General features: G+C 69.5%; 54 protein-coding genes and 3 pseudogenes (1 of these 57 only partly in view). 28 read left to right on the plus strand and 29 right to left on the minus strand.

Annotated features, from left to right (window positions below; all coding sequences use genetic code 11):
- Nucleotides 1-39 precede the first annotated feature (39 nt).
- From ACFCZ1_RS14235 to ACFCZ1_RS14245, 3 genes and pseudogenes are all read right to left on the minus strand, one after another.
- Entirely contained in the window at nt 40-294 is a 255-nt protein-coding gene (locus ACFCZ1_RS14235) for a winged helix-turn-helix domain-containing protein (protein WP_376678672.1), read from the minus strand.
- 74 nt (nt 295-368) lie between these two features.
- Nucleotides 369-785 (minus strand): hypothetical protein, encoded by a 417-nt coding sequence (locus ACFCZ1_RS14240; RefSeq protein ID WP_376678673.1) that lies wholly within the window; start codon nt 783-785, stop codon nt 369-371.
- A gap of 336 nt (nt 786-1,121) precedes the next feature.
- Nucleotides 1,122-1,427: pseudogene (locus ACFCZ1_RS14245) on the minus strand (response regulator); the annotation flags it as partial.
- A 567-nt stretch (nt 1,428-1,994) separates the two neighbouring features.
- Here ACFCZ1_RS14245 and ACFCZ1_RS14250 point away from each other — a divergent pair.
- Both ACFCZ1_RS14250 and ACFCZ1_RS14255 read left to right on the plus strand, forming a co-directional pair.
- Nucleotides 1,995-2,183 carry a hypothetical protein gene (locus ACFCZ1_RS14250; RefSeq protein ID WP_376678674.1) on the plus strand — a complete coding sequence of 63 codons (189 nt, stop codon included), beginning with the start codon at nt 1,995-1,997 and terminating at the stop codon, nt 2,181-2,183.
- Nucleotides 2,184-2,275: 92 nt separating this feature from the next.
- Nucleotides 2,276-3,121 (plus strand): GNAT family N-acetyltransferase, encoded by an 846-nt coding sequence (locus tag ACFCZ1_RS14255; protein WP_376678675.1) that lies wholly within the window; start codon nt 2,276-2,278, stop codon nt 3,119-3,121.
- A gap of 27 nt (nt 3,122-3,148) precedes the next feature.
- Here the strand turns inward: ACFCZ1_RS14255 and ACFCZ1_RS14260 are convergent, their stop codons facing one another.
- From ACFCZ1_RS14260 to ACFCZ1_RS14270, 3 genes and pseudogenes are all read right to left on the minus strand, one after another.
- Nucleotides 3,149-4,141, minus strand: a complete 993-nt coding sequence (locus tag ACFCZ1_RS14260) for a DUF1648 domain-containing protein (RefSeq protein ID WP_376678676.1) — start codon at nt 4,139-4,141, stop codon at nt 3,149-3,151.
- Nucleotides 4,138-4,485, minus strand: coding sequence for a GntR family transcriptional regulator (locus ACFCZ1_RS14265; RefSeq protein WP_376678677.1), 348 nt, complete (start codon nt 4,483-4,485; stop codon nt 4,138-4,140). The genes ACFCZ1_RS14260 and ACFCZ1_RS14265 overlap by 4 nt, the downstream gene beginning before the upstream one ends.
- A 146-nt stretch (nt 4,486-4,631) precedes the next feature.
- A pseudogene (locus tag ACFCZ1_RS14270) lies at nt 4,632-4,796 on the minus strand (cation:proton antiporter); the annotation flags it as partial.
- Here ACFCZ1_RS14270 and ACFCZ1_RS14275 point away from each other — a divergent pair.
- Nucleotides 4,793-6,559, plus strand: a pseudogene (locus tag ACFCZ1_RS14275) (histidine kinase dimerization/phospho-acceptor domain-containing protein); the annotation flags it as partial. The pseudogenes ACFCZ1_RS14270 and ACFCZ1_RS14275 overlap by 4 nt on opposite strands.
- Before the next feature lie 72 nt (nt 6,560-6,631).
- Here ACFCZ1_RS14275 and ACFCZ1_RS14280 read toward each other — a convergent pair.
- Nucleotides 6,632-7,432 (minus strand): maleylpyruvate isomerase family mycothiol-dependent enzyme, encoded by an 801-nt coding sequence (locus ACFCZ1_RS14280; RefSeq protein WP_329316178.1) that lies wholly within the window; start codon nt 7,430-7,432, stop codon nt 6,632-6,634.
- Between the two features lie 475 nt (nt 7,433-7,907).
- Here ACFCZ1_RS14280 and ACFCZ1_RS14285 point away from each other — a divergent pair, with 475 nt between their 5' ends.
- Nucleotides 7,908-9,353, plus strand: coding sequence for an NF041680 family putative transposase (locus ACFCZ1_RS14285; RefSeq protein ID WP_376678678.1), 1,446 nt, complete (start codon nt 7,908-7,910; stop codon nt 9,351-9,353).
- Between the two features lie 160 nt (nt 9,354-9,513).
- On the opposite strand, the gene ACFCZ1_RS14290 is transcribed toward ACFCZ1_RS14285, so the two are convergent.
- Nucleotides 9,514-9,795, minus strand: coding sequence for a hypothetical protein (locus tag ACFCZ1_RS14290; protein ID WP_376678679.1), 282 nt, complete (start codon nt 9,793-9,795; stop codon nt 9,514-9,516).
- Nucleotides 9,796-10,063: 268 nt separating this feature from the next.
- On the opposite strand from ACFCZ1_RS14290, the gene ACFCZ1_RS14295 reads away from it, so the two are divergent.
- The 5 genes from ACFCZ1_RS14295 (at nt 10,064) to ACFCZ1_RS14315 (ending at nt 14,898) form a co-directional block, all read left to right on the plus strand.
- Nucleotides 10,064-11,017 carry a hypothetical protein gene (locus ACFCZ1_RS14295; RefSeq protein WP_376678680.1) on the plus strand — a complete coding sequence of 318 codons (954 nt, stop codon included), beginning with the start codon at nt 10,064-10,066 and terminating at the stop codon, nt 11,015-11,017.
- Between the two features lie 260 nt (nt 11,018-11,277).
- A complete protein-coding gene (locus ACFCZ1_RS14300) occupies nt 11,278-11,574 on the plus strand; it encodes a hypothetical protein (protein WP_376678681.1) in 297 nt (98 codons plus the stop codon).
- Nucleotides 11,575-12,019: 445 nt separating this feature from the next.
- Entirely contained in the window at nt 12,020-13,297 is a 1,278-nt protein-coding gene (locus ACFCZ1_RS14305) for a tyrosine-type recombinase/integrase (protein ID WP_376678682.1), read from the plus strand.
- Nucleotides 13,298-13,460: 163 nt separating this feature from the next.
- A complete protein-coding gene (locus ACFCZ1_RS14310; RefSeq protein WP_158734305.1) occupies nt 13,461-13,694 on the plus strand; it encodes a helix-turn-helix domain-containing protein in 234 nt (77 codons plus the stop codon).
- 298 nt (nt 13,695-13,992) lie between these two features.
- Nucleotides 13,993-14,898 (plus strand): tyrosine-type recombinase/integrase, encoded by a 906-nt coding sequence (locus ACFCZ1_RS14315; protein ID WP_376678683.1) that lies wholly within the window; start codon nt 13,993-13,995, stop codon nt 14,896-14,898.
- A gap of 160 nt (nt 14,899-15,058) precedes the next feature.
- Here ACFCZ1_RS14315 and ACFCZ1_RS14320 read toward each other — a convergent pair whose 3' ends face one another.
- The 3 genes from ACFCZ1_RS14320 to ACFCZ1_RS14330 form a co-directional block, all read right to left on the minus strand.
- Nucleotides 15,059-17,269 (minus strand): AAA family ATPase, encoded by a 2,211-nt coding sequence (locus tag ACFCZ1_RS14320; RefSeq protein WP_327738950.1) that lies wholly within the window; start codon nt 17,267-17,269, stop codon nt 15,059-15,061.
- A gap of 196 nt (nt 17,270-17,465) precedes the next feature.
- On the minus strand, nt 17,466-17,951 hold the full coding sequence (locus ACFCZ1_RS14325; protein WP_327738949.1) for an SAM-dependent methyltransferase: 486 nt from the start codon (nt 17,949-17,951) through the stop codon (nt 17,466-17,468).
- Nucleotides 17,952-18,022: 71 nt separating this feature from the next.
- A complete protein-coding gene (locus ACFCZ1_RS14330; protein WP_327738948.1) occupies nt 18,023-19,423 on the minus strand; it encodes a Tat pathway signal protein in 1,401 nt (466 codons plus the stop codon).
- 208 nt (nt 19,424-19,631) lie between these two features.
- On the opposite strand from ACFCZ1_RS14330, the gene ACFCZ1_RS14335 reads away from it, so the two are divergent.
- Together ACFCZ1_RS14335 and ACFCZ1_RS14340 are read left to right on the plus strand one after the other, a co-directional pair.
- On the plus strand, nt 19,632-20,159 hold the full coding sequence (locus ACFCZ1_RS14335; RefSeq protein ID WP_327738947.1) for an ATP-binding protein: 528 nt from the start codon (nt 19,632-19,634) through the stop codon (nt 20,157-20,159).
- A 386-nt stretch (nt 20,160-20,545) separates the two neighbouring features.
- Nucleotides 20,546-21,010, plus strand: coding sequence for a hypothetical protein (locus tag ACFCZ1_RS14340; RefSeq protein WP_314245766.1), 465 nt, complete (start codon nt 20,546-20,548; stop codon nt 21,008-21,010).
- Nucleotides 21,011-21,276: 266 nt separating this feature from the next.
- On the opposite strand, the gene ACFCZ1_RS14345 is transcribed toward ACFCZ1_RS14340, so the two are convergent.
- Nucleotides 21,277-21,438 (minus strand): hypothetical protein, encoded by a 162-nt coding sequence (locus ACFCZ1_RS14345; RefSeq protein ID WP_327738946.1) that lies wholly within the window; start codon nt 21,436-21,438, stop codon nt 21,277-21,279.
- A 91-nt stretch (nt 21,439-21,529) separates the two neighbouring features.
- Between ACFCZ1_RS14345 and ACFCZ1_RS14350 the strand changes: the two genes are divergently transcribed.
- The 3 genes from ACFCZ1_RS14350 to ACFCZ1_RS14360 all read left to right on the plus strand — a co-directional run bounded on the left by ACFCZ1_RS14350 (nt 21,530) and on the right by ACFCZ1_RS14360 (nt 23,436).
- Complete coding sequence (locus ACFCZ1_RS14350; protein WP_314245763.1) at nt 21,530-22,396, plus strand: SAM-dependent methyltransferase; 867 nt, start codon at nt 21,530-21,532, stop codon at nt 22,394-22,396.
- A gap of 12 nt (nt 22,397-22,408) precedes the next feature.
- Nucleotides 22,409-22,990 (plus strand): hypothetical protein, encoded by a 582-nt coding sequence (locus ACFCZ1_RS14355; RefSeq protein ID WP_314245761.1) that lies wholly within the window; start codon nt 22,409-22,411, stop codon nt 22,988-22,990.
- A 128-nt stretch (nt 22,991-23,118) separates the two neighbouring features.
- Nucleotides 23,119-23,436, plus strand: a complete 318-nt coding sequence (locus ACFCZ1_RS14360) for a nucleoside triphosphate pyrophosphohydrolase (protein WP_223836048.1) — start codon at nt 23,119-23,121, stop codon at nt 23,434-23,436.
- A gap of 28 nt (nt 23,437-23,464) precedes the next feature.
- Here ACFCZ1_RS14360 and ACFCZ1_RS14365 read toward each other — a convergent pair whose 3' ends face one another.
- Complete coding sequence (locus tag ACFCZ1_RS14365; RefSeq protein ID WP_314245758.1) at nt 23,465-24,811, minus strand: methyltransferase domain-containing protein; 1,347 nt, start codon at nt 24,809-24,811, stop codon at nt 23,465-23,467.
- A 16-nt stretch (nt 24,812-24,827) separates the two neighbouring features.
- Nucleotides 24,828-25,895, minus strand: coding sequence for a LysR family transcriptional regulator (locus ACFCZ1_RS14370; protein ID WP_314245756.1), 1,068 nt, complete (start codon nt 25,893-25,895; stop codon nt 24,828-24,830).
- Nucleotides 25,896-26,115: 220 nt separating this feature from the next.
- Here ACFCZ1_RS14370 and ACFCZ1_RS14375 point away from each other — a divergent pair, with 220 nt between their 5' ends.
- Genes ACFCZ1_RS14375 through ACFCZ1_RS14390 form a run of 4 tightly spaced genes read left to right on the plus strand, consistent with a single transcriptional unit; the run spans nt 26,116 to nt 29,434 of the window.
- Nucleotides 26,116-26,667: a hypothetical protein gene (locus tag ACFCZ1_RS14375; RefSeq protein WP_314245754.1), complete on the plus strand. Its 552-nt coding sequence runs from the start codon at nt 26,116-26,118 to the stop codon at nt 26,665-26,667.
- Between the two features lie 5 nt (nt 26,668-26,672).
- Nucleotides 26,673-27,290 carry a hypothetical protein gene (locus ACFCZ1_RS14380; protein WP_327738945.1) on the plus strand — a complete coding sequence of 206 codons (618 nt, stop codon included), beginning with the start codon at nt 26,673-26,675 and terminating at the stop codon, nt 27,288-27,290.
- A 21-nt stretch (nt 27,291-27,311) separates the two neighbouring features.
- On the plus strand, nt 27,312-28,256 hold the full coding sequence (locus ACFCZ1_RS14385; protein ID WP_327738944.1) for a hypothetical protein: 945 nt from the start codon (nt 27,312-27,314) through the stop codon (nt 28,254-28,256).
- Entirely contained in the window at nt 28,253-29,434 is a 1,182-nt protein-coding gene (locus ACFCZ1_RS14390; protein ID WP_314245748.1) for a cysteine desulfurase family protein, read from the plus strand. The genes ACFCZ1_RS14385 and ACFCZ1_RS14390 overlap by 4 nt, the downstream gene beginning before the upstream one ends.
- An 81-nt stretch (nt 29,435-29,515) precedes the next feature.
- On the opposite strand, the gene ACFCZ1_RS14395 is transcribed toward ACFCZ1_RS14390, so the two are convergent.
- The 3 genes from ACFCZ1_RS14395 to ACFCZ1_RS14405 all read right to left on the minus strand — a co-directional run bounded on the left by ACFCZ1_RS14395 (nt 29,516) and on the right by ACFCZ1_RS14405 (nt 32,073).
- Nucleotides 29,516-29,941 carry a thioesterase family protein gene (locus ACFCZ1_RS14395; protein WP_063755594.1) on the minus strand — a complete coding sequence of 142 codons (426 nt, stop codon included), beginning with the start codon at nt 29,939-29,941 and terminating at the stop codon, nt 29,516-29,518.
- A 229-nt stretch (nt 29,942-30,170) separates the two neighbouring features.
- Nucleotides 30,171-31,517, minus strand: coding sequence for a helix-turn-helix transcriptional regulator (locus ACFCZ1_RS14400; protein WP_376678684.1), 1,347 nt, complete (start codon nt 31,515-31,517; stop codon nt 30,171-30,173).
- 229 nt (nt 31,518-31,746) lie between these two features.
- On the minus strand, nt 31,747-32,073 hold the full coding sequence (locus tag ACFCZ1_RS14405) for a hypothetical protein (protein WP_327738941.1): 327 nt from the start codon (nt 32,071-32,073) through the stop codon (nt 31,747-31,749).
- Nucleotides 32,074-32,556: 483 nt separating this feature from the next.
- Here ACFCZ1_RS14405 and ACFCZ1_RS14410 point away from each other — a divergent pair, with 483 nt between their 5' ends.
- The 9 genes from ACFCZ1_RS14410 (at nt 32,557) to ACFCZ1_RS14450 (ending at nt 40,245) form a co-directional block, all read left to right on the plus strand.
- A complete protein-coding gene (locus ACFCZ1_RS14410) occupies nt 32,557-33,696 on the plus strand; it encodes a hypothetical protein (RefSeq protein ID WP_327738940.1) in 1,140 nt (379 codons plus the stop codon).
- Nucleotides 33,693-34,448: an ATP-binding protein gene (locus ACFCZ1_RS14415; RefSeq protein WP_327738939.1), complete on the plus strand. Its 756-nt coding sequence runs from the start codon at nt 33,693-33,695 to the stop codon at nt 34,446-34,448. The genes ACFCZ1_RS14410 and ACFCZ1_RS14415 overlap by 4 nt, the downstream gene beginning before the upstream one ends.
- 111 nt (nt 34,449-34,559) lie before the next feature.
- Complete coding sequence (locus ACFCZ1_RS14420; RefSeq protein ID WP_327738938.1) at nt 34,560-35,207, plus strand: WhiB family transcriptional regulator; 648 nt, start codon at nt 34,560-34,562, stop codon at nt 35,205-35,207.
- Nucleotides 35,208-35,286: 79 nt separating this feature from the next.
- The gene (locus ACFCZ1_RS14425; RefSeq protein ID WP_376678685.1) at nt 35,287-36,267 is read left to right on the plus strand and encodes a DUF2637 domain-containing protein; all 981 of its coding nucleotides are present in this window, start codon (nt 35,287-35,289) and stop codon (nt 36,265-36,267) included.
- Complete coding sequence (locus ACFCZ1_RS14430) at nt 36,264-36,455, plus strand: hypothetical protein (protein ID WP_327738937.1); 192 nt, start codon at nt 36,264-36,266, stop codon at nt 36,453-36,455. Before ACFCZ1_RS14425 ends, ACFCZ1_RS14430 begins: the two co-directional genes overlap by 4 nt.
- Nucleotides 36,456-36,546: 91 nt before the next feature.
- On the plus strand, nt 36,547-37,230 hold the full coding sequence (gene mobC / locus ACFCZ1_RS14435; protein WP_376678686.1) for a plasmid mobilization relaxosome protein MobC: 684 nt from the start codon (nt 36,547-36,549) through the stop codon (nt 37,228-37,230).
- Between the two features lie 14 nt (nt 37,231-37,244).
- The gene (locus ACFCZ1_RS14440) at nt 37,245-38,954 is read left to right on the plus strand and encodes a relaxase/mobilization nuclease domain-containing protein (RefSeq protein WP_327738935.1); all 1,710 of its coding nucleotides are present in this window, start codon (nt 37,245-37,247) and stop codon (nt 38,952-38,954) included.
- 141 nt (nt 38,955-39,095) lie between these two features.
- Nucleotides 39,096-39,479, plus strand: coding sequence for a hypothetical protein (locus ACFCZ1_RS14445; RefSeq protein WP_376678687.1), 384 nt, complete (start codon nt 39,096-39,098; stop codon nt 39,477-39,479).
- Between the two features lie 97 nt (nt 39,480-39,576).
- Nucleotides 39,577-40,245, plus strand: coding sequence for a hypothetical protein (locus ACFCZ1_RS14450; protein WP_327738933.1), 669 nt, complete (start codon nt 39,577-39,579; stop codon nt 40,243-40,245).
- On the opposite strand, the gene ACFCZ1_RS14455 is transcribed toward ACFCZ1_RS14450, so the two are convergent.
- From ACFCZ1_RS14455 to ACFCZ1_RS14475, 5 genes are all read right to left on the minus strand, one after another.
- A complete protein-coding gene (locus tag ACFCZ1_RS14455; RefSeq protein WP_376678688.1) occupies nt 40,242-41,840 on the minus strand; it encodes a hypothetical protein in 1,599 nt (532 codons plus the stop codon). The genes ACFCZ1_RS14450 and ACFCZ1_RS14455 overlap by 4 nt on opposite strands.
- A 153-nt stretch (nt 41,841-41,993) precedes the next feature.
- Nucleotides 41,994-42,773: a DUF317 domain-containing protein gene (locus tag ACFCZ1_RS14460; RefSeq protein ID WP_376678761.1), complete on the minus strand. Its 780-nt coding sequence runs from the start codon at nt 42,771-42,773 to the stop codon at nt 41,994-41,996.
- A 15-nt stretch (nt 42,774-42,788) separates the two neighbouring features.
- Nucleotides 42,789-43,085: a hypothetical protein gene (locus ACFCZ1_RS14465; RefSeq protein ID WP_376678762.1), complete on the minus strand. Its 297-nt coding sequence runs from the start codon at nt 43,083-43,085 to the stop codon at nt 42,789-42,791.
- Nucleotides 43,086-43,254: 169 nt separating this feature from the next.
- The gene (locus ACFCZ1_RS14470) at nt 43,255-43,620 is read right to left on the minus strand and encodes a DUF317 domain-containing protein (protein ID WP_327740342.1); all 366 of its coding nucleotides are present in this window, start codon (nt 43,618-43,620) and stop codon (nt 43,255-43,257) included.
- 404 nt (nt 43,621-44,024) lie between these two features.
- Complete coding sequence (locus ACFCZ1_RS14475) at nt 44,025-47,096, minus strand: Z1 domain-containing protein (RefSeq protein ID WP_376678689.1); 3,072 nt, start codon at nt 47,094-47,096, stop codon at nt 44,025-44,027.
- Between the two features lie 123 nt (nt 47,097-47,219).
- Between ACFCZ1_RS14475 and ACFCZ1_RS14480 the strand changes: the two genes are divergently transcribed.
- On the plus strand, nt 47,220-47,375 hold the full coding sequence (locus ACFCZ1_RS14480) for a hypothetical protein (RefSeq protein WP_327738928.1): 156 nt from the start codon (nt 47,220-47,222) through the stop codon (nt 47,373-47,375).
- Nucleotides 47,376-47,791: 416 nt separating this feature from the next.
- Here ACFCZ1_RS14480 and ACFCZ1_RS14485 read toward each other — a convergent pair whose 3' ends face one another.
- The 7 genes from ACFCZ1_RS14485 to ACFCZ1_RS14515 form a co-directional block, all read right to left on the minus strand.
- The gene (locus tag ACFCZ1_RS14485; RefSeq protein ID WP_376678690.1) at nt 47,792-48,760 is read right to left on the minus strand and encodes a SpaA isopeptide-forming pilin-related protein; all 969 of its coding nucleotides are present in this window, start codon (nt 48,758-48,760) and stop codon (nt 47,792-47,794) included.
- Nucleotides 48,761-48,839: 79 nt separating this feature from the next.
- On the minus strand, nt 48,840-50,498 hold the full coding sequence (locus tag ACFCZ1_RS14490; RefSeq protein ID WP_327738926.1) for a SpaA isopeptide-forming pilin-related protein: 1,659 nt from the start codon (nt 50,496-50,498) through the stop codon (nt 48,840-48,842).
- 99 nt (nt 50,499-50,597) lie between these two features.
- Nucleotides 50,598-51,074: a hypothetical protein gene (locus ACFCZ1_RS14495; protein ID WP_327738925.1), complete on the minus strand. Its 477-nt coding sequence runs from the start codon at nt 51,072-51,074 to the stop codon at nt 50,598-50,600.
- Nucleotides 51,075-51,094: 20 nt separating this feature from the next.
- Nucleotides 51,095-51,886 (minus strand): DUF317 domain-containing protein, encoded by a 792-nt coding sequence (locus ACFCZ1_RS14500; RefSeq protein ID WP_376678691.1) that lies wholly within the window; start codon nt 51,884-51,886, stop codon nt 51,095-51,097.
- Between the two features lie 64 nt (nt 51,887-51,950).
- Entirely contained in the window at nt 51,951-53,159 is a 1,209-nt protein-coding gene (locus ACFCZ1_RS14505; protein ID WP_376678692.1) for a hypothetical protein, read from the minus strand.
- Nucleotides 53,160-53,193: 34 nt separating this feature from the next.
- Entirely contained in the window at nt 53,194-54,453 is a 1,260-nt protein-coding gene (locus tag ACFCZ1_RS14510) for an MFS transporter (protein WP_376678693.1), read from the minus strand.
- A gap of 81 nt (nt 54,454-54,534) precedes the next feature.
- A protein-coding gene (locus tag ACFCZ1_RS14515; protein ID WP_327738921.1) for an MFS transporter crosses the window boundary here: on the minus strand, nt 54,535-55,638 show its 3' portion. It continues 192 nt past the right edge of the window; 1,104 of the gene's 1,296 nt are visible here — the last part of the coding sequence; its start codon lies beyond the right edge, outside the window; its stop codon occupies nt 54,535-54,537.

A 55,638-nucleotide genomic window follows, 5' to 3' on the forward strand; every position in this document is an offset into this window, starting at 1 on the left:
TCGCCGGTCGCATCCTGTGGCCGGCGATCGTCCCCCGCATCAACTCAGTGGGCCCGCGATGGCCGTGAGGGCGGCGAGGTGGCGCCGATAGGTGGTCATCCCCTCCTCGGTCAGAGACAGCCAGGTCCGGGGCCGCCGTCCGACCTGCCCCTTCTCGACCGTCACCCAGCCCGCTTCCTCCAGGCGCGAGACCTGTTTCGACAGTGCAGAGTCCGTGATCTCCACGAGGTCCCGCACATAGGCGAACTCGGCCTTCTCCACAGGAGCGAGAGCCGCGACGATCGACAGACGCACGGCCGATGCGAGAAGCGGTGCGAGTCCGTGTCGCGGATGAGGGCCCTGACCGGCACCCACCGGGACTTCCGGCGTCATACGGCGCGCGCCTCACGCCAGGCCGCCACAGCGGCCGGCAGCGCGCATACGACAGCGGCCACGGCCGCGAACGCGACACTGTCCAGGAAGACGGTGAAGCCGAGCACGAGCGTCAGGACGTAGGCAACCGCCCAGGCGCCGATCACCCTGAGATGCCTGCCGCCGTAACCGCGCGGGACCACGGGCTGCCTCGTGGCAAACACAGACAACCCCATGACCACAACGGCGTTCGCCAACGTGCTGACGAGCGTCCCCGTCCGCCCGTGCCACATCAGCACCGCCGGGACGAGAGCGAGCTGCCACACGGCGAACAGCCAGAGATAGCCGACATACCAGCCGCTTCGCCCCCGCGCGCTCGCCTCGATCCGCGCAATCCCCTTCAACGACGCGACCGCATCGGCCTGTTCAGACATGACACACCCCTCCTGTCGTCGCCGAGCAGCCCTGAACCTGCCCACTCGACATCTACTTGCCACATTAGCAAGTACTTGCCAGGAGGGATCAACTGCCGGTGTGCGCGCTGACGCCCGAAACACGCGAGCCGCCCAACTCCGGTATCCCCACACCGGAAGCTGGACGGCTCATGTGTTGTGCGACGGTTGACCAGCACGCGGTCGCATCGGCCCGTACCCCCACGGCCGGACCATGCGCACCTTCGGCGGTGTTCAGGTCACCGACCTCCAGCCGCGTGCCACCGGACCGTCACCGGCTCCGTCGCTCCGCCAGTCTGCTCCCGGCCGACGTCCGCTGAAGGGCTTGGTGACGTAGTCGTCGGCTCCCGCGTCGAGGGCCTGGATCTCCTCGGAGCCGCGGCGGGCTGAAACCCCCAGGACGGGCACCTGCGACCATCCGCGGAGGCGCTTGATCACGTCGATCCCGTCCATATCGGGTAGCCCCAGGTCGAGCAGGACCACGTCCGGGCGGCAGGCCGCCACGGCCTCCAAGGCTGTGGCCCCGTCATGCGCACAGTCCACGTTGTACTTCCGCGCCTTCAGATTGGTCACCAGCAGCCGCGCAAGCTGCGGTTCGTCATCCACCACCAGCACCCGGGGCATCGTCGTGCCGCCTTCCTGTCGTACGTCCTACGGAGATCCGGACCGGCCCGTGCCGACTCCTGATGAGCTTCGGATGAGACGGTTGACTAGAGGAAACAGCGATTTTCGGCCGACTCGGCAGGCGTTGACGACGTCCATACGGCAACGGCCGCGACCTTGACGACCCCCTTACGGCGCGGCTCGCACGACGGCGCACCGGAGGGCCCGGTCGTGCCGGTATCAGAGCTGTATCAAGGAGTGGCCGACCTCCTTGAGCCCTGTCTCACAAAGCAGTTGGATGAATGGTGTGAACAGCGGTCTGCTCCATGAGGACCGACCACCGCATACGGTGCGCCCGGCCTCGCGCGCTGCTCACCTGCCTGTGCGCTGACGCAGCGTTCTCCAGCCGCGGCCGCCCGCCCCCGCCCGCCCCCGCCCGTAAGGCGAACGGCCGCTTCCGTCCCGTGCCTGCCCCCGCCCCGGGCAGGCACGGGGCCTCACTCTTCGCCCTTCCGGTCCACCCTCCCAGCCGGTGATCGGATCGGCGTGCCCTCCCCCTGGAATGGACCATGCCACCTGCCGCCCTGTATGGCCGTACCGTCCTCGTCACACGCCCCCACAGCTGGACGTCATGTCCTCCTCGCCGCACCCGAGATGGTGAACGGCGCGTACTACGGCCGTGACGAGCACGTGGCCCCGGCCGCCTGCGCCACCGAGGAGCGCACCGTCCGGCGCCTGAACAAGCTCGCCGGCCTGCTCGTGGGCCGCGACGCCTGATGGCGATCCATGGCCCGGAGCGGGGCGGCCTCATGCCCTGGACGGCTCCGCTCCCCCTTGCCCGAGAACCCATTCACCACCTGGAGACATCCGTGATCGAGATCGCCCCGCAGCAGCTCCCCGCCCTGAGCCGCTGGTTCCCCACCAGCTCCCCGGGCCCCGGGGCTCTCGCCGAGCACGCACTCACCACGGGCTCCGGGCACTGGTGGGCCGACCGCCCCGACCGGCCTCGCGTCCTCGCCGTCAGCTGCGCGGACCACGTGCTGCTGCGCGGCGATCCGAGCGTGCTCACCCAGAGCGCCCTGGCCCGGTTCGCCGGCCGGTACGTCGAGACGCCCGCCCGGTTCTGGCCCTCGCTCGGCTCGGCATTCGAACGCGTCGTCCCCTGGGAACGGATGCTGTACGTCCACCAGCCTCAGGCATCGGTGTCCCTCCCCCGCACCCCGCGTGGCGTGACGGTGCGGCGGCTGACGTCCGAAGACGTTCCGGCGGTCGAAATGAACTCCGAGAATGCCTGGATACACGCCAGTTGGGGCGGACCCGCCGGACTCGCCGACTCCGGCCACAGTTGGTCCGCTTTCACCAAGAGGCAGATCCTATCCGTCGCCTGCACCAATTTTCTCGGCAGTGCCTACGAGGACATCGCGGTCGTCACCGTGCCCGATCGCCGCCGTGAGCTCCCCCAGCTACCGCTGGGAGGGGCCCCCACCGCACTGGCCTGCGTCGCCGGCCTGACGGCCGACACCCAGGCACGCGGACACACCGCAAGCTGGTGCTGCTCACGCGACAACCGGCCCAGCCGACTACTGGCCTGGACGGCCGGCTTCCGGCTGACCCGCGCATACGTCCACCACGTCACCGGCAGGGCCTTGGCACACGCGGTCGGGCACAGGGCAGCGGAGCCGTCCCGCCACCGCGCCCGCCCCCTCGCATCGTGATGACGGGGGTGACGCCAGCGCGCCGACTCAGTGGGTGCGCTGCCCGCCAAGGGCGTTCAGCAGGGCGGCGCCGCGTTCGGCATCGTCCACGCTCACCGCGAACTCGCTCCCCCGACGGGGGTGGATCACCAGACACTCGCCGCTGCGGAGCATCACCGTCGTGCCCATGCCGCTCAGCCGATAGCCCCATCCCCCCACCTGGGCGGGGGTTCGGTTTTCGACACGCGCCGATTCGATGTCCTCGGCCGACCAGCGCCGTACCGGCCAGCCGAGCGGGCCGAAGGCCACGTCCAAGCCCTTCTCGGTGACGCGCGCCTGTACGGAGGCACACGAGAGAGCCGCGACGGAGACCGTGGCGAACGGTGCGACGGCCGCCCACTCCGCCTCGATCAACCCGCTCACCGCGACGAGTGCTGCAGCGAGGGTGACCAGCCCGGACAGGGCACCGATCCAGCGGAGCCACGGGTTCGTCGTACGGGAAAGCCACACGAACCTCTCGCCGGCCGGAATGTCCATGCGCGGGCTGCCTGCAACCGCGTGCGGTGCCGCAGCCGGACCACGGCGGGTACCCGCCCACCCGGCCAGCCCCGCCACGGTCGCCACCCCGAACGTCACCACAGCCCACAGACTCACGGAATCGGCCTGCCGCCAGTCCGTGTGATCCAGGTTCGCCCGGACAATGGATGCCTGCGCACCGGCGAGGAGGACACCGCTGGACAGCAGGGCGGCTACGGGCCAGCCCCGCATCGCCGGTCTTGAGCTCGCCCCCTCACGCCGCCTCGCGAGCACGACGGTCAGCAGCACCAGGACCAACCAGATCAACGCCGGAAACAGCGCGGCTGCCCACAGCGGCATCGAGCCGTCCGGTCCGCCGGAAACCGCGCCCCAGTGAGTCGCCAACCGCTCCGGCAGCCGGTCACCGGCGACCCAGGGAAGTGCTACGAGCGCGGCCAAGACCGCCACGGTCCAGATCGCAACACCCCACCATCCTCCACCCCTTCGCTCCGCACTGTCTTTCATGCCAGCCCCCTGATCATTTCCATGAGATCGGCCTTGCTGTAGCCCAGATGCGCCGCGTCACCGACCAGTTCGCGCACGCGGTCGAGCAGCACCGAACGCTGGTCCGCCCCCTCGGCCACGGTCACACCGCGACCGCGCCGGAACTCCAGCAGTCCCTCGTCGCGGAGCCCGCGAAGACCGCGGAGGACCGTGTTGACGTTTACGCCCAACGCCTGGGAGAGATCGCGCGCCGATGGCAGGCGGTCACCCGGGGCGCACTCGGCCTCCGCGATGGCACGTCTGATCGCACCCGCGACCTGCTCGTGCAGAGGGCGGTTGTCCGCGATGTTCAGTCTCAACAGCATGGTGCTAATGAAACTAGCACCATCGACACCAAGACCATCAACTCGCCGGGTCCAGCCGCGCCTCCTCCAGGTCCAGGGAGCGCCGAAGGCGCCTGGCGGCGGATGCCGGCGGTGGCGAGGCCGCACCGGGCGGAGGCCTCCTCGCGCGTGAGCAGTGACGCGGCCACGCCGACCGGGGCCGCCGAGGCCAGGACCAGACCGACCGCGAGCACGCTCACCGGCTTCCACACCAGGCGCAGTTCACGCCAGGACAGTTCCTCGGCGCTGGCGTACAGCAAGGGCGGAAGAACGATGAGTCCGATGGCGCCCGGGGGACGACCGGCACCCGAAGCGGTGGCAGGACGTCGAGGACATCCTCGCCGCCGGAATCGACGTCTTCACCACGCTCAACGTCCAGCACCTGGAGTCGCTCAGCGCCGTCGTCGAGGAGATCACAGGGGTGCCGCAGAGGGAGACCGTCCCCGACGAGTTCGTGCGTCACGCCCACGAAATCGAGCTGGTCGACATACCTCCCGAGGGGCTTCGCCGCCGGATGGCCCACGGCAACATACATCCCCCCGAACGCATCGACGCCTCTCTGGCGAACTACTTCCGCCCCGGCAATCTGATCGCACTTCGGGAGCTCGCCCTCCTGTGGCCGGCCGGGCGCGTGGACGAAGCCCTCCACAAGTACCGCACCGAGCACGGCATCGGGGATGCCTGGGAGACCCGGGAGCGCGTCGTGACCGCCCTCACCGGCGGCCCCGAGGGCGAGACCCTCATCCGTCGCGCGGCACGCATCGCCGGCCGGTCCGCCGGCGGCGAACTCCTCGCGGTACACATCGCTCGCAGCGACGGGCTCGCCGCCGGGGTCTCGCACGCGGCTCTGGCCGGCCAGCGGGCCCTCGTCGAGCACCTGGGCGGCAGCTACCACTCCGTCGTCGGCGACGAAGTACCCACCGCACTGGTGGACTTCGCCACGGCGGAGAACGCCACCCAGCTCGTCCTCGGAACGAGTCGGCGCCGCAGGCTGGAACGTTTCCTCACCGGTCGCGGGATCGGCGAGACCGTCGTGGCACTGTCCGAGGACATCGACGTCCACATGGTCACGCACGAACGGGCAGGTCACGGCCGGCTGCTCCCGTCCCGCCGACGCACGCTCCCCACCTCCCGCCTCATCGCCGGACCCGTGGCCGCCGCCGCGGACAGGTCCCTGCGGCTCTCCCGCCGCGCTGCCCGGGCGACGGCCGAGGCGGAGACGATGTCGTCCCTCGCCGGCAGCATCGTCCGCGGCGACCAGACGATCCCGGCGCTGCTGGAACGCACGCGCGAGACCTTCGGCATGGACGCTGTCGAGCTCGCTCCCGAAGCTCCCGGCACGAGCGGCACGAAGGACCCCGCCCTCGTGGTGGCGGCCGGCCCCGAGGCCTTCCTCGTCCTGCGCGGCCGTATGCTGCCGTCCTCCGAACGCCGCGTCCTGGCCGCCTTCGCCGCGCACGTCGGGGCCGCGGTCGAGCGGGCCCGGCTGGCAGAGGCCGCCGCACAGGTCGAACCCATCAAGGCCGCCGACCGCCTGCGCACGGCACTGCTTCGCGCTGTCAGTCACGACCTGCGGACCCCCTTGGCAGGGGCGCTGGCCTCCGTGAGCTCACTGCGCGATCCGGACGTCGAATTCTCCGCCGAGGACCGGGCGGAGCTGCTCGAATCCGCCGAGGTGTCCCTGAACCGGCTGAACCGCCCCGTGGAGAACCTGCTCGATCTCAGCCGCCTGCACGCCGGCGCCCTCACGCTCGACCTGCGGGCCACCACCCTGGAGGAAGTCCTTCCGGCCGCACTGGACTCGCTGGACCGGATGCCCGAGGACAGGCCCGCCATCGACGTGCAGAACCTGGAAGCGGTACCGGCGCTGCAAGCCGATCCTCCCCTGCTCGAACGGGTGCTGGCCAACCTCGTCGGCAACGCGGTCCGCCACGCGCCCGGAGACCGCCCGGTGCTGGTGCCGGCCAGCACCCTGGCCGGGCGGGTCGAAGTCAGGATCGCCGACCGCGGCCCCGGCATCGACGCCGACGGCCGCGAGCGCGCCTTCGAACCGTTTGCCGCGACTGACGAACCTGGCGAAGAGTCGTGTCTTACCGGCTCGAGGCGCGGCCAACCGCCCCGCTACGTCCTACTTCTCCTCAGGCTCCCAGGCGCGGAGCAGGTCGAGTAGCCCTGCGTCTCCGTCAACGTGCAAGGAGTCGGCCTGGATCCGGTCGTACAGGTAGAGGACCAGCTCACTGGCCGTGCCGTGGACGGAGGCGCCGGCTGCGTCCGAGTCTTCGCCGGTCGCGGCGGTGGGCGCGGGGATGCGGGTGGTGCGTGCGCCGTCGCCGTCGACGGTGAGGCGCCAGGAGCGGCCCTCGGCGGCGTGGAAGTCGAAGGCCGTGGGCTTGTGCGGCCAGGCACTCGGCGTTGCGCAGACGGTGAACAGGAACTCCTCCACACCGTCGAGTGCCAGCTCGACCGGCAGCGGCTGCGGGGCGCCCCCGGCGAGCTGGGCGTCGTAGGTGTGCACCGCGGTCTCCTGGACCCGGTGCCGGGCGGTGCCGCCGGCGGTCTGCGGTGACTGCGACGCGGGCCACCACGTCCAGCAACCGCTCTCCGGTCCCGCCGCGCGCAGGGCGCCCAGCAGAAGCTGCGTCGACGCGTCCAGCCAGGCCAGCAGGGCCTCACGCTCCTGCGGCACTTCCAGCGCGGCGCGCGCGGCGACGGCCTCGGCCGGGGGAGCGTCGGCAGACCCCGCGCCGACGATGGCGGCCCAGAAACGGTCTCCCCCACCCAGGTGCTTCACCAGATCGAACAGCGTCCACCCGGGGCAGGTCGGCACCTGCGCGTCGAGACCGGGCGCGGCGGCGACCACGGCGCGGAAGGCGGTCGACCGTTCATCGATCAGTCGCAACAGGTCAGGGAACTCAAGATTCTTTTCCACGCCGGATGTCTATCACCGTGCTCCGGTGATCGGACAGCGATTTTCACAGTCGCCGCCGGTTGGCCATTGCGGACGTCCTCGCCTCCCACCGCTCGGGGGACAAGCTGCGCACTGCTGCGAGGACGCTGGTGGTGGCGGTACGCCAGGCGTCGTGCCTGTGGGTGCTCTGGCCTCGCCGTGCGGCCGGGCACCTCGGCGACGTGACGTCCACCCGGTGCGCGCGGTCATGTGCCGCTCGATGTGATGGACGCGGAGGTCACGACGGCGGGGGAGGACCGGTCGGGTCGGGAGTTCAGGTGACTCCCGTTCGACCAGCACTCCTCAAGTACGGAACAACAACAGCCACTTAGCTTGACGTTTAACGTCGCTGGTCACTCGACCTGCTGAGATCCCCGGGATCCGGCAGCACGTGACGCGGCCGTTCTTCACGCTTCGAGATGTCGAGTAACGAAGTGCGAGAGAACGGCCGCTGCTCATGAGTCTCCCTGTCGACGTGTCCGCAGGCGAGGCATTGGGCTTGCTGTCCCGCTTTCGGGTCGACTTCTACGAGAGCCTCTACGCCCGGGCCGACGCGCTCTTCGAGCTCACCGACTCCGTGCTGTGTGCGGACGGGCCGGTGAACACCCTGGTCGAGCTGTCGCTGACGGTCGAGCACCGGCGCGGGCACGGCGCCTTGTACTCGGCGTTGGACCGGGGCTGGATTGAACCGACGCGTCTGCGTCGTGCCCTGGCAGACCTACCGCTGCCGAAGGCGGCCGACGGGCGGATCGTACTGGCCGTGGACGTCGGCAACTGGCTCCGCCCCGACGCCCCCACCAGCGACGACCGGCTGTTCTGCCACGTCTACGGACGCGGCGACCGCAGCGCGGACCAGCTCATCCCGGGCTGGCCGTACTCCTTCGCCGCCGCACTGGAGCCCGGCCGCACCTCTTGGTGCCAGCTGCTGGACGCCGTGCGTCTCGGGCCCGCGGACGACGCCACGCTCGTGACCGTCGCCCAGCTGCGAGAGGTCGTGAAACGCCTGGTCAGCGCCGGGCACTGGAAGCCGGGCGACCCTGAGATCCTGATCGTGATGGACTCCGGCTACGACGTTGCCTACCTCTCCCACGCCTTGAAGGACCTGCCCGTCGTGCTGCTCGGACGACTGCGCTCGGACCGCGTGATGCTCCGCGACCCGGGCCCCGCCCGCTCCGGACCGAAGGGCGGGCGACCCCGCCGGCACGGCGGCGTCCTCACCTTTACCAAGCCCGACACCTGGCACCAACCCGACGTCACCACCGCCACGGACACCACCCGCTACGGCAAGGCAGAGACGATGGCCTGGGACCGGATGCACCCCAGGCTCACCCACCGTGGTCCCTGGCTGGAGCACGCCGAAGAGGAACTACCCGTCCTGCACGGCACGTTGGTGCGGCTCCAGGTCGAGCACCTGCCAGGCGGCCGCAGCCCGAAGCCGGTCTGGCTGTGGTCCTCGGCCACCGCCGCCACGCCGGCGGATGTGGACCGCTGGTGGCAGTCGTTCCTCCGCCGCTTCGACCTGGAGCACACCTTCCGGCTGATGAAGCAGACGCTCGGCTGGACCGCGCCGAAGGTCCGCCGCGCCGACACTGCAGACCTGTGGACCTGGCTGATCATCGCCGCCCACACCCAACTCCGACTCACCCGCCCCCTCGCCGAGGACCTTCGCCGCCCTTGGGAGCGGCCAGCCGAGCCCCGCCGCCTCACCCCCGCCCGGGTGAGGCGGGGGTTTCGCAACGTCCGCGCGACGGCGGCCCGCCCGGCGGCCGCACCGAAACCGTCTCGCCCGGGCCCTGGACGACCTCCGGGCTCGAAGAACAAACACCGGGCCAGGCACCACGACGTCGGCAAGACGGTCAAACGCGCCGAGTCGATCAAGGAACACCAAGCCCGCCGACGTTAAACGTCAAGCTTAGGCCTCACCACCAGGTGCCTGTCTGCGCACGTGACGCGCGCCTGAACCGCTGGGGCCGTCACCCCGGCGATGGGATGGGACTGTCACTGAGGGCCCCAGCCGCCATTGCATGCGCGCCTTCCGGAGGCTACCCCCGTCCTTGAACAGGTCACCTACGTTCCAGAGAGACCAGCCGGTACTGACGGTGTTTCACTGACACCAGATCGCCCCCGCTGTCTTTGAAGCCGGTGACGAAATCGTCATCCCAGTCGCAGACCACGTAGTCGATCTCGACGCGAGTGAGCATGGTCAGACAGGCATGCGCCGCCACTTCAGTCTGGAACCGACATAGGCAGGCCGAGGGTGTCCGGTCCGCCGTCCTCGCCTGGCGCCAGCCGGAGATCGGGTGCACGAAGTCACCGTCATCTACAGCCACGTCGAGGACAGCCACCCCCAAGCTGCCGGCCCGACGCGCTCCCCGGCGTTAGCCGGAAGAGCCGAGGATCCGTAGGGGTACCACCGTCTGCATACGCCACATAATCGGGCGATCGCAGGATTCGGGAGGCATTCGCCGGCATCACGACACTGCCAACCTTGACTCCTTAGCAGGTCGGAGACCGTCCCGTATAGGACCCCGCCGATCACGCCAGGCATCGGTACTGCCGTGCCAGCATGACCCCACTCCGGCATACGGGGGGCACCAACGAATTCGAGGTCGGATGGCAGCCAGTCACGAGGTCGGCCGATACGTCTACTGGTCAGATCGAGCAGTCCAACAAGTTGCCGAGGAGAACGGCATCGAGCTCACCGGCCGGCAAACCTGGACCCTCGGCCTCTCGCTCATCGGCCTCCAAGGAGGCATCGGGCCCCAACAGCGTGTGACGCGGAACCGCCTGGAAGAGGCGCGCCGAATTGAGAGTCACCTCGGGACCGCGGCGACGGAAAGCCTGGACCAGGAACCCGCAGCCTCCTACGTCAAAGGCGTCGGCAAGGTCGAGTTCGCCGAGTTTGCTGCATGGCACACCCGGGAGGCTGTAGTCATGCACGCTCGGCTTCGAAATGTTCACGGCCAGCGGGTCGACATCTGCCTCTTCGGAAGCAAGGACAACCTACGCGGCTTCGGGCCGAGCGACGGCTTCGCCGACGGCTGGACCTCCTCAGCAGCGCCGGCGATCGAAGAGCTGCTGCGCACCAGGGGAAGGCAGAACACCTCCCAATGGGACGACCCGCAGTCCCAATCCGTAGAGGCATTGAAGATCGCTTTGGATCAGGGATCCTCCGGCACCACCGACCACGCGGACCCCCCTGAGACCCGCGGCTTCACCATCGGCCACGCGGGCCACTGCGAGTTCGTCGCCGAGATCTACACCGACGTCGTACTCGAGCCCACGCGGTGGAACCTCGAAGGCGGTTCGGCCGGCGCCGAACGCATCATGGTCGGAAGGCCGATGTGGATCCGGACGATGACCCCAGCCGCAGTCGTCCGCTATTCCGAGCTGCGCAACGGACCGGGATGGGCTCGTCGGCGTTGGCTGCGGCCGTTGCACTCCCTGAGGAGGCGGCCGCAGACCGAGATCGCTGCGCCGGAGGTCGCATCAGTGGCGCTCGAGACAAGCGCAGCTGGCTCGCCAGATCCAGCTCGGCGGCGGAGGTTCTCCCAGGCCCAGGAGTGACATCACAGCGTGCCATCTGCCCGCCGTCCTTCCGCTCGAGACGGGTGCAGCGGGGCCGGGCGGCTTGGCCGCCGCCACGCGGGGGCTGCTCGCGGGCCCACCTGGGTGTGGGTGCCGAGGAACTGACCGCGCGCGGATGGGCGGTCAACCCGTGGGGGCAGGGAGTCCTCACCCACCCTGTTCAAGCCGCACTCCGAAGGACAGACAGCTCCCTTCGGTGGACTCCCGACCTCCTTGCCGCCAAGGAGGGCCACGTCGCAATGATCGACTGCAAGTGCAGCATGACCAGTCGGGCGACGCACCGCCACGCGATCGAGAGCGCCGCAGTTCGCGCACACCTCCAGCTCGTCGCATGGACCGTGCTGCCCCTTTACTACGTGTTCGACAGCCTCGACGTCCTCACCCCGTACGACGCCCTCGCGGCGGGGCAGACCGGCCCCCACTCGGTCGCAGGTTCAGGGGCGCCGTACCTGCTCGTGCCCACGACACGCTGTCGCACCTTCGACTCCACGTTCGGCTCGCGGAGGCGGCCGTCCGTCGTGAGCGACGCCGCCTGAGCCCAGCGGCCCGGCCAGACCCGCTGCTCGGTACAACGCGTTGTACCGAGCAGCGCCAGGCTTCGAACGCCACCGAGAGCCTCATGGCGGGAGGCCAGCAAACCTGACGAACTGTCACCAAAGTCAGCATTGGGTCAGCATTGGTCCTGGCAAAGCTGACCCCAGTAGGTCATACCTGGGAAACGTCGAGAGCCCGGAGAGGGCCTCCCGGAGCCCCCCGACGCTCGCCTCGCCGGGATGATCTCCGCGCGGGATACGGCTTCTCCTGGGCTGATCTCAACTGGTCGACCTACTTCACAAAAAGGCAGGTCAGCGCACCCGTCCGCGCGCCTTCAGCGGCCCCGGCGGGAGTTGGGGGGCAGGGATCGGAGGGCCGTCGTACCCCTTTACTTCGCCGAAGCGGTTGCCCTCCATCCAGTCGTGGCGGGCCTGTACGATCTCCTCGTTGGAGCGCCCGATCCAGTTCCAGAACATCTCGGTGCAGCACGGCGTTTTCGCAGGTCAAATGGGTCCCAGATCGCTGACGGTCAGCAAACTGTCAGCATCGGAATCCGAGGAGGCCGCAGCGATGGCCGCCAAGACGCTCCCGCGAGGCATGGGCAGCTTCTTCAAGGAGTGCGAGCACTCCCCTTCCCGGTGGGCCAAGTGCCTCCACCCCTACAAGGTCCGCTACAGGGACGTCGGCGGGAGACAGGCCGAGGAGTCGGGGTTCGCCACGGAGGACGAGGCGATCAACCGTTTGGCCACTCTCTACAAGGCCAGGAAAGCTGCTCCGAGGCACAACGCCAAGGCCGAGCGCATCGCGAAGTACGGTCCCATGCAGCTGCGGGAGTACACGGCGGAGTGGAAGGACGGCCAGCGACACCTGGCGCCGGCGTCCCTCAGTCACCTGGACTCACTCCTGCAGCACCACATCTTCCCGGCCCTCGGCAGCCGCAGGATGAGCAGCTTCGACCACAAGGTCGTCGACGGGTTCATCCGCATGATGGAGCGAAACGGTGTCGGCCTCGCGGCCCAGTCGAATGCCTTCGACAAGTTGAAGTCGATCCTCCTCGACGCACATCGACTGGGACTCTTCGACGACAACCCGCTCGAAGGAATCAAGCCTCCCCAGTACGACCCCAAGCGGGCCGTGATCCCCTCCCCTGAGCAGCTCCAGGCGGTACGTGTCGCCGGAGACGACACCCTCACGCTTCTGGTGGATCTGATGAGCGGCTGCGGCCTCCGTAACGCCGAAGCGGCCGCAGTGAACCTCAGGAACCTCGTGGCCGATGACGTCTACCGCGTGACGGAGCAGGTCAACCAGACCACGAAGACGTACGACCGCCTCAAGCACCGGAAGGCCGGCGAGTATCGGGACGTCCCGCTGCCGGCACGGACGAGGAACACCATCGAGTGGTACGCCGATACGTACGGCAACGTCGACGGCTACCTGCTTCGCCACCCCCGTGACCCCACACGGCCCTTTCAGCCCTACCTGCTGCAGAACCAATGGCAGCGATTGAAACGACGGGGCGATCTCGACATACCCGACGGCATGGTCATCTATAGCATGCGCCACTTCTTCGCCTCGAACTGCCTGCGGCACAACATCCCCATCACCGACGTCGCCGAGTGGATGGGGCACAACAGCATCGAGATCACGTTCAAGATCTACCGCCACCTCATGCCCGGCTCGATCGGTAGCGCGGCCAAGCTCCTGGACCTGGGGCTCACCGCATGAGGCTGCGTGTTTCGCTGGCACGGCAGCCGGTACGGTCACGACCGCTCCGCACGCCGCTCACGGTCGAAGACTTCCTCCAAAGAGCACAGGTACCCGACGCGCAGGATGCCCTCCCTACATAGCCGACGATCCCCGGTTTCCGAAACCGGGGATTCTGCGGACCATGGCAAAGCAAGAACGCCCAGTCCGCGACGAAGGGAGCGGCATGCCAGCGCAGTTCATGACAGCAAGGGAACTGGCACAACACCTGAACATGTCGGTTCCATGGGTGTACCGCGAGGCAGCCCGAGTCGGCCTGACTGCATACAAGTTTGGCACCGGGCGCAATGCCAAGATGCAGTTCCGCGTATCCGAGGTCCAAAGATGGATCGACCAACAGAGCGTCCCACTCAACTGAGAGACGCAATACGTTCACGACCGACTGCACACAGGACCAGATAGAAGAAGTTGTGACAGCAAGAAGCCTGCCCCGGGGAATGGGAACCTTCTTCAAATCCTGCGACCACCCGATGAGTAGATGGTCGAAGTGTTCCCACGATTACAAGATCCGATACCGCAACCCCTCGGGACGCCAAACTCAGGAGTCCGGATTCGCCACCCAAGACGCAGCCATGAGAAGGCTCACCGAGGCATATCGGGCAAGGAGGGGCACGGGAAGACAGTCAAAGGCGGAACGCGCCACAAGATACGGACGGATGACGTTCTCCGAGTACGCCACCGAATGGCGAGGTGGCCAAAGACATTTGGCAGAGTCCTCTGTCAGGCAACTCGACTCGCTTCTTGGGTGTCATCTGCTGCCATTCTTCGGCAGTCGACGAATGGATTCATTCGATCACAAAGTTGTGGACGAATTCGTGCGACACATGGAAGCACACGACGTAGGCTCAGCCGCTCAGTCAAACGCCTTCGACAAGCTCGCCACCATCCTTCTGGACGCTCACCGCCTAGGAGTCTACGAAGAAAGCCCGATCATTGGGGTCCAGCATCCCCAATACTCCCCCGCGCGCGCAGTGATCCCTACGGCACCCCAGCTGGCATCGCTACGCGGCCAGGGCGACGACTCCTTCCGCCTACTCGTAGACCTCATGAGCGGCTGCGGCCTGCGCAACGGCGAAGCAGCCGCGGTCAACCTGGACAACATCGTGGCCGATGACGTCTACCGAGTCACCGAGCAAGTAAACCAAAGCACACGGAAGTACGGCCCGATCAAACATCGAAAGAAAGGCGAATATCGCGACGTCCCGCTGCCGATGCGAGTCAGAGAGACGATCGAATGGCATGCCGAGAAGCACGGCACCACCGACGGCTACCTACTCCGACACCCTAAAGACCAAGCCCAAGCATTCCAGCCGTATTTCTTTCAGAACCAATGGCAGCGCCTTCGTAAGGCACAGGCTCTCGACATCCCCGACGGCATGGTCATCTACAGCATGCGCCACTTCTTCGCGTCGAACTGCCTAACTCATGGCATTGCGATCACGGATGTAGCCGAGTGGATGGGGCACAAAAGCATCGAGATCACGTTCAAAACCTACCGACACCTCATGCCTGGCACCCTCGGGCAAGCCGCGAAGCTCCTCGACCTTGGCCTGGCAGCTTGAACTCACAACCGGGCTGGCCTACGTAGACAGACCTGCAGACTGGCGCTCCGGCCACAGGAGAGCGCTGGTGACGTCGTTCGCATCCGCTGTACTCGTTCTGTGGCGGAAGCCGAAGCCGGTGACTTCCAGTTCCCGAGGGCCGAGGTGGGGCTATAGCCGGTTATTGCGGGGCGGGGTCGGGTTCGGAAGGGCCGGAGGGCAGCGGGACTGGGGGTTTGTCGCCGATGCGTTCCCACCACAGGCCGGCACGGTCGCGGAAGTGAACCATGAGCTCCTGGTCCGTGGAGCCCTGCGGGAGGAACCCTTCGTATCCGTCGCCGTCGCTCATCAGGAACAGCGGCACGGAGAACTCGTCTCCCGCCGACAGGACACCGGAGGACTTGCTCTCGGGTGTGCCCCAGAGCGGTTGGATGTGATGGCGGCCGTCGTGGGTATGGGTGGCGCGAATCACCCGCACTTCCGTCAGGGGGGCGTCGCTGCGGTTGGTCACGACAGCGTGCTCGCGGTCGAGGCGGGAGCTGACCTGAAGGGCCTGTGCTGCGGCTCGGGTGTAGTCCGCCGCTCCGTCCCTGAGGTACGCGCGGATGCTGCTGCAGAAGGCCCTCAGCTCGTCGGTCGGCTTTGCATGCCATCCCTCATTGAAGACCTTCTGAGACCAGAGCCCCTTGTCGCCTCGGGGCACCTGACGCACCCAGGACTCCAGCTCGCCGCAGGGCACCACGAACAGGCCGAAGTCGGCAGCCGCCTGTAGCAGGCGCTCCGCAGCGTTGTACGGATCGCCCTGAAGGCCGGCCAGGCCGGACTTCTTGAGGTCCCCCCACCGGTCACCGCCCTTGGCCAGCTTGGTGAGCTCACCGAGGACCCGACCCGGAAGCGGGTCACTGGCCCTGACGCCCTTCAGGAGCGCGTCCATCTCGGTCTTGAAGCCGCCTGCGGAGGTCTCGCTCCGGGATCCGGCCGCATGCTCCCGGAGACATTTGAGGTCCGCGTCCAGGTGCTCGGTGACGCCGGCGAGGCTCATGACGGCCCCGGCGAGACCAGACCGGAGGTAGTCGAAGTCGGCGATGACCGCGGTGGGGATACCGCACTGCCGCAGCCGCCGCGCGGTGTCGGCCAGAGGCGCTTTGCCACTGGTGTGGAGGAAGAGGGTGTTGTCGTGTGCGGCCCCTGCATCCTTGGTGGCGTCAAAGGCCGCGGCGTAGAACTGGCAGTCACCGGCGGCTTCGCAGAGCACGACCCGGTCGTAGAACAGACCCGAGGACAGGTTGGAGTACCGCAGCAGGGGAGTGCGCAGCAGGCCCTGCACGGCGTCCGGGTTCAGCAGCCGGGCGGCAGGGGTTCCTGATGACCGGTCGAGACGGACGATCGACACCGGGCGAGCCTGTTCCGCTTCAAGAACTCCGGCAAGGAAGTCGGCGCTGTGCGTCGCGACGAACAGCTGAGTCTGCCCCTGGAGGCCGGCCAGAAGACGGCCGAGGAGGCGCGCTTGCGGCGGGTGCAGAAATGCCTCGGGCTCGTCGATGATGACAAGGGGCGCGGGCCGCACCATCACCTGAAGCAGGATCTGCACGAAGCTGCGGAACCCGTCGCCCTGTTCCGACACCAAGGGCAGGGCCCGGTACGCTGCGGCGACTTCTCGCGCCGCCCCCGGGAGGGCGTCCCGCAGGTCGGGGTGGGGCTGGCCAACGCGGAGTCTGATCCGCTCGTCGTAGCGGTCTACACAGACGTGGTGGCCAAATGCTCGATGCACCGATTCGGAGAAACGCGACTCTGCTGCCCGGTCTTCGTACAGGTACTGGAGCTTGGACTGTGGTGGCAGCAAAGAGTCCCAGTGGTCCACCTCTGCTTCGACCTGCAGGCGGTTGTCGGTCCACAGCGTCTGCTTGAGGAAGGGCGCGAGTTCCCCGAGCGTGAAAGACGGCCAGCGGTGCGGGATGGAGTCCTTGAGGATCTTGTCCCCGTTCGGAGAGACGTAGTGCTCAGCCGTACTGGGTGTCCAGCTCCGGTATCCGCGCTCCTCCAGCCAGGCCGTGAACTCCTCGCTGCTCCCGTTGTGCCGTGGGAGGGCTTGTCGGATCCACCGGGTGGACCTGCCTGCTGTCGTACCGGGGAGCTCGATCTGCGCGTCGAGTTCACGGAGGAGGAGCGACTTGCCGCTGTTGTTGGAGCCGATGAAGAGCGTCATGCCGTCCTGCGGCGGCTCCACTGTGAGGCCCGTATTGAGCATGATCTCGGTGACAGCGAAGGTGATCGCCATGTTGCCCCCCGCACGGTGTGCACGTCGCTTCAGGAGCGACGTTGGTGATCTGCGAAGCGTATCGATCAGCCCATGCGTCCGCCGAAGGTTTTGCCCCGCGGGGATGCTGATCAAGCTAGGGTCCTGCTCAGCCCGCGTCGATCTGGCGTGGGTGGGTAAGGCCCGGGGCGTTCACCCCTGGTAGCCCGCCACCGGCTCACGACCAGGTCCCACCGCACCCGGGTCGTCAACGTTATCCAGCACGACCAACCACCCGCCACGCCAAGGGCATGGAGGCCCAGCAGGCACCGTCCTCCGCCCGTTCCCCGGGTCAGGGTCGCTCGGCAGCAGGGTCCCAGTAGTGCTCCAGCATCACCGCGGGCCAGGCCGGGGCGGTGATAGGGCCGCGGGGTCCCATCTGCTCGAAATAGGGGCCGAGATCATAGATCGGGGTTCCGTCGACGGCATCAAGGTCCGTGACGTGCAGATCCCTGCCCTCGACCTTGAGCAGCCGGGGAAAGCTGGTCGCCATACGGTTGGGGCGCCGGTGGTTTCGGTGCACGAAGGTGCCGGTGGGCTCCCACTCCGGGTTGTTCCGGGGGCTGCGGGCTCCGAGGTGGAGGTCGGCATCGGATCCCAGGTGGAAGCGCCAGGTGACGATCAGGTGGGAGAACTCCTCGAGGCCCTGCAAGGTGTCCAGCGGGAAGTCCGGGCGAAGGCGGATGATCGATTCGACTCCGCCCTGGTAGTCATCGGCCGGCTTCTCGTGGCCGCCGACGACATGGGCAACGGCCTCCAACGTGATCGGGTCGTCCACTAAATCCTCCCCTACGACTACCAGCAAGACCTGGTTGTTCCCCGGTCCGGGCCGGTGCTGTGATGGCGCGGTCAGCGTACCCGGCCGATCACTGTACGGGCGCGGTCGTCCAGTTGGGCCAGCGCCGTTCCTCCGCGTCCCCGGTAAGGAGACAGGGATCGGCGCATCTGGACCACGGTGTCCAGGGCCCGACCGGACTGGACTCCCTGCATGGTGTCCAGGGCCTGGGACCAGGTGGCGCAGGCCGCAGCGACGGCTCCGCGCTGTATCTGCACCGCGCCCAGGAGGCCGAGGGTGACCGCGTGGGTGCGGGCGAAAGGCTGGGCGCGGCGGGTGCGGACGCTGCGCTGGAACTCACGTTCAGCTCCGCGGAGATCTCCGAGGCCCTGCAGGGTGCGGGCCGTTTCGTGCGCGAGGCTTGCCTCGGAGAAGAAGAAGACTCGGGCAGGCTCTCCGTCGCCGCTTTCAGCGTGGCGGAGGTCATCTTCGGCGCGCAGCAGAGCAGCAATGGCTTGCTGCTTGTGGCCGGCTGCGGCCAGGCTGCGTGCATGAACGACCCCCAGGAGGGAGCGTTCGCGCGGGCTCGCATCCGTGAAGCGCCGGTGGGCGACGGAGGCTTCGGCCAGTCGGAGGGCTTGGGTGGGATGACCGAGGTCTAGGGTCTGGTGCGCCTGGGCTCGGAGGATATGGCCGGCGAGGGGAGCGTCGTCGGCTTCGGCAGACAGCCGAAGGGCAACACCGAGCCACTTCTGGGCGAGGGCGTGCTCGGAGGAGTCGAAGGCGGTCCAGCCCGCCAGGTACGCCAGTTCGCCGGCAGCAGTGAACATCTCCTGCCGCGTGCGGTGATCCGGGAATCGGCCGCCGAGATATCCGACGACGTCGGTCCGAAGGTAGGCCACAAGGGCGGAACGGCCGTCTTGGCCGCCGCGGCGCTGTTCACGCTGGGAAAGCAGCTGCGTCATTTCCCGTACGGCGGCCACGTCGTCCGGGCCGACCTGCCATGCGTCCGACGGCTTCCGCGACTGAGCTGCAGTGACGGTGTCCTGCCACCATCGGTCGGACGGCAGGAACACCCCCGCGAGAGAGAAGGCTGCACCCTTCAGGGTGCGGCGGCGCTCCAGGTCCAAGTCGGTCCCCCCGAGATCGACGAGCTGTGCGATCGAGTCGCTGTCCCGGGTTGTGGAACCTGCCTTCTCATCAGGGTCTTTAAGCCCGATGTCGGCTGCCGTGACGACCCGATGGGTCCCTCGGCTGCTCAGCCCTCGCGACAACGCTTCGCACAAGATACGGGTCGCCGGCGGCTCAGGGTGCGATCCGCGAACCCACTGGTTGACATGCGAAGCCGACACCGCATTCAGGTCGTCGGCACCGACCTCGGCCGCCACACGCTGCAGATGCCGGGCGGTCGTGGCCTGCGACCAGCCAAGCTGCCGCAGCACGCCCTCCAGCAAGATGTTGCGCTCACGCGGCACCGGAAGCTCCCGTCCACGAAACGATCTTTACGCGCCTTACGCAGTACCGCACCCTGCACGGGATACCCACGCCGAGTGAATCACGGTTCGCTGAGCGTAACGGTAGCCGCAAGAGCCACTTCGTTGGCTGCAGTTCGGCCATCCCCGGCGGCCACCCGAGCGCTCTGCAAGACCGTCCACGACCGCGGAAGAGGAACGGGGTGAAGCGATGAACTCCCACCAGATCACGCGCGACAACATGCTCAAGGCACTGGCCTCAGCCACCGCCCTCTCGGCCTGTATGAATCTGCCCAGCCGCCCTGAATCCGTGAAAACCGCACGGGACTTCGTCGCCGACCAGCTGGCTTGGTGGGGCCATCCGGACTTGGAATACGCTGCCACGCTGGTCTGCAGTGAGCTGGTCACCAATGCCGTCACGCACGCCAATCCGGAACTTTCAACGAGCGAATGCATGGTCGCGCTCACCCTGGTCCCCGGAGAGGCTCTGATCACCCAGGTAGCGGACCCCCATCCCGCGCCCCCGATTCCAAAGGCCACCTTCCCGGGCACCCTGGCGGAGCACGGCCGCGGGCTGTCCATCGTCACGCAGTTGACCGCCCACTGGAGTGCCTCCCCCAGACCCGACGGGAAGGGGAAGGTCATCAGCGCCTACCTACTGATCGCCGAACAGCCTGCCTGCGCAGCTCGCACCGGAAGCACTTTCCCGATCGCACGCGCCAGGACCGATCGCTCGTGACGCTGCCCGACTTTGACGATCAGGTCCACTGGACCGGACTCGAAGACTCTGAGGCGGAACTGGTACGCGGCTCCTTGTTCAGTCGCACGGTACGCAATGCGCCGCCGGGCGACGTCCCGGACACTCCACGGCCATGCCCCGTGGGGGCGGTCGAGGCCCGGCACGAGACCGTGCGGCACGGCGGGGCCCCACACCGCACCCCGCGCCTGATGACCGCCAGCTCCCCCGCCCATTGCTGGCACCCGACATCCATTTCTGCCCGAGGAGTTTCCGTGGGTCTGTCGCTCCCGATCCCCGCACCGCAAGCCTGCTTACACTCTCCGCCTCCATGGCCGAGCACCGGGGCGCACGCCGGGACCCTTCACACCGCCCCTGAGGCGGAAGCGATGGCCTGGCGTCTGCTGCGCGCCCTCGCAGTCTCGCGATACGAGGACATCACCGGCGATGACAGCCGGCTGTGGGACACCCTCAATCGTGTCCTCGACGACGCCCTCGACCCGCGCGACGTCCGGCCGCTGACCGCCAGCATGGCGGTGGCCCTCGGCTCGCTCACGGACCGCGCCTCCCGCCAGATCCGGACGGGGCTCACCGAACAGACTCGGTCGCGAGCACGCTTCCTCCTTCGCGAGGTCCACGACCGGCTGCGCCTCGACACCCAGGACATTGGCCTCCTGCGCCGACTGGCCTGGATGACGGGAGAGGTCGTTGACGAGGTCCTGGACCCGGCTCCCTCGGACACAACCTCGGCGCCGACGGCCGACGAGACGTCAGTCGGCTTCGCTCCAACCGGGTGGGCCAGGCAACGGTCCAGAGGGCCCGCCGTTGTCACAGCTCCAGCGGCCTCGGTATGAACACCGCTCCATCCACTGCGCCGAGGCCTGAGAGCATGCGGGTCCTGGACCGCGCCTGCGTCATCGTGCACCGGCACGTCACCACCACGTACCCGCCAGGCGCGTCTCTCCCGAGCACCAAGCAATTGGCCAGGGCGCTCGGGCTGCCGGAGAAGCATGTGCTCCAAGGTCTCCTGCGCCTGGACGCCCGGGGCGAGATCGCCCTGCACACCGGGACTCTGCCGGTACGACTGCGCCCACGGGAACCGCACCCCCGCGACCGGGCTCTACACGGTGCCGTCCGCGACCGGATACGCGCCGGCCACTACGTGCCGGAGCAGGCTCTGCCTACTGGTCTGCTCGGTGCAGAGTTCGGACTTCTTCCGCACCACGTACAGCGCGCGCTGAGGTTCCTCACGGCCGAGGGGACCCTCCGCTACGACGCACATGGACCCTACGGTCCGGGCTACTACGTCCCGGCGGCTATTGCGGGGGACGAGCCGGCCCCAGACCCGACCGCACCTGCGAGAGGACGACGGCGTGAGCCTCGCCGATGAACGTCTGCCCATGGCGAAACCGGTTCCCCTGCAGACCAGCTCCTCCAGACTGTCCGCTGTCTGGCTCGGGACACGAAGCCCCGACGAAGGCGATCAGGACGTCGCACGCGCCGTCAGGAACGTCTTCCCTCGCCAACCCGCGGCAGCCAGGATCAACCGTGAGCACCACCTGCTCATCACCGACACCTTCGCCCAGCGAGGGATCACTCAGATCCTGGACCTCGGGTGTGGGTATCCGGCGAACGGCCAGCACGGAGCCGCCGATCCGCTCCTGTCCCAGAACACCCACGAGGTCGTACAACGGCGCTGGCACGCCGCGTCCGTCACCTACGTCGACAACGACCCCGACGTCGTCAACGCCCGGCGCACCGAGATCGCGGCCACCGCCGGTCAGACCCGCACTCGAACGCTCCTCGCAGACATCACGGACACGGTTGACCTCCTCGAGCAGCTCACCCGCGGCGTCGCGGTGACCCGCGACCGCCCGATCGCCGTCCTTGCCCACGACGTCTTCCCGTGGATCCCGGACGACGACGCCGTACGCCGCTGTGTCGCCTCCCTACGTCAGTGGCTGCCGCCCGGCAGCGCCCTGTCCGTCACGCACGCAACCGCAGACATGACCCCGACCTGGATCCAGCGGCTCACCGGCGTGTACGCCGAAGCCGGCCTCTCCTTCCGCCCCCGCGGCCGCGGCTTCACTACGGACCTGTTCGGGGACTGGGAGGACCTCTACGAGGGTCCCGTGCGTGTCATCCCCACTGCGCGGCACCAGCCCGGCCACCACGAATCGAAAGCCCCCGACTTCCACTCCGCCGGCTACGCCGGAGTCGCCATCAAGCCCTCCACCTAGAAGAAGACGACCATGTACCTGATGCAGCAGTTGGCCAACGAGGACCGGGAGCCCGTCTCCCGCCTCATCCGTGACCGCCAGGACCACGACGAGAGAGAAGGCAGGCCCACCTGGGACGACGGCAGCGTCCTTCTCCGCCTCCTGTCCGCCCCCGACCCGGCTACCCAGCTCGTCGGAATGTGGGAGGACGAGCAGCTCGTTGCCTCCCTCGCTCTGCACCACGGCGACCCTGGCGGTGCCTGGACCGATGACGAGCGCACCGAGCCGAGCTGGGGGCTCCGCCTGGTCCACACGCACCCGGAACACCGGCGCCTTGGGCGGCTGATCACACTGTGGGCCGGCGACTACGCCGCCCGCCAGGACCAGCCGCCCGCGTGGCTCAGGTGCTCGGTCCGCGACATGAATGTCGCGTGGTACCTCGAAAGGACGTGTGGCTGGGCGGCCGTACGACGGCGCCAGGATCCGAGCGGAGTGCTCACCTGTCTTCAGCGCGCACCGGAGCACATCGACCACTTCGACCTGATGGTCGCCACGGGAACGGAGCTGTGGGCCGAAGGCATGCTGCGGCAGGTGACCTCTGCTGCTGACGAGTGAGCGCCCGGGTGAATGCATCGGGTGGGATTTGTGGTTTTCACGGCGGCGCACGTGGCGCCGTCTCTAGGCTCCAACAACACGACGGTGGGCTCGCTGCCTGCCACAGGCGAACTGGTGCGGGAGAGAACGTGCTGCTCGAAGGCAAGCTGGTCCGGGACCGAATTCCGGAGATCATCCGCGAGGACGGACTCGAGCCCCAGGTCTACGTGGCGGAGCCGGCGGAATACCGCGCCCGCCTCCACGCGAAGCTGACCGAGGAGGTCCTCGAGGTCCAGGAGGCGGACGCGACCACTGCGCCGGACGAACTCGCCGACGTCCTTGAGGTCGTCTACGCCCTTGCAGCCGACTACGGCATCGACCACCAGCAGCTGGAGAAGATCCGCCAGGACAAGGCCGATCAGCGCGGAGGCTTCGCCGACCGCATTGTCTGGACCGGCAACCATTGATCGAGCGGCCGCCGGCCCAGACCGGCATCTAGCCCGCCACCGTGCTGAGCAGCACATGGCTCACCCCGGACAGCGAGAGCCTCGGCGCCGAGTTCCCTGCGGGCGAAAGCCCTGCGTGCCGGCCAAGCAGCACCGCCTCCTCGGAGCTGATGCCGCGCTGGAAGGTCCCCTTGCCCTCGCTGGACCAGAAGCCGTCATGGTGTCGGGCCCAGCCCCCGGCGGCCGCCGCCTTCGTGATCTCCTCGGGTGAGCGAGTCACCACCAGCACGTGCCCTCCAGGCCGTACGAACGATGCGGCGTCCTGGAGGGCACGAACGCGTTCCCAGGGGTTGGGCAACACGTTCAGGACGAACGCCTGGGTCACCAGGTCGTACCCGCCGCGCTCGGGCCTCGGCCACCCGAAGTCCGCATGAGGGTCGTAGCCGTCCGCTTCCAGCCCGGCGGACCGGTAGTGCGCCACGTCCGCTCCCCGTCCGCACCCGTGGTCCAGCAGCGTCGACACGCCGAGCGGGCCGGTCAGGGTGGCCGTCACGGCCCGGGCAGCGGGGGACGGGCCCTGGCGGCTCATCGCCGTCTTGTGCGGCTGGTAAGCCCGGTGCATGCCGGGAGCCGGATCGGCACCGGTCAGCTCACCGATCGAGAACAGGACGTCCTCCGGTGGGTCCGCCACGTCGGGCGTAACCGGGAGGTCGAGCAGCAGGGCGGAGTGATCCGTGAACGCCTGCTCTCCAGTCCGCACCGTGCCGACCGTGGTGATGCGGGTCTCGGGCGCCAGGTGGTCGCTGAGTAGGGCCAGATCGCACCGGAATCGGCTGAGCCGACCGGAGAACGTCCTCTCGAAGGTGAACGTTGGGTCGCCCTCGCCCTTGGTGGTGTCCACCAGGCCAGCGGAGTCGAGTAGTTGCTCCAGGGCCTTGCGCTCAGCATCGGCCGTGAAACCGCTGACTTCGTCGCCGTAGACGCCGTCCTCCTGTCGGGGCGCCAGGTTGAAGTCCCCGCAGATCAGCAACGGCCGCCCCTTCTCGCCCGCGGCCATCGACGCGAGGTCGACCAGCTGAGACACGCGCGCAGCGCTCGTGTACGCGTCGAGATGGACCTGCACGACGGTGAGCCAGCCCAGCTCCAGGCGCTGGGCCCAATCCGTCGGCGCCGAAGCGACCGGCACGCGGACATCCTCGCGCACCCAGGCGGCGAGGTGGCCGTCGCCGCCGGCGAAGACGTAGCCCGGCAGAACCGGCGGCCGCCGGTCGGCCGGCTTGTACGGCTCCTGAGCAACGACGACCGCAACATCGTGGGACCGCAGCCAGGCCGCTAGGCGGGCCCGGGCCCCGTCCGCGCCCAGGCGCTTGTTCAGGTTGATCGAGGCGAGCAGCATGAAGGGCTCCTTCGGGTCACAGGGGCAGCGGCCGGCCGGAGGTGGCCTCTTCGCGGAAGGCCTCCCACAGGATGTTCAGCGGGTGGGAGGCGTCGTAGGAGTCCCGCTCACCCTTGCGCGCGAACACCCCGCTCACCAGCTCCAGCACGGGGTCGAAGTCGTCGGCGAATTCGACCAGGCGGAAGCCCTCGCCGCCGGGCAGCCGGCCTTGGACGGCGGCTTCGCCTATAGACCGGGCGCAGAGCATGCAGCCGTAGGTCATGCCGGACCGCAACAGTGCCAGTCCGTAGTAGATGTCGTCGATCTCGGCGACGATCTGCAGGTGCGCGCGAAAGTCCGGGCCGTACCAGTGCTCGACGAAGTCCGCGATCACCCCACGGGAGGGGATGACCAGCGGCAGGTTGCGCAGCCGTTCCACGCCGACCTTCCGGGCCGGCAGTTCGCGCACGGGCAGGTTGGTCAGCAGTGCCAGGCCCTCGCGGTGCCACTCCAGGAAGTCGTACTCCGGGGCGACGAGCCCGCCGTCGGCCGGCGCCGCCATCCCGCCGCAGAGCAGGTCCACCTGGTTGGAGTCCAGCCGCTGCCGGAAGTCGCGGGTGCGCACGTGGACCACCTTGAGCTCCACCTCGCGCTCCATGAACTCCGGCTCGATCCGCTCCCACACCCGCCCGAGGAACCCCAGGGTGAACTCCGTCGTGCCCACGGTCAGCTGGCTGCCGAGCCGCCGGCGGGACGCCGCGATGCCCTGGAGCCAGTCGGAGAATGTCGCCCGGATGCGGTCGACGACCTCGAGCCCGGTCGGGGTGAACAGCAGCTCGCGGCCCCGGCCCTGCTTGATCACGAGCAACTCGCCCGTGAGCGCCTGGAAGTTGCGGTTGAGGATGTCCAGCTGCTTCTGGACGCTGGACTGCTCCCGCCCGAGGATCCGGGCCGCGGCCAGCGCCGTGCCCTCCTCGTGGACGACGACCAGCGTGCGCATCTGGTCCCAGGTCAGATCCAGCAAGTGCGGTGAGCAGCCCAGCAGATCGCCTCTGAACCCCTCGGGTCCGGGCACGGTCAGCGGTCCGGACGGTAACGAACTCATGCTTCCCTCCCCTGCGCGACGGCGGCGCCGCCGGGCATCCATAGCTTGCACTGTCCGAGCGGACATCAGTAGTGGACTTCACCGCATTTCACGCCGAGAAAACCTCTAAATGTTCGGTCGGACATGGAGACATGGCGAGCTAACCAAGGGAACATTTTCTCAGGCGCCTTCGATCCGATGGCGGCCTTCCACTCCATTGCCTCACGCCCAGGGGTGCCTCATGCTCTCAGCCGAGTCGATCAAGCACCTCGCCGATACGGGAGGGGTGACCTGGCCCGGGGAACTCCGAGGCGACGGACTGCTGCTGACGCTGGGCAACGTGATCCAGCCCCTGCACGAACCCCGCTACGGCATCGTCGACCTGGCCGACCAGGCCAGCATCGACGCCCTCTACGGCGTGCAGATCGACAACTGGACCACCTACAACCTCCGTCCCCAGCAGATGGTCATCGTCCCGGTCGCGCAGCCGCTCACCCTCGGCCCCGACGTGTACGGGGTGATCGGAGGCCTCAGCCACCTGGCCCGCGTCGGCCTGGCCGTCCACATCACCAGCCCGTACGTCCTGCCCGGCTGGTCCGGCCACCTGGCCCTGGAGCTCGTCAACCACGGCCCGGCCACCCTCCGCCTGCACGCAGACATGCCGGTCGCCCGCCTTCTCCTCCTCCCCCGTGGCGGCGGCTCCGTCCCCTCCGCACACCCGTTCTACGGCGACCCCACCCACCTGAAAAGCCGCTACGCCGACGAGTTCTTCGCCGGCCCGTCCGAGAGGTGAGATCCATGGATGACTGCCAGTTCTGCACCGAGTTCAACGACCGAGCGCCCAAGACCCGCATCGTCACCGAGGCCGACGGCTGGGTGCTGCTGCCCACCATCGGCTGCCTCACCCCGGGCTACACCCTCTTCATGCCGCTGGAGCACCTCGACGCGGCCGCCGACTTCCCCGCCACCGACCTCCACAAGGTCGAGGCCGGCCTGGAGACGATGCGCGCCCTGGTCCAGAGCCACTTCGGGCCGGCCATCGTCGCCGAGCACGGCCCGCGTGACTGCGAGCGCGGCGCGTCGTGCTGCAGCCACGTCCACCTCCACATCATCCCCGTCAAGGACGCCGACGCCATCCTCACCGCGTACGAGGAAGTCGGTGGCCCGGGCCGGCGGCTGGACTCCCTCGCCGACCTCCCGGCCGCCGCGGAGAGCTCCTACCTCTACCTCTCGCCCCGCCCGGGCGAACACCACTACTGGCCGGCCGACGGCCGCTTCCAGCGCCAGTTCGTCCGCCGCGTGGTCGCCGACCAGCTCGGCATCCCCGAGCAGTACGACTGGCGCGACCACCCCTTCAGCGACCACCGGCAGCTCACGTTCGGCACCCTGACCGCGGCCCTCGCCACCGGCGCCTGACGACGCAGAGGGGGACACCCTGTGACCACCGCCCTGCCCCGCCCGCTCCATAGCCTCGGCCACCAGGAACTCGACCGCGCCGCGCGCGACCGCCGGTGGCCGAAGTGGGCCACCATGGCCGTCCTGCACAGCGTCGGCCTGCCCACGCTCAACGCAACTCTCTTACGCCCCGGCCAGACCCCCACCGAGATCCGTACCGCTGCCCGCGTCCTCGCGGCCGCCCTCAACACCGACCGCTTGATGATCCGCTCCGACGGCGGCGTCGAACGCAAGCAGTACTACCGCGGCGGCAACACCTTCCCCGTCCCGGACATCGCCCAGCGCGCCGCACCGCTCCTGGACGCCGGGCGCGCGGTCATCCTCGCCGGCCCCACCAACCGCTTCACCAACAAGCTCACCGTGATGGTCCGCATGGACCGCCCGGGCCCGGGCCGGCCGGGCACCTTCACCCTCGAAGGACTCGGCCCCGGCTACGACGTCGCCGACCTCACCCGCGGCGAGCTCCCCCCTCAGGTCACCGCCCAGCTCAACGACGTCGACTGGGACACCTACTGCACCCCCCGCTGGAACGAGTGGACCATCACCGGCGACCGGTGCCCAGGCGGCGAAGACGCCCGCCGACGACGCCGCCTGGAGCGCCTCGCCTCCCAGACCCTCGGCGACGGCGGCCAGCTCTCCGGAACGCCCAGCACCGAGAACGCCGAAGCCTGGCTCCGCGGCCACGGCTTCCTCCACCTCTTCGGCCCCCAGAGCCCCCAGCCGGCCATGATGCGCCGCGCGGGCAGGCTGTTCGAGGACTCCTTCGTCCTGACTCGCGCCCAGCCCAACCGCAACTGGCGCTGTCTGGGCACCGCCTTCAGCGTCTTCGCCGACGCGCGCACCGTCTACTGGGACCTCGTCGACGGCGAGCGCAAGTACGCCGCGGCCGCGGCCCCCACCCGCCGAGCAAAGGGAGCGGCCGCATGACCGACCGGCCGATCTACCTCGACCACCAGGCCACCACCCCGCTCGACCCCCGCGTGCTCGACGCGATGATGCCCTTCCTCACCGACCAGTTCGGCAACCCCGGCAGCGCCCACGCCTACGGTCAGGCCGCGTCCCGGGCGGTCAGCACCGCCCGCCGGCACGTCGCCCACCTCATCGGTGCGAAGAACCCCGTCGAGATCGTGTTCACCTCCGGCGCCACCGAGGCCAACCACCTCGCGATCGTCGGCGGCGCCCTGGCCGCCCGGCCCCACGGCGGACACGTCGTCACCACCACCATCGAGCACAAGGCAGTCCTCGCCGCCTGCCAATACCTCGTCGACCACCACGGCTACACCTGCACCCGCGTCGACGTGGACAGCCACGGCAGCGTCCGGCCCGACGACGTCATCGCCGCACTCAAGCCGGACACCGTCCTGGTGTCGGTCATGCACGCCAACAACGAGATCGGCACCATCCAGCGGATCGAAGCCATCGCCGAGGTCGTCCACCACCGCCGGATCCTGATGCACACCGACGCCGCGCAAAGCGCCGGCTACGGCCTCATCGACACCTCCGGGCTCGACGCCGACTTCGTCTCGCTATCTGCCCACAAGCTCTACGGGCCGAAGGGCATCGGAGCACTGTTCGTCCGAGGCCGCACCCGCCTTACCGCCCTCCAAACCGGCGGAGGGCAGGAGCGGGGGCTACGCGCCGGCACCCTCAACGTTCCCGCCATCGTCGGCTTCGGCGCCGCCGCAGCACTGATCACGACCGACACCGTCACCCCCAATGGAGAGATCCGGGCGCTGCGCGACCGCCTCGCACAGCAGCTCTGCGACGCGATCCCGGGCGCCACCGTCAACGGCCACCCTCGCCGCCGACTGCCGGGCAACCTGAGCATCACCCTCCCGGCCGTGGAGGCCGCCGACCTCCTGGACCACATGCCGACCCTCGCCGCCTCCACGGGCTCCGCCTGTAACACCGGCTCCGCCGAACCTTCCCACGTCCTCACCGCGATCGGCCTGTCCCGGGCCGCGGCCCGCCGGACCCTCCGCCTCGGCCTCGGCCGCACAACCACCGGCTCCGACATCGACCTGGCCCTCAAGATGATCGTCGGCGCCGCCGCGCACCCGCTCATGGCCTGTACGCCGGTCGGTGGAATCGACCAGTTTCGGTAGCCACCGCCTCCAGGCCAGCGCCACCACCACTCCCCCTGGACCGTTTGGGGTCAGCGCTGCCCCGGGCTGGCCCGAAGTGGATCAGTTGCCCGCGTCCTGCGTGCTGTCGGCGTAGCTGTTGAACACGTCGAGCTCGTCCTGCTCGAAACGGCGGATGCCACTCCGGATGGAGTCGTAGCCAGCCACGACGGAGGTCGCGGTGGCGTAGACGCGCTCGTCGTCTTTCACCTCGAAGTGGAAGGTGAGGGAGACCCGCTTGACGTCGGTCACCCAGGCTTCGATGCGGACCGGGGTCTCCCAGGTCTCGAGCGGGTGCTTGTAGCGGATGGTCTGCTCGCGCAGGAGAAAGTTGCGGGCCAGGCGCTCGGCGGGGTCCTTGGGGACCAGCATGCTGAACATGCGCATGCGGGTCTCTTCCAAGAGGACGCCGTAACGCGAGCTGTTGAGATGTCCGTTCGCGTCGAGGTCCGACCAGCGAACGGGGCAGTGGTAGATGTGTCGAGACACAGCGGCTCCTGAGAGTTGTGGGACCTGCCGCGCCATCAAGGCGCCCGGCCGATCCAAGGAGGGGCTGGCGCATCCCCCGTTGCCGATGGCCCAGGAGCTGCGGGCATCGGCCGTCCGGACGTTCCGTGTCGTCCGGACGACAACGCCCCGACCTCCCAGCCCCCAGACGGAGACAGCACCAGTCGTGACAGTAAGTGGCTAGCTATGGTCAACGAGCTAGCCACACCAGTTAGCGGGGCAGGTCCTCGCCCTGTTGGAGGTCGTTGAAGATCTCGCGAAGGAGGGCGGCCCGGAGGTCCGCCTGGGGCAGCTGCTCACGGAGTCGGCTGAACGCCGCTTGGACGGAGTTCGGCAGCGAAGCGCGCAGGAGCAGCTTCAGCTCCGCTCGGGCCTGGGGGTCGACGATCGGCTGGTGGATGCGGTCGATGACGGCTCCGGCTCCCAACTGCGTGATGCCCCACTCTCCAGGCGCTTCCCGGATGGCCCACACCACGAAGTGGTTCTCGGGCGACAGGGTGAGCTGGCACTCCGGACCGGCCAGCGCACTGAGTGCGGGGAGCGGGATGCCGTGGGGGCCGGCAAGCGCTGCGGCTTCGTTCGCGCTGTCGACGACCAGGCGGGCGGTGAGCGCACGAGCCGCACGGCGGCGGGCGGCATCGGCTTCGGCCTGGGCAGAGTGCTGAGGAGCGGACAGGCCGGGCTCGGCATGGGCCCAGGCGTTGCGCTTGCCTCCCAGGGCGTCGGTCTCGTCGTCGGAGGACTCGGTCTCGACCCAGGTGATCACTACGAAGCGGCAGTGGGGCATAGAGGCCGGGTACAGGACGTGGGAGACGACTTCGACGGTCTCCCAGCCCAGGGCGGGGATGATCATCCGAAAGACGTGGCCGTCCCGGTCGGCTTCCAGATCGGCCTCGGTGCGCCAGATCCGCTCGACCTCCGAGTTCTGGCGAACCTCGGCGATCAGGTCTACGAGCTCGGTGTTGTCCTTATGGGTGGCCTGGGCGAACTTCAGCAGGCGGACGTAGGCCGCAGCGTGCATTTCCCAGTCGTGGTACTGGGTGCGCGCCTCGGGGTTCGTCAAGGCCCAGCGCATGAGGTTGGCGTGCGGCTCCATGACCCAGGGCCACCACTCGGCCATCGCCGCGTTGTACGCGAGGACGTTCCAGTTGCGGTCGGTGAGGTACGTAGGCGAGGGCATCTGCCTGTCGATCAGAAGGCGAAGTGCCCGGCGCAGCTCCGGACTGGCGTCGATCTGCGGGTCGCCGTCGAGCGTGGTGCCGATGTTGTACAGCAGCAGGGCGTGGCGCTCGCTCTTGTCGAGTCCGAGCAGGTCCGCAAGCGCTTCGCACTGGGGCTTCGTGAACCGGGGCGGGACGGCGCCCTTCTCCACGTTGCGGTACGTCCGGACCCCCATACCGAGGGCCTTGGCCACCGGGGACTGGGTGATCCCTGCCGCCTGGCGCCATCTCTTCAGCCAGCCACCGAACCCCATGAACTGACCGGCGATTTCCCCGCCGTTTGCGCCCTTGTTCTCGGCGCGGTCATCACCGAAGGGGACTATCCCCTGAGCAACCATGAGGCTCTTCCTTTGTCTCCGCAGTCTGCAGGGCGGCATCCGGTTGAAGGCATGAAAAAAGAGGGGCAGCACGAATGCAGGCCCCCCGGCCGGATGTCTCCCACAAAGACGATACGACGACCTTGAACCCTTTCTGTAATTTGTGGCGTCGACCACAGGGCGGTTGGTTAAACGTGCAACCATGCCCACCGGCGTCCAGCCGCCTTCCGTGACGAATCTGGACATTCTCTCACCGGCGGTTTTCCATGATCGAAAAAGCGGCAAATCCTTGCCGATTTTTCTTGCAAGGGGGCGAATGATCATTCACGCCGCCGACGATCACGCCAGCAGATAAGCAGCCGCCGCCCAACCCCCCTTTACAAAAGGGATGGTTGGCAAGCATCTCCATGCAGCCCCTACACATCCCACGCATCAATCTACGCGCGTGGATTCTCGTTGGGATGCCGTTGACGAAGCCTTTGCCTGCGGGCTTAAATCCAAACCTGACCAGCCGGTACAGCGCGACAGCCTGCCGGTTCATGAACGTGGGGGCTCTTTTGAAGATCTTTCTTGGCATGCCCGGAGTGCACGCGGACGACGGCATCGAACATCAGCCCACGTCCGCACACGCCGACACAGCAGCAAAATGCTTGGCATGGGCAACTTTTCACGGTCTGTAGAGCCAGGTCTGGATCTTGCGTGGACGTCTGCGTATGTTCGTCGTCCCCAACCGGGAGGCAACCCGGTGACCGGCGACAGGAAACGCATGCAGGACGCACCAAGCGGCTAGTCCGTAAAAGCACTCGGCGCCCGGGAGAAGGCAACTCCCGGGCGCCGGACGCGAAGAGTCGTATCTCCAGCCGAGGCAACGGCCGGAGAGACCCGTCATCACCGCACCGGCCCTTCCAACGGGGCACACCGGCTGCGGCATCACTCAGGGAGAGTTTTGCATGGGCACGCCCCTGCGCGAAAGGCCGGGCTTCCGGACCGTCGCCGCGGAACGCGCCGCGAACACCGCCCACCCGCCCATTTCGGGCCGCTGGTACGGGGGTGAGCGCTGATGGCGCGCATTCGCACCATCAAGCCCGAGGCGTTCGAATCCGAGGACCTCGCCGCCGTCGATGTCACCGCGATGGTCACCTTCTTTGGGCTGCTGACCCAGGCGGACGACTCGGGACGATTCCGCGACCACCCGGCCGTCATCGCCGGGCGGCTGTGGGCGCTGCGCCCGGAGCACACCCCCGCCCACGTGGCCGGCGATCTGGAGCAGCTGGCCGAGGTCGGCCTGGTGTGCCGGTACACCGGCTGTGACGGCAAGTCCTGGCTGCACATAGTGACCTGGGACCGGCACCAGAAGATCAACCGCGCCTCGGACTCACGATTGCCGCGCTGCCCGACCCACGAGGCGGCGAAGGCGTGCGGCGAGTGCGATCTCCCTCAGTGCCGCACCCAAATGCGGGCGGGTGACAGCCCCCGGCAGGGGCTCCCCGAAGCCCACGAGGCGCCCGCCGACACCATCGGCGGAGGCGACTCCATGACCGATCACGGAGCGCTCACGCGAACCGTTCCGTCCAACTCGCCCGCATCCAACCTCACCGTGACGCGCGCCACTCTCGCCCAGGATGGTGAGATCGAGGCCACATCGCCCCCGTGCCCGCCCCCGGCAAGCCCTGCAAGGGAATCCGCAGGTCAGGGCGATGCATCCCAAGCAGGCGGCATGACGGGCGCCACATTCACTGAGGGTTCACGGTCTGGATCTAGGATCTTGGATCCTGGATCTTCCCGTAGGGGGCGCGAGGCACCCACGCTCGGCTCCTCCCCGGCGACGGTGCTGGAGGCGGCCGACGCGAGCGAGTGGTCGGCGAAGGTCCTGATGGCCGAGTACCTGCGCGGCTGCCCCGGAGGACGTCCGCCGAAGAAGGTGCTCGGGCACCTGGGCAAGGAGCTCCGCTCGCTGCTGGACGAGGGCTACGGCCCCGAAGTCCTGAGGCCGGCGCTGGAGCGGCTGCGTGCCAAGGGGCTGAACCCCAGCGTCCTGCCGAGCCTGGTCAACGAGCTCCTCAACGCCGGGCCAGCGCCGTCGTCGAGCTCAAGCCCGTCCTCCGCCTCCGGCGCGGGGCTCTGGGCCAGCGCCTCCCCCACCTACACGCCGTACCTGAACCCCACTGAGCCGACTGGCACCTTCGGAGTCGCCCTGTGAACCGCACCCGCCTCGCCGACCCTGAGACCACCGCGGACAACGCTTCGATGGCCTGGATGCGGCGCAAGCTCGCCGAGCGCGGCATCGACGCCACCGCCCCCGTCGCGGACACCCCGGAAGCGATCCCCGCTATTGAGGCCGCTCAACTGCGAATCCCGCGCGACTACCGCGAGGCCCAGGTCGAACATCCCGCCGTGGCCGAGTGGGTCCGAACCATCGCCGACAGCGCCGTCGGCCACGCGGCGAGCCCGCTGATCCCGCACTGGGGGACGCCCGGGCAGCGGGAGATCACCCACGGCCGCAGCCTGCTGCTGTGGGGCTCGACCGGCGCCGGCAAGACGCACCAGGCGTACGCCGCGATCCGCGCCCTGACCGCCGCCGGGTGCGGGGTGCGCTGGTACGCCACGACCGCCGCCGACCTGTACGGCGAGATGCGGGCCCGGGGCGGCAGCGATCCCGAGTACCTCCTGCGTCGGATCGTGCGGGTACCGCTACTCCTCCTGGACGACCTCGGTGCCGCGAAGGCGTCCGAGTGGAACGAGGAGATCACCTTCCGCCTGCTCAACTGGCGGGCACAGAACCAGCTGCCGACGATCGTCACCTCGAACCTGCCGCCGGTCCGCATGCCGGGGATGGCTTCCGGCCAGCCGGTGCTGCGGGACAAGGTCGGCGACCGCGTGCTGAGCCGCCTGTCCGGGATGTGCACCCCGGTCCACCTCGATGGCCCCGACCGTCGCTTCCGCGCCGCCTGACCCACCGCGCCCACCACCTTCCATCGCCCGGCCCGCGAGCCGGTCCGCCGGCACCCGCCGCCGCGCGCCGCACCCGCTCGCCGCCGTCCGGCATGCCTGGAGACCCGCCCCATGCGCCACATCACCACCAACACCCAGCCCATCCCCGGACTGCGCGGCATCGCCGACATCTCGTGGCACGCCCGCGGGAGGTGCCACGACCTGGCCCCCGACGAGGCCGACCGCCTGTTCTTCTCCGCACCGCGCGCCCACGCCGCCATCGCCGAGGCCAAGACGCTCTGCGGCACCTGCCCCGTACGCCAGGACTGCTTCACGCACGCCCTGGACAACGACGTCCGTTGGGGCATGTGGGGCGGCCTGACCGAGGCGGAGCGCAAGCCGTGGCACGCCAAGGTCGCCAAGCGCCTCGACTACGCCCGAGTTCGCGCCGTGCTCATGGGCCGGGACGTCCACCTCACCGCGTCCGAGCGCGACGCCGTCACCCGCGCCGCCTACATCCGCGGCTGGAGCGCCCCACGCCTGGCTTATGCCCTCCGCATCGACCTTGACCACGCCCGTGACCTCCTCCGCGCGGCCCGCCACGCGGTGGCCGACCGCGACCGGTACTGGAAGGTCCCGGCCCCGGACAGCGACGAAGCCGGCACCCCGGACCAGGGCGGGGAAGTCAGCAGCGAGACCGCCCCCGAGGAAACGTTCTGCCAGGTGCCCCGCCAGGCCCAGACGCACGAACTGATCAACGCCCTGAAGAAGGCGGCCTGAACTGCCCGGCGCCACCTCCCGCCCGCCCCACCAGCGGACGCACACCACATCCCCCATCGAGCCCGGAGAAAGGCAGACCTTGACCGAGGAGACCGCCGACCGATACGCCCTGATCGCTGCCGGGACAGTGATCATCGTCCTGACGGGCGCCGGATTCTGGCTCTCCTACGCCCACCTCGCCGAAGTCGCAGGGCGACACGGCTTGGACCGCTCGCCCATCCGGCAGTGGGCCTGGCCCGCCACGCTGGACATGTTCATCGTCGCAGGCGAACTGCTCATGCTGCGGGCCGGACTTCGCAGGGTCACGGACTGGTGGGCGATCGGGCTGACGGCTGTCGGGTCACTCGGGTCGATCGCCCTCAACGTGGCCGGCGTGAACGGCACCACCGCCGGGCCTGTTCCGCTCCTCGACTACGTGGTCGCGGCGGTCCCACCGACCGGCGCGATGCTGGCCTTCGGAGTCCTGATGAGGCAGATCCAGCAGCGGGTCGCCAGGCCCGTCCGGAACGGCCGAACCGATACCCGGACCGGACCGGGGCTGAGCGGGACCGCCGGACCACAGGACCGTACGGAACCCCGGGCCGGACCCAACCCGGACCGGACCGACACCTCCACCGGACCGCCTCGCCCCGGACCGGACCCGGCCCCAAGCCGGACCGCCGGACCACAGGACCGTACGGAACCCCGGACCGGACCCAACCCCGATCGGACCGACACCCCCACCGGACCGCCCCGACCCGGACCGACACCCGGACCGCGTCAAACTCGGACCGGCCCGGCTCGCCCCCGGACCGTCCGGGCGAAGGTGCATGCCGGACGGTCGGACCGCCGGACCGGACCACGTCGCCTGTCCGAGGCCCAGGTCGTCGAGCTGGTCCTCCCGGACGTCCCCGCAGTCCTGGCGGCCGAGGGGAACGAGCAGATCACCAGAACGCAGCTGCGGAGCATCATGCGCGCCCGCGGAATCCCCCTCGGCAACGAACACATCGGACCCGTCCTGACCGCGCTTCGAGCCGCCACCCACTCCACCACATCCTCCGAAGGAGCCACCCGCCGATGAAGACGTGCGATCGATTCACCGACCTGAAGGCTGGCTACGAACGCGACATCACGTTCTTGCGCAACCACGCCACCCGTCACGCGGGCAGCACCGCCTCGAAGTCGAGCACGCGTCACGCCTTGACGGTGAAGCAGAACATGGCCAAGGCCCTCTCCCGCCATTACACGCGCTGCCCCCTGTGCGGGTGAGCCGCACCCCTGCCCGTGCGGCGGCCCGGACCAGCACCCGGGCCGCCGCCCCGTTCCCGCACCTCGTCTCCCGGAAGGAGCCGAAACGCCGATGACCTCAGCTGAGAACCCGCGCGAAGCGGGTCAGGACCAGCCCGTCAGACCGGCCGAGTCCCCCGAACGTGACCACCGTTCGCCTGACACCAACTCGCTCCCAGGAGGAGCAAGTTATCCCTTTGGACACTCCACCATCGGCGGAGTGTCCAAAGGGTTCCCTGCCCCTGGGGGGCAGGGCCTCGTCCGGCGCCGGGGGACGCCTGACGAGGAGGCTGCGACCGAGGGCGGATCGCAGCCAGGAGGGGACCAACAGCCCACGCACGAAACCGCATCTGCCGCGCCCGCAGCAGCCCGTACGCGACGCCGTTCGTACAAGCGCCGTCAGCGCCCCAACGTGTGCAGCGTCCGTATGAGCGACGACGAGCTCGTGCTCGTCGCGACCGCTGCCAAGACAGCCGGCGTCACCCTCGCCGGCTTCTTCGCCCGCGCCGCCCTCACCGCCGCCCGCGATCCGCAGACCAGCGCCGCGGCCATCGCAGGGCGCCGCGAGATGGTCGCCGAGCTGTTCGCTGCCCGCCGGCACCTCGGACAGATCGGCAACAACCTGAACCAGCTGACCCGCGCGATCAACTCCGGTGCCCAGCCGCCCGACGCCCAGCTCGACGCCGTACTCGACGCGGTCCGCGGCGCCTCCGCTCGTGTCCAGGGCGCCACCGACCAGCTCCTCGAACACACCTAGGACTCAACACCACCATGGTCCCGAAGATCCACAAGCGCGGGCAGCGCACCATCGGCCTCCTCTACTACTTGTACGGGCCGGGCAAGGCCGAGGAGCACGTCGACCCGCACCTGGTGGCTTCCTGGGACCATGGCGCCCCCGACCCCGGCCGCGATGCCGAGGTCACGTACAAGCAGCTCCAGCAGCTCCTCGATCAGCCCCTGACCCTGCTCGCCGAAGACGAACGGCCAGCGAAGCACGTGTGGCACCTGTCAGTGCGCAACGGCCCCACCGACCGGACCCTGTCCGACGAGGAATGGGGCGACGTCGCCCGCCGCATGGTCGCCGCCGCCGGCATCGACGACCCCGACCAAGGCTCCGGCTGCCGCTGGGTCGCCGTCCGGCACGCTGACGACCACATCCACATCCTGGCCACCCTGGTCCGTGAAGACGGCTACCGGCCGGACCTGGACTTCGACGCCGTCCGCGTCCAGGCCGAAGCCCGCCGCCTGGAGCAGGAGCTAGGGCTTCGCCGCCTCAACCCCGGTGACGGGACCGCCTCCAAGCGGCCCACCAGCGCCGAACGCCACAAGGCCGCCCGCCAGGGCCGTGAGCGCACCGCCCGCGAGGAACTCCGTGAGGCCGTCCGGCGGGCCGTGGCCGGAGCCGAGAGCGAGAGGGAGTTCTTCGACCGCCTGCGAGCCGCCGGCGTTCTGGTGCGCACCCGCGTCGCACCATCCGGCGACCTCCTCGGGTACACGGTCGCGTTGCCCGGAGACGTCAACGCCCATGGGGAACCGGTCTTCTACCCGGGCTCGAAGTTGGGCCCGGACCTGTCCCTGCCGCGGATCCGGGAGCGCTGGTCCGGCCGCCGAACCAGCCGGGTCGCTGAGCAGACGGTGCCGTCGGGGCCGGCATCGGCGCGGCGCCGGGCGAGTACTGCGCTGTGGCAGGCGGTGCTGGTCATGGACGGGGCGGACGACGGGGTGGCCGCGGCGTACATCGCGGCTGCCGGTGAGGTCCTGGACGCGCTCGCGAAGACGTCCGCCGCCCACACCCGGCGCGAACTGCGAGAAGCAGCCTTCGTGTTCGAGCGGGCCTCCCGCTCCCACGTGCGTGCGGAGCGCGGGCACGACCGGGCTCTTCGTCAGGCTGCCCGTGACCTCGTCTACAGCGGTCCTGCGCTCGGACGGGGGCAGGACGGAGCGACGACCGCGATGGTGATCGACGCCGTGTTCTTCCTGGTGACCGTGGCCGCGCACTGGCACGGGAAGAAGGCACACGCCCAGCAGGCCGCCGCCGCCCAGCTGGCCGCCGAGCACCTGCGCACGGCTTACCGGGCTGCCGCCGAGCAGCCGATGGGTGTGCTGGCCGTGCGGGGCCGGTCGCTGGCTCTTCCGGTGCTGCGCCGCCAGGTTCTGCGGGTCCGGGAAGCACTTCCGTCGACGTTGGCGGAGCAGGCCCTGGCGGAAGCCGGGTGGGCGGCGCTGGCTGCGACCCTGGCCGATGCCGAGGCGGCCGGGTACGACGCCACCGCCCTGCTGGCCGACGCGGCTGCCCGCCGGGAGCTGGCGAGCGCCGAGTCGGTTTCGGACGTGCTGGTGTGGCGGCTGCGCCGCGCCGCGGACCTGCCGGCCGACGGCCAGGCGGCCCCCCTGCCCGACGGCGTCTCCGCCCCGTGGGACCCCGCCGGGCGGAGGGCCTGGAACCCGGCCGCGAAGGGCCCGCAGCGCCGCAGGAGGTGACCGGGCTTCAGGAATTCGTGAGTTGCCGCAGATAGGAGCGGTGGGGCACGCTTCATGACCCGCCGCCGTGTGCGGGGAGCCAACTCGGGGAGGGGAGCCCAAGTGTTCGGTCGCAGGAAGGCGAAGCAGGAGCCTGAAAGGATGGGGCCGGCGGGTGTTCCGTGGCTGGCGTACCCGGAGCCGCAGTGGCCCGAGCCGGCCCAGTCGGCGCCCGAACCCGCTCCGGTAGTGGACGACTTTCTGCCGCCGGACTTCCGGATGGACACCGACGACGAGCTGGCCGGCCGGTTCATGCCGTGGCGGCGCCCCCTGGTCGTCGAGGGTGAGGTCCGCGCCTGCCCGCAGTGCCAGGCGTACCGGGACTGGGTCATCCTGTGCACCCAGGGCCGGATCTGGCTGCGCTGCCGCGACGGGCACGAGACCCTGGAGCCCCGCCTGGACTTGGCCTGGTACAACCGCAACAGCGGCCCGAGCAACGGCAAGTTCGGCACGCTCGAGGAGGGCCTGCGCTCCCTCGACCACTGATCCGGCACCGCGCCCCCTGGACCCCCTGTATTCCTGCCCCGCCGCTCCGAGGAGGCGGCCACGGTCAGCCCACTCGCATCCGACCCAGGGAACCCGCATGCGCCTGCGCCATTCCGCCATCCTCACCAGCACCTGTCTCGCCCTCTGGGCCCTGACCGGCTGCTCCGCCCCGCCCTCCCACAGCGCGCCCGCCGGGAAGCAGGCAGAGACGCCCATAGCTACCGCCGGCGACCACGGAGTGCTGCCGTCGGAGCGGCTCGCGGACCGGTTGCTCACCGCCGACGATCTCGGCCCCGGCTACACCGCCCGCCCCGCCGCAACCACGGGTTCGCCCGAGGCGTCCGTCGAGGGCTGCCCGCAGCTGGAGCAGCTGGGCAGCGCCGTGGACAACCCGTACGCGATGTTCCCGAACCAGGGGAAGCGGGTCTTCACCGGCCCCGGCCGCACCGAGCTGACCGAGGAGCTGTACTCCGCACCGCCCCAGGACTTGTCCGCAGGGGTCGGGCGGATCATGACCGCCATGGGCGCCTGCACGTCGTACCAGCTGGTCACCGCCACCGCCGTGGCGGAGATTCGCACCCAGACGGTGCCGGTGCCCCGTCTCGGCGACGAGCAGTGGGGGCAGGTCCTCACCGTCACCGCTGGCGGACGGCGCACCGTCGTCCAGCAGACCGTGATTCGCGACGGGGCCGTGCTCCTAGTCGTCTCCGGCAGCCGGGCGGAAGTCACGATCCACGCGCAGACCGACCTGGCCAAGGCCCGCTAAACCCTCTGCCCTTTGAGGCACCGGTCCGGTAGGGAGGCGTCGATGCTCCCTACCCCCGCCCATCCCGCGGCATGGGAATTGACTCCCAAGCCCGCTCTAGGACGGCGTTGTTGCTTAGTGAACTGGTGTCCCTTGAACAACTCCTGCAGAGTCAGTCCATCGCCACGGGTGCTGGCCAGCAGTAGACCCGCCAGGCTCACGTCGGTGATCGTGACGGCTTGCTCCACCTCGTGGATCGAGCTGACCGTCACCGGGGTTCGAGTCGGCTCGATCGCGGCCCGGAGCTCCGGGGTGTTGATCAGATGGAACGGCTCCATCGTGACGATCATGCCGAGTACAGGGCGGTCCCTCGGGATGTGCGCAAAGGCCACATGTCCCTCGGCAATCCGCTCTGCGGATGTCTCGATCTGTTGGAAGCCCTTGCCGACCCTCTTCTTGAGAATGTCGAGGTCAGCGAAGCCATCCGGCCCGAGCAGTAGTTCGGCGTTGGGCCTGGTCGACTTGACCTCGACCAACAGCACCAAGTCGGGGAACACCACCATCCAGTCGACGCTCTTGCCCTCTTGGTTTCTCGGCAGCGCGTAGACGACCTCCGGGTGTACCTCAGCGTCCGGCAGCAGTCTCAACTGCCGGCCAACGTACTGCTCGAACAGTTCGCCCAGGTCGTCGGCGAACTTGTTGCCGAGGGCCTTGACGCCCGTGTAGTACAGGCCCAGCAGACTGGCCTTCCCCAGCACTGCAGCCGGTACCGGCACTAGGTATCCCTCGCCGAAGCCTTCCACTAGTGGCGTCGCCCGCACCGGATTGAACCCGTAGCGACGCACCAGTGGGTCCGCGTCGTGAGGGAACGTGCCGCAGAGGCGCGGTGCGGTGGTTACGAAATGCCGCTCCAGGACATCGGTCATCACCTCGACCGAGTGGAGGGCACCGAACTCCGCGAAGTCCGCCGACTCGAGGTCCCCAGGCACGAACCGCCCACGTCGCTGCGGCGCCGACATTCGCGCCGCTCCCCAAACGAGGCGTGCCAGACTGACGTAGTCCGGCACCGTGCAGCCAAGCAGGCCCGTGTCCCAACCGGATCCGGGGTGCAGGACTTGAAGGTGCCGGTCAGTGGTGGTCTGCTCCAGAAGAGCGATGGTACGAGCGAGCTCGGAGTATTCGTCGACCTGCCACGTGAATTGCTGGCCGGCCACGCGCAGCAAGTAGTTGGTGAGGTGGTCCACGGCCGACTTGGTGCTGATCGGATCGTCCAGAGCAAGGTAGTACCCAAGGATCGTGTCGAGGTCCTGCGGTCTCGCCGACGCGTCCCGGGCCTGGCGCCGGCGGTGCGTCGACCGCTGTGGGCGGCTGCGACGGCCTCGCGCGCCACCGCCTCTGCGGTCCTCCGACCCGCCTACGGCGAGCGATATCCAGGCCGCATCGGCAAGCGCCCACGGCCCGTACATACCCAGGTTCTGACGCCCCAGATCGCGCGGAAATGGCATCGCCGCACTGGTGGCCGCGATCAGCTCCAGCAAAGACCTCGGCGAGTGACGCAAAATGCGCTTGATGTACTTCTTCTCGGAGACCGGGTAGTTTGGAACGCTGTGAGGCATAGCCCCAGATTCTTCACCTCATCGAGACGGCCCCGCGAGGCATTTCGCCGACTGACCGCCGCTACCCCGCGCCGAGCACGCCGAGTTCTCCCCGTCCCGCCACCGCAGAAAGACCGCCGGGCCGGACCCGTTAGGGTCCGGCCGGTCAGCATCTCAGACAGTCGGTTGCACAGTGAGCTGGCCCTCGCTGCTCTCCGGCAGGGTGTGGCGCAGCACTGGTACGGGTGAGGCCAGAGAAGCGGCGAAGGCCGCAACGAGATCATGCGGTGTGCTAGCGGAAAACATGGCGGCCCACAGAAGCCCGCCGCCCATCCTCGGCTCGCACCATGCCTGCCATCCCACAGCTTCCACCTCGGGATCGAGGACGAGCGGGTCGCCGTCCTGGATGCCCTCGTCCGGCAAGGTAGTCAAGACCATGCTGGCGGCCAACCGCGGGTCGGACATGGCGGTAGGGGTGTCGATGTCGCGGACCCAGCCGCCGCCCGCCAGCGCGTCGAGAACCGTCTGCGGTCCGGCGTAGCCGTGGGCGGGATCAGGACGGTCCTCCAGGGCGAGCAGGAAGTCGGTGACGGCCTCGGGCGGGGTACCGGCGGAGAAGTATGCATTCCACTGGGGAAGGCTGGTGGGGGTGGCGCGGGCAGAGACCGTCCATGCCACCGGCTGATCACCCAGGAGGATGGGCTCGTCGGCCAGCACCCACTGCGCCCAGCTCAGTGCGTCCGGAGCGACGTACAGGACGGTACTGCGAAGAACCTGCCGGGCACCGTCGGGCTCGTCGGGTTCGCGCCGGCCTCGGACGAGGGTGAGGCTGGTCCAGCCCACAGCAGCGAGGTGGGAGCCGACCGGGTCGGCAAGGAGGCCGTCGTCGCCGGCGAGATAGCGCGGGGTGACCCAGTACGCGGGAATAGAAGAGAAGCCAGGGGACGGGGGCAGAAGTGCTCCTTGTCGTCAGAGGGTGTCGCGGCTCGTATCGTCGTCGGAGACGGCGCGCGGCCGCCGTCCACGGGCAGGCGGCTCGACCGGAGGCATCCAAGTGAGGGCTTCGGCGACCGGCCTGGGCAGGTTCCCGTATTGCACCGCCTCCGCGTCCTCGGCGAGATAGACGACCGGTCGCCCGTCCTGGTCCGCGCCCACGGTCACGGTGCCCATCTTGTGGGCCATGGGGAAGAAGGGGTTGATCGCGAGCCGGACACGGGCGGAAGGGTCCGCCTCGGACAGGTGCTTCATCAGGTCGGCGACAGTCATCTCGGCGCCGGGCTCGGGCTGAGGGGCCACGGTTCTCCTCACGGGTGGAAAGCGCTCTGGGGGGTGCGGATGTGCGAGGCGCGACCTCCGGGAACGGACCACAGAGAGACGGGCGAGCCGCTGGAGGACGGGAGGCGAGAGCCCCGGCCGCAAGGCGGCGGCATGGTGACTACTGCCGTCGAGCCGTGGCGAGCACCTCGGAAACGGTAGCGGCCACGAGCCGTGCCGGGGTTTGCGGGTCGAAGACGACACGGTAGCCGGGAACCGTGGCGGTGCCGGTGACGGCCAGGACCCAGCCCTCGTCCTCGGCTCCGGGCCGGCCGTCGGGAAACCAGCCGAGATAGAGCCTGCCGTCAGCCGAAGAGATATGGGTGTCGGCCCGATCATCGACGATGAGGGTGAAGTCGCCATTCGCCTCGGGGAAGCAGTCGATGACTTCGGTCGGCCGGCCGGGCCCCAGAAGCCAGTTGTGCAGTCGCAACTTCTCGATCGTGGTGCGGAATCCGACGTTCGACAGCTCCACGGCCACAAGCATCACCTCTCTGACCTGCGAAAACCCCGAGTTCCAGGGAAGGTCGTCTAGGCTGACACGCGCTGCAGCGTTGCACCAGTCTTTGCGGGATCTTTCTTGTCTGCCACCGGCGAACTGTTGTCCGCTGCTGTTAATCAATCGAGGCGATTGATATCGGGCCCAGACGTCTCGGCCTCTGAGCCGTTCGTCTATGAGCGAACGGCGGGGCTATAGGCGACTTCATACCTCCGGCATCGCCCCGCGGCCAGGGCAGTGTCGCCGGTTTCGACGGTGTGCCCCGACACCCGAACCGCGGCCAAGTCCGGTAGCCGGTCCATGACCCCCGCCTGGGCCTGGCTGCGCCGTGCCGGTGTCCCGTCGCCGACGCAGGGACCAAAGGGACATCCCCGGCTTCAACGCCGGTCGCATCAAGGCCTGCGTACGGACCGGAAGCGAAGCAACGGGCCCCCCTCCTTCTCCGGGGTATAGATGCCGACCCCCATGACAATCTGCGACGGGTCCGCCTCACCCGCCTTGACGGGGCCGTCTTCCGCTTCGTGAATGGGGTACAGGAGCAGCGCCCCCAGAAGCGACAGCGCCCCGTCGGCCCGGCCCACCGCGGCCTCGACCGCGGACTCGTGCGACGGGTCCGTGATCCTGCCGAAGCCGTCCCCCCGGCCGGCCCGGCGCGCTCGGCGGAAGAGAGACAGCGGTTCGGAGCCGAGAACCGCTGCCGTGGGTCCGTCACCAGCGGGTTGCGGAACGACCAGCAGCCACTGGCTCCCGGGCTCCCGTCCCAACTGCTCAAGGTAGGAGAGGTGCGGGCGAAGCCGCGGCCCAGTGCCCTCCAGCCCGGAGAGGACCTCCATCAGGCGGGCGTGCGGTACCAGGCCGGTGCGGGCGCGGAAGGAGGTGGACCGGCCGCTGAGCACGCGGGGCTCCGCCAGAACGTCCAACAGTGGCCGCCACTGCTGGACGTTGCGGGTTTTCGCCGCCGCGTCAACGGGGTGGTCGAGCGGCTCGATCCACCGGCCGGGCGAGCGGACCTCGACCAGTTCGGCGTTGGAGAGAGGGCCACGCCGCTGCTCAGGGTCCACCGCGCCCAGGTGCTGCGCAAGCAGCGGGGGCACTTCGGCGGGCGTGAGCTGCGGTCTGCCGTCGACCTCGACGGCGTAGCGCGCCAGATCCTCCCGGAACGAGAGCTGGTCGCGGAAAATCGCCGCGAACGCGTCGAAGACGCCCCCACCGGCTTCGCCCGGGACCCGCGCGAAGTAGAGCCGCATCAGGTCCCGGTAGCCGACACGGAAGCCGGCCCAGCGTCCGATCCCGGCCACGACCGCCGCGCCGGTGGTGCGGGGCCCCTGATAGATGACGGTCAGGCCCTCGACGGGGCCGCCGTGCGAGAGCCGTGAACCGCAGACCAGGATCTTCCAGATGTGCCGCCGCGCGAAGTCCAGCTCGTACCCGTCGTGTTCGCCGTCCCTGAATGTGCTCTCGGTCACGACGGCGTTGCCGTCGGCGTCGATCCGCGACCATGCGGCAGTGACGTACGGTGCGAGCTCGTCGAAGGACTCGGGGACGGGAAGGCCGTCGGCCCGTTCGCAGGAGACGGGCTCGACGTCCTTCTCGTACAGCTCGCGGAGCCGTCCCAGACCCTCGGCCCGGTCGTAAGAGCCTTGGTACCAAAGGCGGCGCAGGCGCGCTGCCTCTTCCCGCTTCCGGGCGATGCGATCCGAAACGTAAACGATCATGGTGTGGTGGCGATAGTCGGCCGGTGCTTCGCCGCCGCCCCGCGCGGCCCGGTACAGCTTCACCGCGCCGGTCAGCACGAACATGTCCATCGCCTGTCGTTCGCCCTGGTCATCGTCCTTGTCGCGGAGCACGAGATTGCGGACGTGCGCCTTCTCCCGGGAGTTGGCGAAGGTCCGCCGCTCCTCCGGGACGTCCGAGCCGATGTCGTGGAAGTCCTCCACGCCCACGTAGCCGGCGGGGCGCGGCAGGGAGAGGATGAAGTCCTTGGGGAACAGGTCCTCCGAGGCGGACGGGTCCATGAGGGTACCGACGAAGGGGGACGTGCCGTAGGCGACGTACTGCGCCCTGGGCAAGCGGCCCAGCAGCTCCGCCGTGACAGCCTGGACGGACGTGACGCCCGCCGTTCCCGTTCCGGTCGCCTTCCTGTGGGTGTTCACGGCGCCCGGATCCCACGCCGTGCCGTCGTCGATGATCAGCGTCGGGATCTCCGCCAGCGGCGGGTGGATGCTCTGCAGGTCCTTGACCAACTTGGACAGAGTGGTCTTGTTCTTCTTCACGACCATGAGCCGTACGGACGTGGCGTGCAGGTTCTCGGGATCGTTCAGCGGCAACTGCGGCATCCGCTTCTCGAACTCGAGCGCGGCGAGGCCCTGGCGCAGGTGGTTGTAGTCGTTGTCGCGCGTCGTCAGACGGAGGATGTCGAAGCCGCCCTCCGAGGAGGGACGCCGGCCGTGTCGTATGAACCCGTCCGCCTTGAACCAGTCGGGATCGTCCGCATACTCGGAGTCCTCGGACTCGCCCGCACCGAGCAGGAGGTTCTCGCGCCCCACCAGATCGCGGTCGAGGGTCCGTTGCAGCTGGTACCGCAGCACGTTGGTCGGGCCCGTCAGCACGATCACGAGGCGGTAGCCCGCGTCGACCGCCTTGGCCACGGTGCCGGTGATGTGGGCGCTCGCGCCGGACTGCACGGGCGTGATAACAAGGCCCTTGGACTGGTAGGCCTCCGCCGCGCTCGGGTCGGCAAGCTTCTCCACCACTTGGCTGGTCGCCTCGTCCAGGTCGGCCACCTTGGTGGCCGACCACCCCCGCCGCGCCACGAGGTCGGCGTACGCGGGCCAGTACCGCCCCCGGTCGGGCCGTGCCTGCGGGGCGTACCACGGGGCGGACGGCGACCGAATCACCACGGGCCCGCTGCCGTCGCGAAGTCCGGCTTCGGCGAGCAGCTTCCCGATGCGCCGGGCCAGCCGGTCGCGCTCCTGCTCGACCAGGGCCAGCTCCTGCTCGCGCTGGTGCAGCCGGTGGCGCAGGGAGTCCAGCTCGGCGGCGGTGCCGTCCGTGTCCGCGGCCGCCCGGCTCTCCTCCAGCCCTCGCAGGCGCTCCTCCAGCTCGCGCCTGCCGCGCTCGAGGAGCCGGATGCGGCTCGCCGGATCCATCCGGCTCTCTTCGTCCTTGCGGAACAGTCCCCACACCCGGGCCCGCTCCTCCTCGGACAGCGGCGGCCGAGGGGGCTCGCCCGCGTCGTGGAGGAGGTTCTTCACGAAGTCCTCCTGCACGGGCCGCGCGCCACTGAGCGCGCGGCTGACGGAGCCGGGAGAGCGCGCCTCCTTGGCCGCGTACTCCCGCAGGGGGATCCCCAGCCGCTGGAATAACTCGCGCAGGGCAAGGGCGAGTTCCTGGCGCTCCGGGCCCGCGTCCTGATGGAGCGGACCCAGAGCAGCGGCCCCGCTTCGGCGTCTACTGGTGGTCACCCACCCAGTGTCGGGCACCACTTGGGCCCGCCGGACTGTTGCGCACGAATTGGCAACGCGTTGCGGGCCATTGGCAACCGTTGCGCGCTGCGCACCACCCCGCGCACACCTCAAGCTCGGAACATGACCCAGACACCTCCCGAAGCCCCCCGACCCAAGACCTCCCACCTCCGCCGCGCCGCCACCGTCGTGATCCTCGGCTTCATCGGCGGACTCGCCACAAGCCTGGGCCGCACCGCAGGAGCGGAGCTCCCGGACTGGCTCCAGCTGCTGCTCTAACAGCACAACGACCAGGTGACGACTGATCAGTGGCCAGCTGCACATCAAAGTGGCCAAGTAGAAATCAAAGTCACACGAGTCGATGCGCGGGCTAACCAGCAGAAAGGGGTTGGTCGACGACTTTCCGAATCTGGTGCGAACCCGCAGATCTCGCCAGTCACTCGCCGAGTCTGCGAGTGACTGGCGAGATCTCACGCCAACGAGTGACGAGCCGCATCAGCCGAATCCACCTGCTGAAATGCGCTCTAAACACGCCAGATGACTGGGCACGAATCCGCACGTACTCCACTAGTCATAATCACCGGCCTGCCTCCCTTCCTCGTGAGGCAGCCGTCCCGTCAGGTCCGTGTAGGGGCGGGCCGCAGCGGCCCCGAGAACCTCATCAGGTTCCCGGGGCCGGTGACCGCGCTGGTGTGTCAGTTGTCGGTGCGCCCGTGCTGCCCGGTGCCGGTCTCGCCGTCGTTGTTCTTGCGGCGGCGTGCGGCGTAGATCGCGCCTGCTCCTGAGGCAAGCAGGAGGCCGCCGGATACAAGGATCCACCAGTTGGTGCTGTCGGCGCCTGTGTGGGCGAGGGAGCCTTCGGGCTTGTCGTCGGATGCTGTGGCGGTCGAGGTCGCGGTCCCAATGCCCGGGCCACTGGAAGTGGATGCGGTGGCCGTGGGCTCCCCGGTACTGGTCGAGGACGAGGCGGTCGGCGTGGGCTGGATGGTGGGGTCGCCGGTGGGCTTGGCCGTCGGCTTGCCGGTCGGTTCCTCGGGGGGCTTGGTCGTGGCCGCGTTCGTGAAGACCGCGGTGGTCTCGGCGCCGGGCTTGGCCGTGATCTCGACCGGGGTGGTCTCCAGCCGGTAGGCGTCCGGGGCCTTGGTCTCGGTGGCGGTGTAGGCGCTGCCGGTCTTCTTGCCGACGGGGATCGGGGCCTTGGCGGTGCCGTCCGGGCCGGTGGTGAGGGTGAAGGCGCCCTTGTCGTCCTTGGCGTCCTTCGGGGCGATGTTGACGATGACCCCGGCCAGGCCCTTGCCCATGGCCTTGTCGGTGACCTTGAGGGTGAGGCCGGCGGGCTTGTACGGGTTGGTGATCGCCAGGACCTTGGGCTCGCCGGGGGCGAGGTCGGAGAAGGCCAGGGTGCCGTCGGAGCCGGTCTTGCCCTCGGCGAGCGTCTTGCCCGCGGGGTCGAGTAGCTGGAATGCGGCTCCGGATGCGGGCTGGCCTTCGGGGTCCGTCTTGATGATGCGCAGTCCGGCCCTGTCCGCCGGCGCCGGGGCGCCCTGGTCCTTGGGGGCTTCGGCGGACGGGGAGGGGGCCGCGGTGGCGGTGGTGGCCGGGCCCGTCAGGGCGGTGGCGGCGGTCAGGGCGAGCGCGGTGAACAGGAGGGGGCGGTGCTTCATGAGGGGTGCTCCGGGCGAGATCGTGCGGTGCGGGACGGCGTGGCGCGGGCTCCGAATGCGGGTCCGGCAGCGCGAGGGGTCAGCTGAGGGCGTCGCCGGTACGGCGGCGGTTGATCAGGTAGAGGCCGCCGCCTGCAGCGAGCAGGGCGGTGGCGCCGCCGGCCAGCCAGGTGGTGGCGTCGGCGCCGGTGTGGGCGAGGGATCCGGGCGGTGTCGCCGGCGGGGTGCTCGGGCTCGGCGGTGTGGTCTCGGTGGGCTTGTCGGCGAGGGTGACGGTGACGTCGGCTCCAGGCCGGGCGGTGAAAGCGACCGGTGAGGCGTCGAGTTGGTAGCCGTCGGGGGCCTTGGTCTCGCCGGCCCAGTAGCAGGTGCCCGCCTTGAGCGTGACGTCGAGGGGGACGGTCGCGGTGCCGTCGGTCCCGGTGGTGAGGCTGGTGATCACCTTGCCGGGGGTGTGCTTGCCGGTCTTGTCCGTCTCGTCGGCGCGGATGGCGATGACCGCGCCCGGCAGGGTCTTGCCAGTGTTCTTGTCGGTCTTCTTCACCGACAGGCGGGCCTTCTTGAACGGGTCGACGAGGTCGAGTGGGTTGGCCTGGGCGGTACGTCCGGCGGTGATCGTGATGGTCTGCTCGGGGACCAGGTCGTGGACGGGGCTCCCGGAGGAGGTCTCGCGCAGCCGGTAGGTGCCGGCGGGGAGCTTGTCGAAGACGAGGTTGCCCTGTTCATCGGTCTTGCCCGCGGCGACGTGCTTGCCGTCGGAGTCCATGAGCTGGAACGCGGCGCCGACGAGGCGAGTGCCTTCGGGGTCCTTCTTGCGGATCGTCACGCCGCCGGTGGCCTCGCCGACGGTGACGGTGGCGGAGTCCTTGACGCTGGTGGTGCCCCCTGCGAGCAGCATCCGCTGGGCGGCCGGGTTCATGGGCGTAAGGACCTGCAGCCCGATGGCCGGCAACCCCTCGGCCGTCGCGGTGACGCTGGCGGTCCCGGCCTTCTCAGCGGTGAACTCCCAGGCGCCCGTGCCGTTGTCGTTCGTGGTGACCTTGCCGGAGGCGGTGCCAGAGCCCGACTCGGAGAGCGTGACGGCAACCTTGGGGACCGGCGTGCCGGCGGTGGTGGTGACCTTGACCGCGACGGTGACCTTCGTCCCGGCGGTGGTGGTCTTCACGGACGGCGTGATCTGGAGGGTGTAGGGGCCCGCGAGCTTCTTGGCCTCGGCGACGTAGCCCTGGGCGAGGGTGCGGGCGGTCGGGGAGACGACCGGATACGCCAGGCGCTGCTTGCCCCGGTCGCCGTCGAGAGCGTAGGTGCCGCCGGCCAGGTACTCGTACACCACGGCGTCGACTGCTGCGGCCTGGGCGTTGTCGCGGGTCTGCCCGTATTTGCCGATCACATAGGCGGCCTGTGCCAGGTTCTCCTTGGTGACGGGCTTCCCTGTGACCGAGGACGTCCAGGACAGCACCGGCTGCGGGTCGCTGTAGCCTCCGGCGTCGGCCGGGCCCTTGCGCTCGGGGTCGGCGCAGTAAGTCTCGGTGTCGCCGTGGACGGCCGGGCCGGGCGGGCCGTAGGCGCCGATGTGGCTGGAGGCCGCGTGGCCTTCGGAGTCCGGGATGGTGTAGCCGGGGCCCAGTACCGCGGGGGCGTCCGGGGCGGCCACGGCCTGCGCGGGCAGCAGGGTGCCGGCGGCCAGGGCGGCGACGGCGACGGCCAGGTAAGCGGGTCGGGCGAGGCGAAGGCTCATAGGGGGAAGAGGTCCTGTCGGTGAAGAAGGGAATGAGGGTGCGGACGCTGACGTGTCCGCGAATGCCGGTGTCGGCGGCAGCCGGGCGGGGTGATTGGCCTACCGAACCCGGGCCGGGGAGGTCCGGGCCTGCGGCACCGGAGCCGTGAGGGGAGGTGGGCCGGTGCGTACCGGCGGGGCGCCGGGGATCCACAGGCGTACGTACTGGTCGATCGCGGCGCGCAGCCGGGTGACGTTGATACCGATCCAGGGCGCGTGCTCGCTGTGGTTCCAGTCGGTGACGGTGCCGTACCCGTCCTGGCCGGGCTTCTTGCCACGGCGGCGGTCGCGGACCTCGAAGGCGCCGTAGTCGGCGAAGCGCAGCACCGCGGTGTCGATCCGCCCCTGTTCCATGTGTACGACCTGCAGGCGCAGCCCGTCGTAGCGCCCGGCGTAGATCGTGGGAGCGAAGTCGATACGCAGGCGCAGCGGGAGGTCCGGTACGGGTGCGGCGTAGTAGGCATCCCCCACGACGGCTGCCTCCGTGTACGGCAGCGTGAGGTGGTCGGCGAACAACTGCTCGGTAAACAAGGCCACAGGGCTTCCTCGTTGGTCGGTCAGCGCCGTGCGGCGGGGCGCGCGGGCAGGGCGGCGGAGGGGGTGGTGGCGGTGCTCCAGCGCGGAATGCTGCCGACCGGGACGGGCGGGCGGACTCCAAGGCGGGGCCGGAGGTCGCGGGGAGTCGGTACCGGCGGGCGGGGCGGCACGACGGGCTTGAGCTGGGCGCGGGCGGCGAGCTCGGGGTGGAGGCCCTCGCGCCAGCGGGCTGCGGGAGTCGGATCGGTGAAGGCTGCCGCTGTGGCGGCGATGAGGTGGGAGGGCGTACGTGGGCTGAAGGTGATCTCCGCGCGGGTGCCCCAGCCCGGCGGGCCGGCCCACAGGTCGCGGCGCGAGCGGTTGATGTAGAGCCCCGCGTTGCGGTCCGGGGCAGCCAGCTCCACGGTGCCGGCCTCGGCGCCCGTGCGCTCCCAGCCGGCCGCGACCAGCGGTGCCACGCTGTCGGCCCAGTAGGGCGACGGGGCCGCGAGGAAGCGGTCCTGGCCGTCGGTCCAGTCCTGGGCGAGGGCGGTGGTCAGGGCCGCGCCGAGCTCGGGCGGGGTGTTCTGGTTGACGATCGCGGTCCACTGGGGACCGGAGACGGCGTCCGGCGCGGCACTGATGGTCCACAGGTCGTAGTCGTCTCCCGCCCAGCCGATCCGGATGCAGTGGTCCGGACTGGTCACGACGAGCTGGTGCGGGCCTTCGTCGAGGTGGTGGTGGGGCCAGTGCGCGACGGGCGCGAAGCCGGCATCGCCGTAGCCGGGTGATCCGGCGAGATATCGGGGCGTGACGTGAACATCGCCGTCCACGGGAGTAACGGTGGTTCGGGGGGCGGGTACGGGCAAGGGCGTCTCCTGGCGGAAGGGGTGGCGGTCAGCGTGCGGCGAGGACAGCGGTGGCGGCGAGTACCGGGCGAGAAGCGATCGCGGAGGGCAGGACGACGTCCGGCCTGCGGATGGCGGCCAGGTCGGCGAGGACCTCGCGCTTGGCCTGGGCGCGCAGGGCCGGGGTGAAGACGTCCTCCTCGAGCCTGCCGTCCGCGGTGGCATACGGGCGGAGCCGGGCCAGGATGCGGGCGGCGGCGGCCGGGTGCTCGGCGACGAGGCGGTCGAGGGCCGCGTCCAGGGCCTGGAATCGCAGGTCGTGGTCGGGAGCGGCGCGGCGCCGGTCGGTGACCGTCCCCGCGTACTGGTGGATCAGGCGGGTGTGTTCGGCCCGTCGCTGCCAGATGGCGACCAGGAACCGGCGCGCGTTGAGGATCTTGAAGGCGTCCTGTTCGGGCAGGTGGGAGAAGTCGCCGGGCAGGGCGCCCAGGGCGGAGGGGGAGGAGGCGCGGGCCAACGGCACGGTCAGGGTGGCGAGTTCGTCCAGTGCCGTGTTCCAGCGCCGCTGCAGCAGCGGGTGGCGCAGCGCGGGGTCACGGTCGTTCTGGTCGCGGGCGTCGTCGGCGACGGCGCTGCGGAACGCCACAACTCCCCTGGCCAGCAGCTGCTCGACGCCCGGCGTGCTGGGGGCGGTGAGGTGGCCGTCGGCCCAGCCTTCCTCGATGGTGTCGAAGATGTCCTTGGCGTGCGGGCGTGCGGGCAGGCTGGCAGCGGCCTGGGCCTGGGCGAGGAGCTGGGTGAAGCGGGCGGGGTAGGCGTTGGCGAGCCAGCCGCGGGCGGTGGTGACCGTGTCGGTGGGCGTGGTCCCCGCGGCAGCGTCGCGCGTACGGTTCTCGGCTCGGCGCAGCGCGGCGGCTTCCCGGTGGACCTGGTGGAGGGCGGTGCGTACCTGCCGCAGCTGGCGGGAGGTACGGGCGGCGCGCGGGTCTCGGCGGTAGGTCATTCGCTCGACGGCGACCTGCAGGTCGCCCTCGGCGAAGGTGAGCGCATCGCGCAGGTCGTGGAGGCGGCCGGAAGCGTGGAGGAGGTCGTGCTGGGCGGGGCGCAGGTAGCTGGCGGCGTCGGCTATCGCGGCCGTCACCAGGTGATCGAAGCGGTCCTGCAGGTAGTCGGAGAACGCCGTGTCGTCGAGGTCGGCGACTTCGCGCAGGCGGAGGCGTCGGTGCTGCGGCTGGGGAGCGTCGGAGGTCGCGGGCATGGTGGTCCTTTTCGAGGGTTGGTGGTTGGGGCGTTCAGGCGGGGAGCGGGCGGCGGGTGGCCGGATGGGTGCGGAGTTTCGCGAAGGACACGGCAAGTCCTGCTGCCTGCAGGACGGCGCAGGCGGTGATGGCGTGGCCGAGGAGGTCGGGCGGGGTGAGCGCGACCAGGGCTCCGGCGAGGGGGAACGGCGCGAGCAGCAGCAGGATGATCAAGCTGAGGGTGCTGGCGAACACTTCGGCGGGTACGAGGTGGGCGCGCAGGGTGCGCAGCACCACGGTCATGCCCGCCTCACCTGCCATCAGCAGCGCCACCAGGACCAGGAAGGTGGTGTAGGTGTCGGCGGCTGCCAGAGCCAGGCAGGCCAGGGAGGCGAGGGCTGCTGCGGTGGCGCCGACCGGCCACAGGCCGGCCCGGTCGATCGCGAACCGGGCGAGGGCGACCATGGCCAGTGAGGCGACGGCGGCGGCCGACCAGACGAGGCCGACCTGGCTGCTGGTACCGCCGAGCTGCTGGATGACCAGCACGGGACCGGCGGCCTGCACGAGGCCGATCGCGGTGTTCGACAGCAACAGTCCGACGCACAGCCAGCCCAGCGCGGGCAGCGAGCGCAGGGTCCGCCAGCCGATCCGGAGTCCCTGGGCGACGGGGACCGGGGCGTCCTGGGGCCAGGCGGGGCGCTGGCGGGGGGCCAGGGCCGCGCCGAGCAGGGAGCAGGCGGCGATGGTCAGGAGCATGCCGGTGGCCCCGGTGTACTGCAGCAGGACACCGGCCAGGGCCGGGCCGGCCAGTGTGGCGCCCTGGTCGATGCCGAGCAGGACGGCCTGGACGCGGTGGGCGTGGCCTCCGGCGTCCCGGCTGGCGGCGCCGCCCGCGGTCTCGGCCGCGATGTAGGAGAACTCCGTGAGGACGCCGGTCAACGCGGCGAGCAGCATGACCGTGGCGATGGCGGCGGTGCCGCCGACGGTGGGGAGCACGAGGGCGGCGGCCAGGACGACGAGCGCGCGCAGGACCGAGGCGATGCGCAGGACCCGGGTGCTGCCGAAGCGGTCCACGGCGGCGCCGGCGAGGGCGAACGCGCCGAGGCGGGGTACCCATTCGAGCATGAAGGCGATGCCGGTCAGGGTGGCCGAGTCGGTGACGGCCAGGACCAGCAGCGGGATGCCGTACGTGCTCATGGCGAAGGCGCCGGCATCGGCGGTGCGCGGGACATAGACACCGCGGACGGGTCCGAATGCGGGGACGCGGACGTGTCGGCCGGTGGGTGGCCGCAGGGCGGCGTGCTTCGGAGGCATCGTGTTTCCGGGGAGGTGGGACGGATACGTTCGGGGGCGGATCGTCGGGGTGGTGTCTGTCGGTCCGGGCGGCAACGGCCGTTAGTGGCCGGGTCCGTGAGCAGGCGCCGGGTATGGGTCGTGCGGGAGTGGGGTGTGCTGCCGGGAGCGGCGCGGGCGCCGGTGGCGGCCCAGGCGGCGGCCGGGGCCGAGCTTGGGCCGGGCGACGATCAGCACGGTCAGCGCGGTGGCGGCGCCCGCCGCAGGCAGGGCGGCGAGGATCTGCGGGCTGTGCGAGAGGGCTCCGGCGAGCGCGGTGCCGGCGGCCTGTCCCGTGCCGACCGACAGGATCAGCCAGGCGTACGCCTCGGTGGTGCGGGAGGCGGGGGCCAGGGCGTCCACCGTGTGGAACCCGTTGGTGATGATCAAGGTGAGGAACAGACCCGGTATCCCGGCCAGGGCGACGGCCGCTCGGGGGCCGAGGTCGGCCAGCAGGGGCAGCCAGCCGAGAAGGAACAGGGTGCTGGTGGTGATCAGTTGGGTGGTCGTGGTGCCGGGCCACGTCCTGCGGGCGTAGATGAGGCCGCCCAGGAAGCTGCCAGTGGAGAACGCGGCCGGCAGTACCCCCGAGAGCGTGGTCACGTGGTGCGTGGCGGCCATGTCCGCGGCCCAGACGTTCATAGCTCCGAGCGCGAACCCGGTCCCCGCCAGTGCGGTGAACAGCAGGACCAGTCCCATGCTCATCAGCCGTCCGGTGCCCGAAGGCTCATCTGCGGCAGGGCGCCAGTAGCGAGAGGGGCTGGCGCTCAGGACGATGGCCGATCCCGCGAGGCCGAGGGCCGCGGTGGCCCGCAGGGCGGTGTCGGGGTTGTGCGCGGTCGCCAGCCACGACGCGAGCAGGGGGCCCACGATGTAGAGGAGCCCTTGGGAGCCGGTGTCGAGGGCCTGCACGACGCGGCGGCGCCCGGCATCGGGCAGGACCGTCGGCCACAACGCACGAAGGCCGGCCTCCAGCGGTGGGGTGATCAGCCCCGCGAACCCCACGACCGCGGTCACGGCCGCCGGCTCCCCATCTGCCCCGATCCACGGGAGCGCCACCAGGCAGGAGGAGTTGAGTAAGACGGCCGGAACGGAGACTCGGGTCTGCCCGTAGCGGTCCATCAGGCGGCCCTTGACCGGCTGCGAGAGCCCCGAGGCCAGCCCGTA

This window comes from Streptomyces sp. NPDC056224, assembly GCF_042267665.1.
Taxonomy (GTDB): domain Bacteria; phylum Actinomycetota; class Actinomycetes; order Streptomycetales; family Streptomycetaceae; genus Streptomyces.

Excerpts from the sequence above, each read along its gene's own strand:
- ACFCZ1_RS14240 (WP_376678673.1), bottom strand. The coding sequence starts at position 785 with ATGTCTGAACAGGCCGATGCGGTCGCGTCGTTGAAGGGGATTGCGCGG.
- ACFCZ1_RS14250 (WP_376678674.1), top strand. The coding sequence starts at position 1,995 with ATGGCCGTACCGTCCTCGTCACACGCCCCCACAGCTGGACGTCATGTC.
- ACFCZ1_RS14260 (WP_376678676.1), bottom strand. The coding sequence starts at position 4,141 with ATGAAAGACAGTGCGGAGCGAAGGGGTGGAGGATGGTGGGGTGTTGCG.
- ACFCZ1_RS14265 (WP_376678677.1), bottom strand. The coding sequence starts at position 4,485 with ATGCTGTTGAGACTGAACATCGCGGACAACCGCCCTCTGCACGAGCAG.
- ACFCZ1_RS14285 (WP_376678678.1), top strand. The coding sequence starts at position 7,908 with ATGAGTCTCCCTGTCGACGTGTCCGCAGGCGAGGCATTGGGCTTGCTG.
- ACFCZ1_RS14295 (WP_376678680.1), top strand. The coding sequence starts at position 10,064 with ATGGCAGCCAGTCACGAGGTCGGCCGATACGTCTACTGGTCAGATCGA.
- ACFCZ1_RS14300 (WP_376678681.1), top strand. The coding sequence starts at position 11,278 with ATGATCGACTGCAAGTGCAGCATGACCAGTCGGGCGACGCACCGCCAC.
- ACFCZ1_RS14310 (WP_158734305.1), top strand. The coding sequence starts at position 13,461 with ATGGCAAAGCAAGAACGCCCAGTCCGCGACGAAGGGAGCGGCATGCCA.
- ACFCZ1_RS14315 (WP_376678683.1), top strand. The coding sequence starts at position 13,993 with ATGACGTTCTCCGAGTACGCCACCGAATGGCGAGGTGGCCAAAGACAT.
- ACFCZ1_RS14335 (WP_327738947.1), top strand. The coding sequence starts at position 19,632 with ATGAACTCCCACCAGATCACGCGCGACAACATGCTCAAGGCACTGGCC.
- ACFCZ1_RS14340 (WP_314245766.1), top strand. The coding sequence starts at position 20,546 with ATGGCCTGGCGTCTGCTGCGCGCCCTCGCAGTCTCGCGATACGAGGAC.
- ACFCZ1_RS14345 (WP_327738946.1), bottom strand. The coding sequence starts at position 21,438 with ATGTGCGTCGTAGCGGAGGGTCCCCTCGGCCGTGAGGAACCTCAGCGC.
- ACFCZ1_RS14355 (WP_314245761.1), top strand. The coding sequence starts at position 22,409 with ATGTACCTGATGCAGCAGTTGGCCAACGAGGACCGGGAGCCCGTCTCC.
- ACFCZ1_RS14365 (WP_314245758.1), bottom strand. The coding sequence starts at position 24,811 with ATGCTGCTCGCCTCGATCAACCTGAACAAGCGCCTGGGCGCGGACGGG.
- ACFCZ1_RS14370 (WP_314245756.1), bottom strand. The coding sequence starts at position 25,895 with ATGAGTTCGTTACCGTCCGGACCGCTGACCGTGCCCGGACCCGAGGGG.
- ACFCZ1_RS14375 (WP_314245754.1), top strand. The coding sequence starts at position 26,116 with ATGCTCTCAGCCGAGTCGATCAAGCACCTCGCCGATACGGGAGGGGTG.
- ACFCZ1_RS14380 (WP_327738945.1), top strand. The coding sequence starts at position 26,673 with ATGGATGACTGCCAGTTCTGCACCGAGTTCAACGACCGAGCGCCCAAG.
- ACFCZ1_RS14390 (WP_314245748.1), top strand. The coding sequence starts at position 28,253 with ATGACCGACCGGCCGATCTACCTCGACCACCAGGCCACCACCCCGCTC.
- ACFCZ1_RS14400 (WP_376678684.1), bottom strand. The coding sequence starts at position 31,517 with ATGGTTGCTCAGGGGATAGTCCCCTTCGGTGATGACCGCGCCGAGAAC.
- ACFCZ1_RS14405 (WP_327738941.1), bottom strand. The coding sequence starts at position 32,073 with ATGCCAAGAAAGATCTTCAAAAGAGCCCCCACGTTCATGAACCGGCAG.
- ACFCZ1_RS14410 (WP_327738940.1), top strand. The coding sequence starts at position 32,557 with ATGGCGCGCATTCGCACCATCAAGCCCGAGGCGTTCGAATCCGAGGAC.
- ACFCZ1_RS14420 (WP_327738938.1), top strand. The coding sequence starts at position 34,560 with ATGCGCCACATCACCACCAACACCCAGCCCATCCCCGGACTGCGCGGC.
- ACFCZ1_RS14430 (WP_327738937.1), top strand. The coding sequence starts at position 36,264 with ATGAAGACGTGCGATCGATTCACCGACCTGAAGGCTGGCTACGAACGC.
- mobC (WP_376678686.1), top strand. The coding sequence starts at position 36,547 with ATGACCTCAGCTGAGAACCCGCGCGAAGCGGGTCAGGACCAGCCCGTC.
- ACFCZ1_RS14440 (WP_327738935.1), top strand. The coding sequence starts at position 37,245 with ATGGTCCCGAAGATCCACAAGCGCGGGCAGCGCACCATCGGCCTCCTC.
- ACFCZ1_RS14445 (WP_376678687.1), top strand. The coding sequence starts at position 39,096 with ATGGGGCCGGCGGGTGTTCCGTGGCTGGCGTACCCGGAGCCGCAGTGG.
- ACFCZ1_RS14450 (WP_327738933.1), top strand. The coding sequence starts at position 39,577 with ATGCGCCTGCGCCATTCCGCCATCCTCACCAGCACCTGTCTCGCCCTC.
- ACFCZ1_RS14455 (WP_376678688.1), bottom strand. The coding sequence starts at position 41,840 with ATGCCTCACAGCGTTCCAAACTACCCGGTCTCCGAGAAGAAGTACATC.
- ACFCZ1_RS14465 (WP_376678762.1), bottom strand. The coding sequence starts at position 43,085 with ATGACTGTCGCCGACCTGATGAAGCACCTGTCCGAGGCGGACCCTTCC.
- ACFCZ1_RS14470 (WP_327740342.1), bottom strand. The coding sequence starts at position 43,620 with ATGCTTGTGGCCGTGGAGCTGTCGAACGTCGGATTCCGCACCACGATC.
- ACFCZ1_RS14480 (WP_327738928.1), top strand. The coding sequence starts at position 47,220 with ATGACCCAGACACCTCCCGAAGCCCCCCGACCCAAGACCTCCCACCTC.
- ACFCZ1_RS14485 (WP_376678690.1), bottom strand. The coding sequence starts at position 48,760 with ATGAAGCACCGCCCCCTCCTGTTCACCGCGCTCGCCCTGACCGCCGCC.
- ACFCZ1_RS14490 (WP_327738926.1), bottom strand. The coding sequence starts at position 50,498 with ATGAGCCTTCGCCTCGCCCGACCCGCTTACCTGGCCGTCGCCGTCGCC.
- ACFCZ1_RS14505 (WP_376678692.1), bottom strand. The coding sequence starts at position 53,159 with ATGCCCGCGACCTCCGACGCTCCCCAGCCGCAGCACCGACGCCTCCGC.
- ACFCZ1_RS14510 (WP_376678693.1), bottom strand. The coding sequence starts at position 54,453 with ATGCCTCCGAAGCACGCCGCCCTGCGGCCACCCACCGGCCGACACGTC.